The sequence below is a fragment of the Seohaeicola zhoushanensis genome (genome assembly GCF_014656415.1).
GTDB classification, from domain to species: Bacteria; Pseudomonadota; Alphaproteobacteria; order Rhodobacterales; family Rhodobacteraceae; genus Seohaeicola_A; species Seohaeicola_A zhoushanensis.
On record NZ_BNCJ01000003.1, the window covers coordinates 342,905 to 390,315 of the forward strand.

The window sequence follows — 47,411 nt, forward strand, 5'->3', positions numbered from 1 at the left end:
ACCCCAGCCAGAGCCCGAAACGGTCGGACAGAGAAACCTTCTCCTCCACCGCCTCGCTCGGGTTGATCGCCGAGGAGCGCTCGTTCTCGATCATGTCCCGCGGCATCAGGTGCCGCCGGTTCGAGGTGGCATAAAGCACCACGTTCTCCGGCCGCCCCTCGATCCCGCCGTCCAGCACCGCCTTCAGGCTCTTGTAATGCTGGTCGTCATGGCTGAACGACAGGTCGTCGCAGAACAGCAGGAACCGATAGGGCGCGCCGCGCAGGTGGCCCAGCAGGCGGCCCACCGAGGGCAGGTCCTCGCGCTGCAGTTCCACCAGCTTCAGCGCCGGCTGCTCGGCCTCGACCTCGGCATGGATCGCCTTCACCAGGCTCGACTTGCCCATCCCGCGCGAGCCCCAGAGCAGCGCGTTGTTGGCCCCAAAGCCGGCGGCAAAGCGGCGGGTGTTCTCCAGCAGCGTGTCCCTTGCCCGGTCGATGCCGACCAGCAGGCCCAGCCCCACCCGGTTCACCCGCGCCACCGGCTCCAGCCGGTCCGGGCCGACGTGCCACACAAAGGCCGGCGCCACCGAGAAGTCAGGGGCCGGGAGCGGCGCCGGAGCCATCCGCTCCAGCGCCGCCGCGATACGTTCCATCGGATCAGTCATGGTTTTCCGTCTTCGTCGAATTCTTTCAGCAGCGGGTCGTCTGCCTCTTCCTCGGGATCGTCGAACAGGCTCTCGTCGTCGCCAATCACGCCCTCGGCGCGGGCCTCCTCGTCCTTCTTCTTCTCGACCCAGGCGACCAGGAAGATGGAGATCTCGTAAAGGCCATAGACCACCGTGAAGAGGATCAGCTGCGTCGTCACATCCGGCGGCGTCACCAGCGCGGCCACCACCAGAATGCCGACGATGGCGTATTTGCGCACGCCCCGCAGGCCCCGCGACGAGGCCAGCCCGGCCTTGCCCATCAGCGTCAGCAGCACCGGCAGCTGGAAGCACAGCCCGAAGGCGACGATGAACTTGAGCGTCAGGTCCAGCGACTCGTTCACCTTGCCGAAGAAGGTGATCTTGATGCCCTGGCTCGCCACTTCCGCCGCCGGCACCGCATCCGCCGCGCCCGCCAGCCGCGCCAGCGTTCCGCTCAGCAGCGAGGGAAAGTCGACGAAGCCCAGGAAGAACTGCATCGCCAGCGGCGTCACCACGAACTGGGCAAAGGACGCGCCCAGCAGGAACATCACCGGCGAGGCGATCAGGAAGGGCAGGAAGGCGTTCTTCTCGGTCTTGTAGAGCCCCGGCGCCACGAAGCGCCAGAGCTGGTACGAGATCACCGGGAAGGCCAGGATGAACCCGAAGACCATCGAGATGCGGAACAGCGTGAACAGGTATTCCTGCGGCGAGGTATACTGCATCGTCGGCGAGGGATCCCCCAGCGCCCGCAGGGTCTGTTCGATCGGCCCCAGCAGGAACTGCAGGATCGGCTCGGCCACCACGAAGGCGACGATGATGCCGGCCACGAAGGCGAGAACGGCCCAGATGATCCGGGTCCGCAGCTCGGCCAGGTGCTCGATCAGCGGCGCGGCGCTGTCGTCGATCTCGTCGTCGGCGCGTGCGGTCATGACTTGGCCTCGGGGGTCTTGTTCAGGTCGGCCTCCATCTCCTCGGCCTGCTTCAGCGCCTCGGCGGCCTCGCGCGCCTTGCGCTCGGCCGCGGCGCGGGCGGTGGCGGCCTGGATCTTCTTGGCGGATTCGGCACGCTCGGCGGCCAGCTTGCCAGTCTCGCTGTCCGGGTCGATCTTCGGCTTGGGCTTGTCGGACGTGATGTCGAAACTCTTCGTCACGTCCCGCGCCGCATCGCGCACCCCATCCAGCGCCGACCCCAGCGGGTTCGTCGCGGTCTTGAGCGTCTTGGTCACATCCTTGACGCCCGCTTCATCCGCGGCGTCGTTCATCGCGCGGCTGAATTCGCGCGCCATGCCCTTGGCCTTGCCGACGAACCGCCCGACATTGCGGAACAGCACCGGCAGGTCCTTGGGGCCGACGACGATCAGCGCCACCACGCCGATCACCAGCAGCTCGCTCCACCCGAGGTCGAACATCCGGGATCAGGCCTTGTCCTTGTCGGCCTGCGGCGTGACGTCCTTGGCGGCGGCCGCCTCGTCTTCCAGCTCCTTGGTCGAATCGTTCACGCCCTTCTTGAAGGCGGTGATGCCCTTGCCGACTTCGCCCATGAGCGAGCTGATCTTGCCGCGCCCGAACAGAACCAGCACCACGACCGCGATCAGCAGAAGGCCCGGAAGCCCGATATTGTTCAGCATTGTCTCTCTCCTCGTCAGAGTGGGCCGCGCCGCGATGGCACGGCGGAATTTGTGCTTTCGTCTTACGGCAGGCCGCCGGCCGCCGAAAAGCGCCGAGGCCCCCTTCCGCAGGCTCCCGGACCTCGATTTCGCGCCTCTCCCGAGCCAACCGTCAACAACTGACATGATTTTGGCAGTTACTCTCGACTTTCGCCGCGCCGCGTGGCATCCCGGTTCCCATGTCCCGCGCCGATCGCCTGTTCGACCTGCACGCCGTCCTGCGCGACGGTGAGATGCACACCGCCGCAGATCTCGCCCGCCGACTCGGCGTGGCGCAGCGGACGATATACCGCGACATGGAGGCGCTGGCCGCCTCGGGCGTGCCCGTGGTCGGCACCCGCGGCACCGGCTATCGCCTTGCCCGGCTGATCGCCCTGCCGCCGCTGCTGCTGACCGAGGCCGAGGCCGAGGCGCTGAACCTCGGCGTGCTGATCGTGGCCGAGACCACCGACCCCGAGCTGCACGCCGCCGCCACCGCTCTGGCGGAAAAGCTCGACGCCGCCCTTCCCGAGGATGCGCCAGCCCCCGCCTGGCTGACCGCCCATCACGCGCGTGCCAGCGCCGCGCGGGGGTTCTCGCATATCCCGGTGCTGCGCAGCGCCATTCGCAGCCGCCAGAAGCTGCGCCTTGATCTTCCCGGCGAAACCGAGGTGGTGCGCCCTCTGGCGCTGGAGAACTGGGCGCGGCACTGGGTGCTGACCGCCTGGAGCGAGACCTCGGGCCAGTTCACCCGCATCCGCGCCGACCTGATCGACACGGCAACCGCCCTGCCCGAACTCTTCGTGGATGAAGCCGGCAAACGGCTGGAAGACGCCGCCTTCTAGGGGTGCTTCACCGCCGGGAAGACAAAGCAACGGTCGCGCGGGATGGTCAGCCACATGACCTTGCCGGCGCTTGGCAGGAAGACGTTGGGCACCGTCGCCTTGAGGACCGAGCCGTCGTAATCCATCCGAAACTCGACCAGCGATTCATGCCCCAGAAAGCGCGCGCGCAGCACCGTGCCCCGCGCCGCCACGCCGTCGCGCGGCGTCGGCAACGGGCCGGAGCCCTGCCGGTCAAAGTCGATCCGCACGTGCTGCGGGCGGAAGACGATGTCGACCTCGGTGCCGTCGGCGATGCCGGGCGCAAGGAAGCGGCCGAAGGGCGTATTCGCCAGCGCGCCGTTGACAGTGGCCTGCAAGACATTGGCATCACTGAAGAAAGAAACCGTCGCGCGGTCGACCGGCCGGGTATAGACGTTATAGGGCGCGCCCTGCTGCACGATCTTGCCGTTGCGCATCAGCGCGATCTCGTCGCCCATGCGCATCGCCTCTTCCGGCTCGTGCGTCACCAGCAGGACGGCGGTGTCCTCTTCCTTGAGCAGCGTCAGCGTATGGTCGCGGATGCCGTCGCGCAGGCGGTTGTCCAGCCCGCTGAAGGGTTCGTCCATCAGCATGATCCGGGGCCGCGGCGCCAGCGCGCGGGCCAGCGCGACGCGCTGCTGCTCGCCCCCCGAAAGCTGATGGGGAAAACTGTCGATATGGCGCGACATGTCGACCCGGTGCAGCAGTTCCTCGACCCGCGCCCGCTTCTCCTCGGCGCTGCCCGAAAGGCCGAAGGCCACGTTGCGAGCGACCGAGAGGTGCGGGAAGAGCGCGAAGTCCTGGAACATCAGCCCGATGCCACGCCGTTCGGGCGGGACGCGGAAGATCGTGTTGCAGACCAGCTCGCCATCGGCCCAGATCTCGCCGCTGTCCTGCATCTCCACCCCGGCGATCATCCGCAGCGTGGTGGACTTGCCGCAGCCCGAGGGGCCCAGCAGGCAGGTCACCTGCCCCGGCATGATCGTGAGCGACACGTCATCGACCACCCGCCGCCCCTCGAAGGCGCGGACGAGGTTGCGGATCTCCAGCCGTGGGACGGGGGATGCGGCAGTGGTCAAGGGGTCTCGGGCCTCGCAGTTTTCCCGATCAAAACCATCGGGCATGGGCCGAGGAGATAGCAACCCCGACCCACCGGCGCAAGGCTCAGGGAATGAGGTCGAATGCCGCTTCGGCCCGGACCGTGCCGTTGACCTGCAGTTCCACCCGATGCCGGCCCGGATGCAGCGTAAAGGTCGTGGCATCGCCCTTCAGCGGGTGGCGCTTGGCCAGCACCAGCGGCAGGCCCGGCACGGTCACGGATTGCTTCAACTTGAACACCTTGCGCCGCGTCTTCCCGTCCGGCCGGGCGAAATGCAGCACATAGTCTACCAGCACAGGCTGCGCGGTGGGGCTGGCCAGTTCGCAGGTGATTTCCAGCGCATCGCCGATGCGCAGCGTGTCGCTGCCCAGATCCAGCCGGCAGTCGAGGTCGCCTCCGGCGGCGAAGCCCAGCATCGCCAGCGCCCGCGGGTGGCCCTCCTTGACCAGCCCGCGCAGGGCATGGCGGGTCATCCAGTCGAGTTCCGCCGCCTCCTGCCGCGCCTCGGCCCGCCAGGCGGCAAGCTGGTCCATCGCCAGATCGGGCGCCTTTTTGGCGATATCGTTCAAATGGTTGGCGACCGATCTTGTGACGAAGCGCGCCGGGTCGCCATGCAGCGCGTCGAGCAGCGGCAGCGGCGCGGAGATATCGAGCCCGATCCCCATGCCCCAGGGCAGCCGCGGCCGCGTGCCCTCGCTGACCAGCCGGCGGACGTGGTAGTGTTCGTGCCGCGCCCAACCCGCCATGCGGCGCAAGGTGATCTCGGGCCAGCGGTTCAGGAAGGGCCGGATCGCGTATTCCATCGAGAACCGCTGCGTCAGCTCTGCCAGCAGGTCGAGCGACAGCTCGGGGTGCGCTTCGAGCCCCAGCGCCACCACCGCCTCGCCCAGCGGGGCGATGATGAAATCGCCGAAGTCGTCGTCGCGCCGCGACGGGTCCAGCGGCGGCGGCAGCGCCGCCAGCAGATGCGGCGCCGCCTCGGGCAGCTCTGGCGGCAGCCGCTCCACCAGGCAACGGGCTATCCAGTCGATCCGCTGCTTCAGCTCCAGCTCGGGCAGCCGCGCCATCACGGCCGCCTCGAATTCGGCGCCGTCCAGCGCGGCGAAGCGCCCCGCCAGCCAGCGCACCTTGTCGCGGTTGAACAGCTGATCCTTCAGCGAATAGCCCGAAGCCATGTCACATCGTCAGGTTGGTTGCGCCGCCGTCCAGCAGCAGGTTCTGGCCGATGATGAACCCGGCGTGCTGCGAGCAGAGGAAGGCGCAGGCCTTGCCGAACTCCTCGCGGGTGCCATAGCGCCGCGCCGGAATGGTCGCCTCGCGCTGCGCCTTGGCCTCTTCCATCGAGATGTTCTGCGCCCGGCTCACCCCGCCGTCGAGCGAGATCGCCCGGTCGGTCGCATGGATACCCGGCAGCAGGTTGTTGATGACCACGCCATGCGGCGCGACCTGGCGCGAGGTGCCGGCGACATAGCCGGTCAGCCCGGTGCGCGCGGCGTTCGACAGCCCCAAGACGCCGATGGGCGCCCGCACCGACTGGCTGGTGATATTGACCACCCGGCCCCAGCCCTTGGCCATCATGCCGGGCAGCAGCGCCTTCATCAGCGCGATGGGGGTGAGCATGTTCGCGTCCAGCGCCTTGATGAAATCCTCGCGGTCCCAGTCGCTCCACATGCCCGGCGGCGGGCCGCCGGCGTTGGTCACCAGGATGTCGACGTCGCCCGCCTTGGCCAGCACCTCGGCCTGCCCCTCGGGCGTGGTCACGTCGCAGGCCACCGTCTCGACGGTGACACCATAGCGCTCGCGGATCGCCGCGGCCGATGCCTCCAGCGCCTCGGCGCCGCGGGCGTTCATCACCAGGTTCACCCCCTCGGCGGCCAGCGCCTCGGCGCAGCCCAGGCCCAGCCCCTTGCTCGAGGCGCAGACCAGCGCCCGCTTGCCAGCGATTCCCAAATCCATGTCATGTCTCCCAAGATTGCCAAGGGATCCGGCCTGCCTGGCAAGGCCACCCGCCTTGCGCTGCGGATTTGACCGAACCCCGCCACATTTCTACGTTAAAGGGATGACGGGCCGGTGCAACCCGCCCGCCCCCGGAATCTGTTCGAGGTCGTGAAACCGTGAGTGCCGAAAGCCAGGTCCAGAACATCCTCGCGCTGCGCGCCGCCGATGTGCGCGTCAGCGACGGCGTGAACCTGGGCGATGCGCTTTCGATCCTCGACGAGATCGAGCCCGACGACACCTATCAGCTGACCGAGGGGGCCGAGCCCTGCCGCCTCGCACTCGACATCGCGGCCGAGGGCGGCATCCGCATCGCCGAGGGCACCGGAGCCGGCCAGCCCGGCGCGGCACTGCATCTCGACGGGGCGTTGGTACTGATGGCCCCGGACGGGCAGACCATGGACGCCATCGTTCTGGTCGAGGTCGACGGCAATACCGAAATCGCCGCGATCTACCTGCTGCCGCTGGCGCGGCTCGCCCCCCGCGTGGCCTATCGCGTGGTCTCGAAGGACAGCGCAGCCGCCCACCGCCGCTTTGCCCAGGTGGCCTGCGTCTCGTTCACCCGCGGCACCCGCATCACCATGGCCTCGGGCGCGCAGGTGCCGATCGAGGACCTGCGCATCGGTGACCGGGTGCTGACCCGCGACGATGGTGCCCGCGAGGTGCGCTGGATCGGCCAGAGCACCCTGCGGGCCAGCGGCGATTTCGCCCCGGTGACGATCCGCGCCGGCGCGCTCAACAACGAGAACGACCTGGTGGTCAGCCCGCACCACCGCCTCTTCGTCTACCAGCGCACCGACCGCATCGGCGCCGGCAAGGCCGAGCTGCTGGTGCAGGCCCGCCACCTCGTCAACGGCGAGACGGTGACGCGCAGCGATGGCGGCTTCGTCGACTATTTCCAGATCCTCTTCGATCGCCATCACATCATCTATGCCGAGGGCATCGCCGCGGAATCCACGCTGATCGAGCCGCGCACCCTGCCCGCCCTGCCGCAGGAACTGCTCGACCGGATGGCCGGTCACCGCAGCGCCCGCGCGCATGGGCTCGACGTGCAGAAGGCGCTGCTCGACCGGCCCGACGCCATCGAGCTGCTGCGCCGCGCCTCGACCCGCTGACGCAATTCGGCTTCCATTGCATCGCTTCTCGCTGCCTCGACCTTCGGTCGAACGCCAGAAGCGATACGCCTGCCTCCGAGGCAAGCCGAACCGCGCTAGAAAGAATAGAAGAATTCCTCGCGGACGATCTTGCCGTCCTTGACGTGGTAGACGCCGACCTCCTTCATGTCGAAGGCCTTGCCAGTGGCCTTTTCCTTGCCCTGCATCTCGAACACCACGGCAAAGCGGTCGTCGCCGTGCAGCATCGGGTCGCTGATCGTGCCGCCCGTCACCTCCATCGCGCCGTTCCACCACTCGTGCTTGCCCTTGATCCCGGCGAGCCCCCTGGTCTCGCGCCCGTTGCCGCTCATGTCCGCGGCCTCGACCGATACCGCGTCGGCGGCATAGAGCCTGTCGAGGTTGGCCACTTCGCGCCCTTCGCGGCAGCCGGCCACCAGTTCGCTTGCAATCGATTTCAGGTCCATCTTCTCACTCCTAGGCAAATATGTTCGCGTTATGTTCTCAATCTACCCGAGTCGCCCCTGGCCGCACAAGGGACTTCACCGACCTCGGCAGATCATCGCCACATGCCGGCCCCGCTTGCGCGCACGCACGGGCTTGCCTATACGCGCGATCATGCTCGACGCCGCTTCCAACCGCCCCGCACTGCCGCCCGAAATCGCCCGGCGGCGCACCTTCGCCATCATCTCGCACCCCGATGCGGGCAAGACGACGCTGACCGAAAAGTTCCTGCTGTTCGGCGGCGCGATCCAGATGGCCGGACAGGTGCGCGCCAAGGGCGAGGCCCGGCGCACGCGCTCCGACTTCATGCAGATGGAGAAGGACCGGGGCATCTCGGTCTCGGCCTCGGCAATGTCGTTCGATTACAAGCAGTTCCGCTTCAATCTTGTCGACACGCCCGGCCACTCGGACTTCTCGGAAGACACCTATCGGACGCTGACGGCGGTGGATGCCGCGATCATGGTGATCGACGGCGCCAAGGGCGTCGAGAGCCAGACGCGGAAGCTGTTCGAGGTCTGCCGCCTGCGCGACCTGCCGATCCTGACCTTCTGCAACAAGATGGACCGGGAAAGCCGCGACACCTTCGAGATCATCGACGAGATCCAGGAGAACCTGGCGATCGACGTGACCCCGGCCAGCTGGCCCATCGGCATGGGCCGCGATTTCATCGGCTGCTATGACATCCTGCGCGACCGGCTGGAACTGATGGACCGCGCCGACCGCAACCGCGTGGCCGCCAGCATCGAGATCAACGGCCTCTCCGACCCCAAGCTGAAGGAGCATGTGCCCCCGGCCCTGCTCGACAAGCTGATCGAAGACCTCGAGATGGCGCGCGAACTGCTACCCCCGCTCGACCCCAAGGCGATGCTCGAAGGCCACCTGACGCCGATCTGGTTCGGTTCGGCGATCAACTCCTTCGGCGTCAAGGAGCTGATGGACGGTATCGCCACCTATGGTCCGGTGCCGCAGATCCAGTCGGCCGAACCGCGCGACATCCTGCCCGAGGAACCGAAGGTTTCCGGTTTTGTCTTCAAGGTCCAGGCCAACATGGACCCCAAGCACCGCGACCGCGTCGCCTTCGTGCGCCTCGCCTCGGGCCATTTCGAGCGCGGCATGAAGCTGCTGCACGTCCGCTCCAAGAAGACGATGACCGTGACCAACCCGGTGATGTTCCTCGCCGCCGACCGCGAACTGGCGGAAGAGGCCTGGGCCGGCGACATCATCGGCATTCCGAACCACGGCCAGCTGCGCATCGGCGACACACTGACCGAGGGCGAAGAACTGCGCGCCACCGGCATTCCCTCATTTGCGCCGGAATTGCTGCAGACCTGCCGCCCCGGCGACCCGATGAAGGCCAAGCACCTGGAAAAGGCGCTGATGCAATTCGCCGAGGAAGGCGCCGCCAAGGTGTTCAAACCCTCGATCGGTTCGGGTTTCATCGTCGGCGTGGTGGGGCAATTGCAATTCGAAGTGCTCGCCAGCCGGATCGAGCTGGAATACGGCCTGCCCGTGCGGTTCGAGCCGTCGCAGTTCACCTCGGCCCGCTGGGTCTCGGGCGACAAGCTGGCGGTCGAGAAGTTCGTCAACGCCAACAAGCAGCACATCGCCCACGACAACGATGGCGACATCGTCTACCTGACCCGCCTGCAATGGGACATCGACCGCGTGGTGCGCGACTACCCGGACTTGAAACTGTCAGCGACAAAAGAAATGATGGTGTGATTGAAGAGGCCTGACGCCCTGCAATTTGGCTGAAGTGCCGGGCGCCGGGTTGCATCGGAGATGCGCCATGAATGCATTTGCACGGGACAATTCGCGTCCCTCCGACAAGTCGCTTCCGAGACGTCACACCTTCACTTCGGCCATCCGGGCGCTGCGCCGTCGCCTGCGCTATGGCCGGGCGCGCAAGCATTCTGCCGATACCAACATCCTGCCCAACGGGCTCGACACGCTGGCCGCCTATTTCGAAAGGCGCGAGGAACGCTACATCAATATCCAGTCGGTCGTCCCGGCCGGCAAGATCGACTTCGCAGCGATGAAGGCACGGAAACTGCCACCGCTGGACGCCACCTTGGCGCGGACGCAAACCCGCAACGCCGAGACGAAATACGCCTACCTCCGCAATCAGTTCCCGGAGCAATCCGAGCTGCTGGCCTTCCATGCGCTGCTGATCGCCCTTCTGCGCCGGAGGGAATTTCCGCAGCGGATAGCCAGGCTGTTCCTGCGCATGTGGCAGGAGGAAGGCGAATTTCTCGCCGCTGAACTGCCGGCGCGCTGGTTGATCTCGGCCGCGACAACCTTTGCCGACATCGGCGAAACCACCGAGCAGCGCCTCGGCGGGCAGGCCTTCTCGCTGGTCTTCGACCTGATCAAGCTGCATGACAGCGAACGTGGGCTGTCGGGGCGGCCGAACACGATGCCCTTTCCCGAGAACGCGCCGGATGACCGCTTCCCGCTGGCTTTCGATCTCGATCTCTACACGCTTCGGGATGGAGACATGGACCTGACGATGCTCTGGCGGCTTCACAAGCAGGCCGAGGCCGACCCGCTCTTCCGCCCGCTCGGCAGAAGGATGTTCGAATTGCTGCTGCACGACAACCGCACCGTCTTTGCCCGCGTGCAGAAGTTGAAACAGGCAAATGCGGGGAGGCGCGGCGCTGGAACCTGACCTTGCACCCAGCTGGGGGATCGTCTGCACGGTCAAGGCCGACCTTGCCGAGATCCTGGCCTTTGCGGCCCATCACGCCGAACTGGGCGCGCACCGCATCTACATCTATCTGGACGACCCCCAGGCCGAGACGGTCGCCGCGCTCAAGGCCCACCCGAAAATCCGCGTGACCGCCTGCGACGCCGCCTACTGGCGCAAGACCGGCAAGGCGCGCCCGCTCAAGCACCAGGTCCGGCAGGGCGCCAATGCCAGCCATGCCTACCGCCGCCGCGCCGAGGTGGACTGGCTGGCGCATATCGACGTGGACGAGTTCCTCTGGCCCGAAACCTCGGTCGCCGCCCATCTCGCCGCCCTGCCCGCCACGGCGCTCTCGGCGCGCGTGCGGCCGATCGAGGCGCTGGCCGGCGGCGATGGCTGCGGCTTCAAGGCGCTCCCGCCAGGGGACAGCCGCGCCGCACTTTCCGAAACGCTCTACCCCACCTACGGCCGCTACCTGCGCGGCGGCTTCATGAGCCATGTCGCCGGCAAGCTCTTCGTGCGCACCGACCTGGGCGAGGTCGATTTCCGCATTCACAACATGGACCTCGGCGGCATCCGCAACCCGCAGAGCGTCGAGCTCGCCCAGGTCGATCTCTGCCACCTTCATGCCAAGCCCTGGGAGGAATGGCGCGCAACCTATCGCTACCGCTTCGAAAAAGGCTCCTACCGCCCCGAGCTGCCCCCCGCGATCTCGCGCGAGAACGGCGGTATGAACCTGCACGAACTCTTCGCCTATCTCGAAGCCACCGAGGGCGAGGCCGGGCTGCGCGCCTTCTTCGACGAGGTCTGCGCCGATACGCCAGCCCTGCGTGCCCGGCTTCAGGCGCAGGGCCTGTTGCGTCACCGCGACCTGGACCTCGCCGCGAAAATGCAGAGACATTTTCCCGACTTCCGCTGAATTGTTCAGGGAGCCGCCTCAATAAGCTCGAAATGCGCTATATTACAGAGGGCGTTTGACCATCGCCCAGGATTTTGTTAAGGGCAGCCTCACCAGCCGGTTTGTGCAGTCAGCACAGGGCCATCCGGGCCCGGCCTGGACCATATGTGCGGGCCAAGTCGTGTCCGCAAACCTCGGACACACATGACCAAGTTTTCTGATCTGAATCTGAACCCGAAAGTACTCAAAGCCGTCGAAGAAGCCGGTTACCAGACCCCGACGCCGATCCAGGCGGGCGCCATTCCCCCGGCCCTCGAAGGACGCGACGTCCTCGGCATCGCCCAGACCGGCACCGGCAAGACCGCGAGCTTCACCCTGCCGATGATCACCGCGCTGGCCCGTGGCCGCGCCCGCGCGCGGATGCCGCGTTCGCTGGTGCTCTGCCCGACGCGCGAACTGGCCGCCCAGGTGGCCGAGAACTTCGACACCTATGCCAAGCACGTGAAGCTGTCGAAAGCCCTGCTGATCGGCGGCGTCTCCTTCGGCGAACAGGACAAGCTGATCGACAAGGGCGTCGATGTGCTGATCGCCACGCCGGGCCGCCTGCTCGACCATTTCGAGCGCGGCAAGCTGATCCTCTCCGACGTCAAGATCATGGTGGTGGACGAGGCCGACCGGATGCTCGACATGGGCTTCATCCCCGATATCGAGCGGATCTTCGGCCTGACCCCCTTCACCCGCCAGACCCTGTTCTTCTCGGCCACCATGGCCTCCGAGATCGAGCGGATCACCAACACCTTCCTGCACAACCCGGTGCGCATCGAAGTGGCCCGCCAGGCCACCACGGGCGAGAACATCACCCAGGGCGTGGTGATCTTCAAGGGCACACGCCGCGACAGCGAAGCCAGCGAGAAGCGCGCTGTGCTGCGTGCCCTGATCGACGGCGAAGGCGACAAGCTGACCAATGCGATCATCTTCTGCAACCGCAAGACGGATGTGGATATCGTCGCGAAATCGCTCAAGAAATACGGCTATGACGCGGCGCCGATCCACGGCGATCTCGACCAGTCGCAGCGCACCCGCACGCTGGATTCCTTCCGCGCCGGCCAGCTGCGCATCCTCGTCGCCTCGGACGTCGCCGCCCGCGGCCTCGACGTGCCGAGCGTCAGCCACGTGTTCAACTTCGACGTGCCGAGCCATGCCGAGGACTATGTCCACCGCATCGGCCGCACCGGCCGCGCCGGGCGCGACGGCACCGCCTTCACCATCTGCGTTCCCCGCGACGAGAAGAACCTCGCCGACGTCGAACGCCTGGTGCAGAAGGAAATCCCGCGCATCGAGAGCCCGATCAAGGGCGGCAGCGCCACCTCGGGTGACGAGGACGAAGCCCCCCGCGAGAAGCCCTCGCGCGAGCGTTCGTCGCGCAGCCGCTCCTCCTCGCGCCGCAAGGAGCCGGTGGCCGAAGCCGCCGTCGTCGAAGAGGTCGCCGCCAAGCCGGTCGATCGTGAGCGTGAGCAGGCCCCGCGCCGGCACGAAACCCGGTCGGACAACGGCCCCAAGGTCGTCGGCATGGGCGACCACCTGCCGAGCTTCATCGCTCTGAGCTTCGAAGAACGCCGCGCCAGCTGAGCGTAGGATCGCGTTAACACCTTTCCGCTAGGCTGGGCCCGCTGCCCGGCCCGCGTGAAAGGTGTTCCGCATGATCCGCTCGATGTCCACCTTCCTCACGGACCTGCGCCAGGATCCGCGCTACCGGCTGCGCCTGCCCTGCCGGCTGGACCTCGCTTCGCGCGGGATTGCCGCCACCATGGTCGAGGTCAGCCTGGGCGGCGCCCGCGTCGAACTCCCGCCCGATACCGTCACCTTCCTGCCCGGCGCGCTCCGGGCGGTTCAGATCGAACCGGTGGGGCTGCTGAAAGCGCAGGAACGCTGGCGGCGCGGCGAGCTGATCGGCCTCCGCTTCCGCGGGCGCGACGCGCGGTTGCGCATCGCGGCGTGGTTCGATGATCTCGGCCTGCGGTCCGGGGATACGGGATGGATCAGCCCAGACGGCTGATCACCACCGTCACCTCGGGCTTCTTGCCGATCTCGGTCTGCGCGGTCTGCCGCACGATCCGCCGCATCGCCTCTTCGATGGCACCGTCATCGCGCAGCGTCTTCTCGCTGGCGCGGTTCAGGAACTGGCTAAGGTCCTCTTCCAGCACCTCGACCAGCGCCGCGCGCGAGCTGCCCGTCTCGGGCAGGCCCATCGCCTCGCACCAGGGATCGCCCAGCAGCTCGTTCTCCTCGTCGACGATCAGCGTCACCACCACATGGCCGTTCAGCGCCATCCGGATCCGGTCGCGCACGATGCCGTCCATCGCCCCGATCAGCACCGAGCCGTCGAGATAGGTGCGCCCGGTGTCGACGTGATCCACGACCACCGGGACGTTGCCCGACAGGTCGAGCATCGTCCCGTTGGTGGCAATCGCCGCGGCCAGCCCCGCCGCCTCTGCCAGCTGCGCATGTTCGCGCAGGTGGCGGTGCTCGCCGTGCATCGGGATCACCATCTTCGGCCGCACCAGCGCGTGCATCCGCTCCAGGTCGGGCCGGTTGGCGTGGCCCGAGACGTGGTAGTCGCCCATCCGGTCGTCGACCACGTCGACCCCCTTCTCGGACAGCGCGTTCATGATGCGGATCACGCTGCGCTCGTTGCCGGGGATGGTCTTGGAGGAGAACAGGAAAGTATCGCCCTCCTTCAGCTCCAGCCCGAGGTATTTGCCCCGCGACAGCTGTGCGCTGGCCGCACGGTGTTCGCCCTGGCTGCCGGTCACCAGCAGCATCAGGTTGGCACGCGGCACCTCCAGCGCCTGTTCCGGGCTGATCACCGGCGGGAAATCGGTCAGCACGCCGGTTTCCACCGCCGCCTCGACCATCCGCCGCATCGCCCGGCCCAGCAGCACCACCGACCGCCCCGCGCTGCGCGCCGAGGTCGCCAGCGTCTTGAGCCGCGCCACGTTGCTCGCGAAGGTGGTCGCGACAACCATGCCCTCGGCCTCACCCACCAGCATCTTGATCCCGGCCCCGATCGAGGCCTCGGACCGCCCCGGATAGGGCGAGAAAACGTTGGTGCTGTCGCAGATCAGCGCCTGCACCCCGTCCTTGGACACCTCGGCCCAGAGCGCGGCATCGAAGGGCTCACCCACGATGGGCGTCTCGTCCAGCTTGAAGTCGCCGGTATGGATGACGCGCCCAGCCGGCGAGTCGATAACAAGCCCGGCGCTTTCGGGGATCGAATGCGCGATGGGCAGGAAGCTCACCTTGAACGGCCCCGCCTCGACCTTCTGTGGCCAGGCCGAGACGACCCGCACGTTGTCGGTCGGCAGGTCCACGTCTTCGAGCTTGCGCTTGGCGATATTCGCCGTGAAAACGCGGGCATAGATCGGCTTGCCCAGCAGTTCGGCGTAATGCGGCACGCCGCCGACGTGGTCCTCGTGCGCATGGGTGATGAAGACGGCTTCGAGCCGGTCGAGGTTCTCGCGCAGCCAGCCGATGTCAGGAAGGATCAGATCCACCCCCGGCGTGCCGTCCATGTCGGGGAATGTCACCCCGATGTCGACCAGGATCAGCCGCTCCTTGCCGGGTGCGCCATAGCCATAGACATAGGCGTTCATCCCGATTTCGCCGGCGCCGCCCAACGGCAGATAGATCAAACGTTCGCTGCTCATAGGCTCAGGTGTTTTCCTTGTTGAAACGGTGGATCACGGTCAGCCCGTGCATCGTGAGGTCGTCCTCGAAGACGTCGAAAAGGTCGTCGCTCTGCTGGAACAGTGGCGCGAGGCCGCCGGTGGCGATGACCTGCATCGGCCGGTCGCGCTCGGCCTTGATGCGGGCGCAGATCTCCTTGACCAGCCCGACATAGCCCCAGAACACGCCCGACTGCATGCAGGCAACCGTATTGGTCCCGATCACCGCCTGCGGCTTGGCGATATCGACATGCGGCAGCGCCGCCGCCGCCATGTGCAGTGCCTCGAGGCTCAGGTTCACGCCTGGCGCGATCACGCCGCCGACATAGGCGCCGTCATCGTCGACCACGTCGAAGGTGGTCGCGGTGCCGAAGTCGACGACGATCTTGTTGCCGCCGTGCCGGTCGAAGGCGGCCGCCGCGTTCACCAGCCGGTCGGGGCCGACGATGGTACCCTCGTCCACCCGCGGCAGGTGCGGCAGCAGGCAGTCGGGCTTTCCCACCACCAGCGGTCGGCAGTTGAAGAAACGGTCGGCGAAGACGCGCAGGTTGAAGACCACGCGCGGCACAGTCGACGAGATGATGACATCGGTGATGTCCGGCTTGATTCCGTAGTGGTCCACCAGGGTCTTGAACCAGGTGAAATAGGCATCCGCCGTGCGCGCGTGATGGGTCGAGGTGCGCAGCGTGCAAAGGAACTTCTCGCCGTCCCAGATCGAGAAAACGGTATTGGTATTGCCACAGTCGATGGCCAGCAGCATCGCGGTTTGACCTTTCAGAAGTAGACTTCGGCGGCGGCGATGGCCTTGCGCCCCTCGGGCGTCACCAGCACCAGATTACCTTGGGTATCGACCGTTTCAAACCGCCCCGTGGTGATCTGAGCGCCGGTCTTGGCGGTGATCGTCTCGCCCAGGCGCGCTGCCCTGTCGAGCCAGGCTGCCCGGATCGGCGCAAAGCCGTAGGTGGTGAATTGCAGGTCGCGCGTCGCATAGGCGGCGGCGAGGTGCGGCAGAAAATCCTCGGGGCTGATCGAGGTTCCGGTCTCCGACAGCAGCGACACGGGGCGCACCGCGCCCGCCTCGACCTCCGAGGCCCCCGGCGCCTCTGCCAGGTTCACCCCGATGCCAATCGACAGGTGGCCGGGGTTCTGCCCGGTGCCGGCGCTCTCCAACAGGATGCCGGCCAGCTTGCCGCCGTTCAGCAGCACGTCGTTGGGCCATTTCAGCGCCAGCCCCTGGGCCCGCCCCGTCACCTCGGCCACCGCATCGAACAGCGCAAGGGCGGCGACGAAGCTGCGCAGCGCCGCCACGTCGGGGCGCTCGGTCATGCGCATCACCAGGGTTGCCGCGAAATTGCCGTTGGGCTGCACCCAGACCCGGCCACGCCTTCCGCGCGCGGCGGTCTGCTCCTTGGCCAGGATCCAGACCGGCCCGGCAAGCTGCGGCGCCATGCGCGCCGCCTCGTCCAGCGTCGAATCCACCACGTCCAGCACCTTCAGGCCATATCCCTTCGGCCAGCTGGCGCTCATGATGTCATCTCTCTCAGGACAGAGCTGTCGCAAAAGGCGCCCGCAGTACGGACGCCTTCAGGACGGAGTTCAGTTGACAAGCGCGGCCGCCGCGGCCTGCGCCGCCCCTTCCACGCCGAACATGTTGATGATGCCCAGCAGCATGATCGCGGCGCTGCCCATCAGCATGGCCCAGAGCACTGGCGAGCCGTTGGTGTCCAGCTCTTCGCCCTCTTCGCCGAAATACATGTAGTAGACGATGCGAAGATAGTAGAAGGCGCCGATCACCGAGGCCACGACGCCCAGGATCGCCAGCCAGGCCAGCCCGCCGTCATAGGCGGCGCGCAGCACGTAGAACTTCCCGAAGAAGCCCAGCATCGGCGGCACGCCGGCAAGGCTGAACAGCAGGATCAGCATGGCCAGCGCGCGGCCCGGCTTCTTCTTGGAATACATGTTCAGCGCGGCGATTTCGGTCACCGGGGTGCCGTCACGCTCCATCGCCATGATGAAGGCGAAGGTGCCGATGTTCATGGCGACGTAGATCGAGACATAGATCAGCATCGCCTGCACGCCGAAGGCGGTCCCCGAGGCAAGGCCCATCAGGGCAAAGCCCATGTGCGCGATCGAGGAATAGGCCATCAGCCGCTTGATGTCGGTCTGCCCGATGGCCGCCACGGCGCCCAGGAACATCGACAGCACGGCCAGCAGCGCGATCACCTGCTGCCAGTCGCCCACGGCGCCGCCAAAGGCATCGAACAGCACCCGCGCGAACAGCCCCAGCGCCGCCGCCTTGGGCGCGGTGGCGAAGAAGGCCGTAACCGGCGTCGGCGAACCCTGGTAGACGTCGGGGGTCCACATGTGGAACGGCACCGCGCTCACCTTGAAGGCCATGCCCGAGATCAGGAAGACCAGGCCGAACAGCAGCCCGACCGAGACTTCGCCTTCCTTGGCGGTCTGCAGGATGCCCGAGAACAGCGTCGTGCCGGCAAAGCCGTAGACCAGCGAGGCACCGTAGAGCAGCAGGCCCGAGGACAGCGCGCCCAGCACGAAATACTTCAGGCCTGCCTCGGTCGACTTGACGCTGTCGCGACGCAGGGCGGCGACGACGTAGAGCGCGAGCGATTGCAGTTCGAGGCCCATGTAGAGCACCATCAGGTCGCCGGCCGAGACCATGACCATCATGCCGACGGTGGCCAGCACCACCAGCACCGGATACTCGAACCGCAGGATGCCGCGGCGCTGCATGTATTCCTGGCTCATTACCAGCACGGCCGCCGCCGAGGAGAGGATCAGCACCTTGGCAAAGCGCGAGAACCCGTCATCGTTGAACATGCCGTTGAAGGCGGTGCGCGCGCCGGCGCTGCCGGTGCCGATCCAGACCGCCAGCACCAGCATCAGCGCCGCCGTTACCCAGACCAGCGCCGAGGCCAGCTTGTCCTTGCCCGTGTAGACCGCGCCAAGCAGCGCGAGCATCGCGTAGATCGCCAGAACCATTTCCGGCAGGATGATGTTCAGGTCGGCCTGCATCATGCCCCCTGCTCCTCAGTTCGATGCGTGCTGCGCAGCGGCCGTGGCCGTCGCAGTCGCGTTGTCATAGTGCTGCACCAGCGCCGCCGTGCTCGGGCCGATGATATCGGTCACCAGGCTCGGGTAGACGCCGAGAAGAAGGGTCATCACCACCAGCGGCGCGAAGATGACCCGCTCGCGCGTGGTCATGTCGGTGATCGACTTCAGGCTGCCCTTGATGAGATCGCCGAAGACCACCCGGCGGTAGAGCCACAGCGCATAGGCCGCGCTGAAGATCACGCCCGAGGTCGCCACCGCCGCCACCCAGGTGTTGACCTGGAAGGTGCCGATCAGCGTCAGGAATTCACCGATGAAGCCCGAGGTGCCCGGCAGGCCGACGTTGCCCATGGTGAAGAGCATGAAGACCAGCGCATAGGCGGGCATCCGGTTCACCAGGCCGCCATAGGCGTCGATGTCGCGGGTGTGCATCCGGTCGTAGATCACCCCGACGATAAGGAAGAGCGCGGCCGAGATGAAGCCGTGGCTCAGCATCTGGAAGATCGCGCCGTCGATGCCCTGCTGGTTCGCCGCGAAGATCCCCATGGTCACGAAGCCCATGTGGGCGACCGAGGAATAGGCGATCAGCTTCTTCATGTCTTCCTGCACCAGGGCCACCAGCGAGGTATAGACGATGGCGATCGCGCTCATCCACAGCACCACCGGCCCCATCACTTCCGACCCCACCGGGAACATCGGCAGCGAGAAGCGCAGGAAGCCGTAGCCGCCCATCTTCAACAGGATCGCCGCCAGCACCACCGACCCGGCGGTCGGCGCCTGCACGTGGGCGTCGGGCAGCCAGGTGTGCACCGGCCACATCGGCATCTTCACCGCGAAGCTGGCGAAGAAGGCGAGGAACAGCAGCGTCTGCAGGCCGCCCACGATGTGGATGCCCAGGACAGAGAAGTCATCCGAGGCGAAGTTGTGGCTCAGCAGCGCCTCGATGTCGGTGGTCCCGGCCTGCGAGAACATCGCCACCATCGCGACCAGCATCAGCACCGAGCCGAGAAAGGTGTAGAGGAAGAACTTGAAGCTCGCGTAGATCCGGTCCTTGCCGCCCCAGATACCGATGATCAGGAACATCGGGATCAGGCCGGCCTCGAAGAACAGGTAGAACAGCACCAGGTCCAGCGCCATGAAGACGCCCAGCATCAGGGTCTCCAGGATCAGGAAGGCGATCATGTATTCCTTGACGCGGGTTTCCACGTTCCAGCTGGCGAGGATCGTCAGCGGCATGATGAAGGTGGTCAGCAGCACGAACAGGACCGAGATCCCGTCAACGCCCATCTTGTACTTCAGGCCCAGCAGCCACTGGCCTTCTTCCACGAACTGAAAGCCGGTGTCGGCGGGGTCGAAGCCGGTATAGATCCCGATCGAGATCAGGAAGGTGATCGTGGTGGCGAAGAGCGCCACGTATTTCGCATTCTTCTTCGCCGCAGCATCCTCGCCGCGCAGGAACACCGCGAGGATCAGGGCCGCGAGCGCGGGAATGAAGGTGACGATGGAGAGGAGGTTATCCATCAGTGAGCGCCTCCGATCGACATCCAGGTGATGAGGGCGGCAACGCCGAGCACCATCCAGAAGACATAGGTAAAGATATAGCCGGACTGCGCCTTGCCCGCGAGGCGGGTGAAGAAGGGCACGATGCCCATGGCGACGCCGTTCAGGAAACCGTCGATGACCGAACCGTCGCCGCGTTTCCAGAACACCCGGCCGAGGCCGATGGCCGGACGCACGAAGATCGCGTCATAGATCTCGTCGATATACCACTTGTTCTTGAGGAACTGGTACAGCGTGCTCTGGTTCTCGGCCAGCGCCTTGGGCAGCGCCGGATTGCGGATGTAGAACAGCCAGGCCAGCGCGAAGCCAAGCAGCATCGCGATGAAGGGCGAGACCTTGACCCATTTCGGGGCCGCGTGGGCATCGTCCAGGACGTGGTTGTCCGGTCCGAAGAACAGCGCGCCCTCGCCCGGCTTGCCGGCGAATGCGACGTGATGTTCGCCCGCCGCCGCGCCATGACCCTCGGCCGCCGCCGGAGCGTGACCTTCAGTCTTGGCCGCCTCGCCATGCGCTGCCGCTTCGCCGTGGCCGGCTTCCGCGCCCGCTTCGGCGACCGGGATGCCATAGAACTTGCCGACCTGGTCGGCGTGGCCGAAGAAGCTGCCATACCAGATCATGCCCGCGAAGATCGCGCCGAGGCTCAGCACGCCGAGCGGGATCAGCATGACCATCGGGCTTTCATGCGCGTGCTCATGCGTGTGCTTGTCGCCGCGCGCCTCGCCGAAGAAGGTCAGGAAGATCAGCCGCCACGAGTAGAACGAGGTCATCGCCGCCGCGATCACCAGCGCCCAGAACCCGAAGGTCGACCCGCCGGCCCAGGCGCTCTCGATGATGGCGTCCTTCGACAGGAAGCCGGCGAAACCGATCGAGGTCAGCGGAATGCCGACGCCGGTGATCGCCAGGGTGCCGATCATCATCGCCCAGAAGGTGTAGGGGATGCGTTTACGCAGCGCGCCGTAGTTGGTCATGTCCTGCTCGTGGTGCATCGCGTGGATGACCGAGCCGGCGCCAAGGAACAGCAGCGCCTTGAAGAAGGCGTGCGTGAACAGGTGGAACATCGCCGCCGAATACATGCCGACGCCGGCGGCCACGAACATGTAGCCGAGCTGCGAACAGGTCGAATAGGCGATGACGCGCTTGATGTCGGTCTGCACCAGGCCCACGGTTGCCGCGAAGAAGGCGGTGATCGCGCCCATCACGGTGATGAACATCGCCGCTTCATTCGCGAACTCGTAGAGCGGCGACATGCGGCAGACCAGGAACACGCCCGCGGTCACCATGGTTGCCGCGTGGATCAGCGCCGACACCGGAGTCGGGCCTTCCATCGCGTCCGGCAGCCAGGTGTGCAGGATGAACTGCGCCGACTTGCCCATCGCGCCGATGAACAGCAGCACGCCAACCAGGTTCGCGGCGTTCCACGAGGTCCACAGGAAGCTCAGCTGCGTCTCGGCCAGGCGCGGCACCTCGGCGAAGACTTCGTCGAAACGGATCGAGTCGGTCAGGAAGAACAGCGCCATGATGCCAAGTGCGAAACCGAAGTCGCCGACCCGGTTGACCACGAAGGCCTTGATCGCCGCGGCATTGGCCGAGGGCTTGCGATAGTAGAAGCCGATCAGCAGGTACGAGGCGACACCCACGCCTTCCCAGCCGAAGAACATCTGCACCAGGTTGTCCGAGGTCACCAGCGCAAGCATCGCGAAGGTGAAGAAGCTGAGGTAGGCGAAGAAGCGGGGCTTGTAGACCTCGCCCTCGTGCCACTGCGGATCGTGGTCCATGTAGCCGAAGCTGTAGAGGTGCACGAGGCTCGACACCGAGGTGACGACGATCAGCATGATCGCGGTCAGCCGGTCCAGCCGGATCGACCATTCGGTCCCCAGCGAGCCGGATTCTATGAAGCGCAGCACGGTGATGTGCTCGGTCGTCCCGTCGAACGAGAAGAACACGATCCACGACAGCAGCGCCGCCAGGAACAGCAGGCCCGTGGCGACCCATTGCGCCGCGGTCTCGCCGATGAACTTCCAGCCAAAGCCGCAGATCAGGGCGCCGACCAGAGGGGCGAAGAGGATGATGGTTTCCATGTGGCTTCAGCCCTTCATCACGTTGACGTCTTCGACGGCGATGGTGCCGCGGTTGCGGAAGAAGCAGACCAGGATGGCAAGGCCGATTGCCGCCTCGGCCGCCGCGACAGTCAGAACGAAGAGCGTGAACACCTGCCCCACCAGGTCCCCGAGGAACGAGGAGAAGGCGACCAGGTTGATGTTCACCGCCAACAGCATCAGTTCGATGCTCATCAGCAGGATGATCACGTTCTTGCGGTTCAGGAACAGCCCGAAGATGCCGATGACGAACAGCGTCGCCGCGACGGTGAGGTAATGTTCAAGTCCGATCATGTCTGTCCCTCCGGGCCATCCTGCCCGATTACTTCCGTTTGCCCCTGCGGGGCGTATCTACTGCGGCCTCAGCCGCGCACCTTGCAGGCGCAGCTTTCGTATTTCGCCGCCGCCAGACTTGCCCGCGCCCCCGCCCCACGGGCCAGCGCGCGGATCTGTTCCATCGAATAGCCCTTCGCCGATTCCAGCGCCGGGGCGATCGTGTCGTGCAGCCGCACCTGGCCGGCCGAACGGGTCTCGAAATCCGGCGCGCTCCAGCCTGCCGGCTGCATCGTCAGCCGCCGGCCGCCCCTGCAGTCGTCCAGCACGAAGGTGGTGCGGTCGCTCGCGCGCGAGGTCAGCTGGTAGTAGACGAAGCCACCCTGCGCCCAGGCCGGGGAATACTCGATGTATTCCGCTTCCTCGGCGGCCAGGTTGGTGCCCATGCATTCCGGCAGCGGCACCATGGCGAAGGCGAGGTCGGCGCAAAGGCACAGCAGGCCCGCCGCTGCCGCGACCTGCCCCCCGTTCCTCATTGCCCCTCTCGGTCCCATCACCCGTTCCGTTCCTATCCGCGGCCCCGGCCGCGATACCAGCGATACCCGAGCGCCACGACGCCCGTCTTCAGCAACCATAACCCGGCCAGTCCGGCGATGCCGATGTGGGTCACAGCGGCATGCACCAGGTCGAGCATTCAGAGCCCCTGCCCCGGTTTCACGTCCTTCAGCTCCATCGCCAGGGCCGGGTCGCGCATCATCTGGCTGACCGGCGACTGCCGCTTGACATCGGCGCGGTGGCGCAGGGTCAGCATGATGGCGCCGATCATGGCGACCAGCAGGATCAGCCCGGCCAGCTGGAACAGCAGGAAATACTGATCGTAGAGGATCAGGCCCAGGGCCTTGGTGTTCTGCATGTCGGTCGGCGTGACCTGGCGGCGCAGCCCCTCGGCGGCCTCGCTGGCCTCCCAGCTGCCATAGGCGATGACGAACTGCATCAGGATCACCAGCCCGATCAGCAGCGCCAGCGGCATGTAGCGCGCCATCTCTGCCTTCAGCTCGGCAAAGTCGACGTCGAGCATCATGACCACGAAGAGGAAGAGCACCGCCACCGCGCCGACGTAGACGATCACCAGCAGCATCGCCACGAATTCCGCGCCCAGCAGCACGAAGAGTCCCGCCGAGGAGATGAAGGCCAGGATCAGCCAGAGCACCGAGTGCACCGGCTGGCGGCTCGTCACCGTGAAGAAGCCGCCCGCAATGGCGCAGATGGCAAAGAGATAGAAGGCAAATACGCTCATTGGTCGGTGTCCCCGTTCTCGCCCATCGCTTCCTGCGCGAGGCTCAGTGCCCGCGTCATCGCCGGAAGCCCGGCAAAGACCGACATCTGGCCGATGGTCTCGACGATTTCCTGTTTCTTCGCGCCCGCTTCCAGAGCGTGGCGCACGGTCTGACGCACGGCCGTATCGGCCTGCGCGCCCTGCATTGTCAATCCGGCCAGCGTCAGCAGCAGCCGGGTCTTGGCATCCAGCCCGTCCTTGTTGACGGCATTGCCCCAGACCAGCTCCATGAAGTCCTTGGGCATGGTCGGCCAGAGTTTCTCGAACCCCTGCGGGTTGAAGTTGGCGAGTTGCGGATTGAACGACTCGGCCATCTTGCGGCTGTTGTCGATCATCTGCTGGAACAGGTTCTGGAAACTGTCGCTCATGCTGCTGCCTCCTCACTGCACAGCGAAGCGGGGCCTGCGCTGCAGACCCTCCCCGATGCCGCTGTGAATGCCGTGCTCACCAACCTGTCCTCAGCGATAGGGGGCGTCGAGTTCGAGGTTCTTGGCGATCTCCGCCTCCCAGCGATCGCCATTGGCGAGCAGCCGGGCCTTGTCATAGAACAGCTCTTCGCGCGTCTCGGTCGCGAACTCGAAGTTCGGGCCCTCGACGATGGCATCCACCGGGCAGGCTTCCTGGCAGAAGCCGCAGTAGATGCACTTGGTCATGTCGATGTCATAGCGCGTGGTGCGGCGGCTGCCGTCCTCGCGCGGTTCGGCGTCGATGGTGATCGCCTGCGCCGGGCAGATCGCCTCGCACAGCTTGCAGGCAATGCAGCGTTCCTCGCCGTTCGGATAGCGGCGCAGCGCGTGCTCGCCCCGGAAGCGCGGCGACAGCGGCCCCTTCTCGTGCGGATAGTTCAGCGTCGCCTTGGGGGCGAAGAAATACTTCAGCCCCAGGGCAAAGCCTTTGAAGATATCCGCCAGCAGAAAGTATTTCGCGGCGCGGGTGTAGTCGATTTGGGTCATGTCAGGCTCCCAGCCGCATCCCTGTATTCACGTTCATCCTCAGCCCCCGATCGCCCAGCGGGCCCAGAAGCCGCCAAGCCATTCGAACTTGGCCGCGAAGGCGATGAAAACCACCCAGCCCAGCGACATCGGCAGGAAGACCTTCCAGCCCAGGCGCATCAGCTGGTCATAGCGGTAGCGCGGCACAATCGCCTTCACCATCGCGAAGAGGAAGAAGAAGAAGGCCATCTTGCCGACCATCCACAGCACCCCGTCCGGGATCCCCGGGATGGGCGAGAGCCAGCCGCCGAAGAACAGCAGCGAGGTCAGCGCGCACATCAGGAAGATGGCGATGTATTCGCCGGCCATGAACAGCAGGAAGGGCGTTGCCGAGTATTCGACCTGATAGCCGGCCACCAGTTCCGACTCTGCTTCGGGAAGGTCGAACGGCGGGCGGTTCGTCTCGGCCAGGGCCGAGATGAAGAACAGGAAGACCATCGGGAAGTGCGGCAACCAGTACCAGTTGAACAGGCCGAAGTCGCCGCGCTGTGCTTCGACAATGGCCGAGAAGTTCATGCTGCCGGTCGAGATGATGACGCCGATGATGATCAGCCCCAGCGAGACCTCGTACGAGATCATCTGCGCGGCCGAGCGCAGCGAGCCGAGGAAGGGGTATTTCGAGTTCGACGCCCAGCCGCCCATGATCACGCCATACACCTCGAGCGAGGAGACGGCGAAGACATAGAGGATGGCGACGTTGATGTCGCTCAGCACCCAGCCCTCGTTGAACGGGATCACCGCCCAGGCGATCATCGCCAGCACAAAGGAGGTCAGCGGCGCCAGGATGAAGACCGCGCGGTCTGCACCGGCGGGGATCACCACTTCCTTGACGACGTATTTCAGCGCGTCGGCAACCGATTGCAGCAGGCCGAAGACGCCCACCACGTTGGGGCCGCGCCGCATCTGGACGGCCGCCCAGATCTTGCGGTCACCGTAGACGAGAAACAGCAGCGAGATCATGACGAAGGCAACCACGCCAAGCACTTGCGCCAGAATCAGCACGCCGGTGCCAAGCGGGGAGTTCAAGAATTCAACCATGGGTCCTCACACCGTTGGTATCCCGTTTTCTTTGCAGGCCGCCACCGCCACTTCGGCGTCGATGGTCTTGAGCCCGCGGGGGAGTGATGGCGAGATGGTGTAAACAGCATCCGCCGCCGACACGCCACCCTTTTCCTCGAAGTTCGTGCGCAAATGACGCGCAAATCCATAGCCCCGGATCAGCGTGTATTGCGCGGCGGCACAATCCGCATAGGCGGTGACGTCGCGGCGGTCGCGCGCGCCCGTCATCGCCACCTGGATCTGCACCAGGTCCGAGTCCAGAAGCCGCGTCTCGACGCCACGATACTCCGGCGCGAAGACGCCGGAATCGGTCGCGGGCGCCTCGGCGCAGCCCAACAGCAACAGGGGCGATATGAGCGCCGCCTGGTTCATTCCGCCGCCAGTTTCTGCCCGCGCGCCTTCACGTTGGCCGAGAGTTCGGCCATCAGCGCGCTTGCCCGGGCGATCGGGTTGGTCAGGTAGAAGTCGCGGACCGCAGGCACGAAGGTCGCATCGCCCAGCGAACCGGCGGCAACCGCCTGCCATTCGTTCTCGGCCACCTCGTCGACCTGGGCCAGGTGCGGTACCGCCGCGACCAGCGCCTGACGCAGCTGCGCGAGGCTGTCCCAGGGCTGGGTCGCGCCCAGCTCGGCGGAGAGCGCCCGCAGGATCGCCCAGTTTTCCTTGGCCTGCCCCGGCGCAAAGCCCGCGCGCATGGCGAGCTGCGGGCGGCCCTCGGTATTCACGAACAGGCTGTTCTCTTCGGTATAGGCCGCGCCCGGCAGGATCAGGTCCGCGCGATGCGCGCCACGGTCGCCGTGGCTGCCCTGGTAGATCACGAAGGCGCCCGGCGCGATCTCGACCTCGTCGGCGCCGAGGTTGTAGACAACCTCCGCCCCCTCCAGCGCGACGGCGATGCCGCCCGTGGTGGTCGCGCCGACATCCATCGCGCCAACGCGGCTTGCCGCCGTGTGCAGCACCATGAACTTGGAGCCCGAATTCTCGGCCAGCTTCATCGCATGGCCCAGCACCGCCGCGCCATCGGCCTCGCGCAGCGCGCCCTGCCCGATGATGACCACGGTGTTCTTGGTCTTGGTCTCGTCGCTGATCGTCTTGCCGCTCAGCTCGGCCAGCGCCGCCCGGTCATTGCCGACATGGATATAGTCGAAAGTCAGGTCGACCGCCTCGCCCACCAGTGCCACGGTCGCGCCGCGCAGCCACGCCTTGCGGATGCGGGCGTTCAGCACCGGCGCCTCGGTGCGCGGATCGGCACCGATGATCTGGATCATGTCGGCGCTGTCGATATCCTCGATCGAGGCGGTGCCAACATAGCCAGAGCGGTTGCCCGCGGGCAGCTTGGCGCCATCGGTGCGGCATTCGACCGAACCGCCCTGCCCCTCGATCAGCTGTTTCAGCGCAAAGGCCGCCTCGACCGGGACCAGGTCGCCGACCAGGCCCACAACCTTCTTGCCCTTGATCGCCGCGGCCGCCGCCGACAGCGCCTCGGGCCAGCTGGCCTTCCGCAGTTTGCCGTTCTCGCGGATATAGGGAGTGTCGAGCCGCTGGCGGCGCAGGCCGTCCCAGACAAAGCGGGTCTTGTCCGAGATCCACTCCTCGTTCACGCCGTCATGGTTGCGCGGCAGGATGCGCATCACTTCGCGCCCCTTGGTGTCGACCCGGATGTTCGACCCGAGAGCATCCATCACGTCGATGCTCTCGGTCTTGGTCAGCTCCCAGGGCCGCGCGGTGAAGGCATAGGGCTTGGACACCAGCGCCCCGACCGGGCACAGGTCGATGATATTGCCCTGCATGTTCGAGTCGAGCGTCTGGTTCAGATACGAGGTGATCTCGGCATCCTCGCCGCGCCCGGTCTGGCCCATCTGGGTGATCCCTGCCACCTCGGTGGTGAAGCGCACGCAGCGGGTGCAGCTGATGCAGCGCGTCATATGCGTCTCGACCAGCGGCCCGAGGTTCAGGTCCTCGCTCGCCCGCTTCGGCTCGCGGTAGCGGCTGAAGTCGACACCATAGGCCATCGCCTGGTCCTGCAGGTCGCATTCGCCGCCCTGGTCGCAGATCGGGCAGTCGAGCGGGTGGTTGATGAGCAGGAACTCCATCACCCCCTCGCGGGCCTTTTTCACCATCGGCGAGTTGGTCTTGACCATCGGCGGTGCGCCTTCCGGGCCGGGGCGCAGGTCGCGCACCTGCATGGCGCAGGAGGCCGCCGGCTTCGGCGGGCCGCCCACGACCTCCACAAGGCACATCCGGCAGTTGCCGGCGATCGACAGCCGTTCGTGATAGCAGAACCGCGGGATCTCGATCCCCGCCACCTCGCAGGCCTGGATCAGGGTCATCGCCCCATCCACCTCGACCACGGTTCCGTCGATATTGATCTTCTTGAGGTCAGCCATGCTCAGTTCGCCCTAAGCAGCGCGCCTATGGCGCTGTTCTTCGCTATTTCCGCACGCCCGAAGGTGCAGAAGGTTTCCGGTTTGTCGGGGGTCACCCCGTTGGCGGCAAGGAAGGCCTTGCCCTTCTTCTTCATGCGCGCCTTCTCGGTGTCGGATTCGACATAGGCGCGGATCTCGTCGTCGCTATAGCCAAGCGCATTGGCCTCGGCCTTGATCTGCCGCAGGAAGCTCAGCGCGCGGATCAGCCGTGCGTTGATGCTGCCGCAATTGTCGCGCACCGCGTCGGCGATGGCGACCGCGAAGAGCGCATCCTCGATCGACGGCACATCGCGCAGCGCGGGGCGCGCGGCGGCGGCATAGCCCGGCAGGGCCAGGGTCATCGCAAGGGCAAAGGCAATCGTCTTCAGGGTCATCGTGGTCTCTCCTCTATAGGAGAGACCAAGGGGCAGGACCCGGCGCCGATAGGCAATATCGGCGCGCGGAACGCGGCTGATATCGGATAACAGCGTCACGGGTTGCACTCTCCCTCGTAGACCAGCGTATCGCCGTCGAAGACAAGCTGGTCGTCCGGCGTTTCCGGCCCGACGATCCACTTGATGCGCGACGTGCCGAGACCGTTCTCCAGGCAATAACGCGTGCCCTCGTATTCCGCCGCCTGGCGCGCCGCGTCCACCGACTGCAGCGCGTCCTTGGCGGTGACGATGAACCGCGAGTAATCCTTGTCGACCTTCTTCGCCTTGGTGCGGAAATAGAAGCCGTCGAACAGGATCCGCTTGTCCTTGGACTCGACGCAGGCGGTCAGCGCCAGGAGTGCACAGAGTGCACCGAACCCGGCCATCCGCGTCAGCGAACCAAGATGCATTGCCTTCGCCATTCCGCTCAGCCCCTCTTCCTGACCATCACGCTCATCGGCGTCTGCGCCGCCGTCTCGCCATCGAGAATGCGGCAGGCGTCGTTTCCGGCGTAGCGCGCCACCAGCGAACGCCGCTTGATATCGGCCTCGACATCCGTCGCGCCCTTGACCTGCAGGTAGACCTGCCCGCCCGAGCGCAGCCGCGCCTCGCTCATCGCGTCGCCCAGCTGTTCGTCATAGGCATAGGCCAGGCACTGCCCCGCCAGCTCGCGCGCCACCTGGCGCTCGGCATAATGCTGCGGCGCCGGCATGGCCAGCAGAGCCTGCGCCCGCGGATCGCCCATGTTGGGCGAACTGCAGGCGGCTAGTGCGCCAAGAGCCAGAAGTGCGACGCCAGCCCGCATGCCCTTACTCCGCCGCCACCGGCACGCGCTTGTGCTTGATGCGGTCCTCGATCACGTCGCGGAAGTTGCGGATCAGGCCCTGGATCGGCCAGGCCGCCGCGTCGCCAAGCGCGCAGATGGTGTGGCCCTCGACCTGCTTGGTCACGTCAAGAAGCATGTCGATCTCCTCGACCGAGGCATCGCCGGTGACAAGGCGGTCCATCACCCGCATCATCCAGCCGGTACCTTCGCGGCAGGGCGTACACTGGCCGCAGCTCTCGTGCTTGTAGAACTTCGACAACCGCCAGATCGCCTTGATGATGTCGGTCGACTTGTCCATCACGATGACGGCGGCGGTGCCCAGGCCCGACCGCTGCTCGCGCAGATAGTCGAAATCCATGATCGCCTCGCGCATGTGCTCGCCGCGGATACAGGGAACCGACGAACCGCCGGGGATAACCGCCAGCAGGTTGTCCCAGCCGCCGCGGATACCGCCGCAATGCTTCTCGATCAGCTCCTCGAAGGTGATCGACATCGCTTCTTCGACGACGCAGGGGTTGTTCACATGCCCCGAGATGGCGAACAGCTTGGTGCCCGCGTTGTTCGGACGCCCGAACGAGCTGAACCACTCCGGCCCGCGCCGCAGGATGGTCGGCGCCACCGCGATCGACTCGACGTTGTTCACCGTGGTCGGGCAGCCGTAAAGGCCCGCGCCCGCCGGGAACGGCGGTTTCATCCGGGGCATCCCCTTCTTGCCCTCGAGGCTTTCCAGCAGCGCGGTTTCCTCGCCGCAGATATAGGCCCCGGCGCCGTGGTGCAGGTAGAGATCGAAGTCCCAGCCCGACTTGGCCGCGTTCTTGCCCAGCAGGCCCGCGTCATAGCATTCGTCAATCGCCGCCTGCAGCGCCTCGCGCTCGCGGATATATTCGCCACGAATATAGATATAACAGGCATGCGCGTTCATCGCGAAGGAGGCGATCAGGCAGCCCTCGATCAGCGTATGCGGATCGTGCCGCATGATCTCGCGGTCCTTGCAGGTGCCGGGTTCGGATTCGTCGGCGTTCACCACCAGGTAGGCCGGCCGCCCGTCGCTTTCCTTCGGCATGAAGGACCACTTGAGACCGGTCGGGAAGCCCGCCCCGCCCCGGCCGCGCAGACCCGACTTCTTCATCGTGTCGATGATCCAGTCGCGCCCCTTGGCGATGATGCCCGCCGTCCCGTCCCAGTGGCCGCGTGCCATCGCGCCTTTCAGCGTGCGGTCATGCATACCGTAGAGGTTGGTAAAAATACGGTCCTGATCTTTCAGCATCAGCCTAGCCTTTGTCGTTCCGGCGTGCCCGCCAGAGGTTGATCGTCTGCCACAGCGCCAGCCCGAAGCCGGCCAGGGCCGCAATATCGAACAGCAGCCGGGTGTTCCCCGACCAGCCGAACCGGGACCCCGCCCAGGTCGCCCCGATCCAGAACAGGCCGACCACGGCGATCAGCAGCGCCAGCCGCCGCCCCCGTGCATTCATCTCGTCCCGTCCGCCGTCCATCGTTCACTCGCTCCGCCGCGAGAACCCGGTCTCGCCGCTTATCAAGCCCAGCAGCGGCCTTCGCCCAGGCTCCAGGCCCGGAAGACCGCAGAACCCTGCCAGGACCGACAACAGGACGCGACGGGGACCGAACGACCACATCGACACCGACAGGCCAAAGCCCGCCGCCCCGGCCAACTGCCCGAAGCGCCGCGCAAAGTTGTCGCGGTCCATGTCGATCGTCATCCATTCCCCCTTGCGTCCTGCCAATCTCAGTCCTTGTAGATGTCGTCCTTCTTGGCTTTCTTCGAAAATTCCGTCTCGGCCCCGGTGGCCAGCAGCTTTGCCTGCTCCACCCAGTTGTCCCGCGTCACCCGGCCCTTGAACCCTTCGAGGTTCTCGTCGACCCAGGCCACTTCGGCCGCGCTCCACCCTGCGATCTGGTCGAAGTGGTAGAAGCCCATCGAATGCAGCAGCGTCTCGAGCTTCGGCCCCACGCCCTTGATCATCTTGAGGTTGTCGGCCTTGCCGTCGCGCGCCTCGGTCAGGACCGCCGGCTTGCTGCCCTCGCCCGCCGCGGGCCCGCCCTTCGAGACTTCCTGCGCTTCCTGCTTGGTCACCCCGGTCTCGTCCGCCGGCACGTTGGCCGAAGGTTTCGGCTCGGCCTTCGGCTTGGCCGCCTTCTTGGCGGCGGCCGGCTTGCCCTGCCAGGGCGCCAGCAGCGGCACCTCGGTGCCGTCGATGCGCTTGACGGTATCGCCGATGTCGGTCGCCAGCTGCACGCTCGCGTTGTACTGCGTCTTGCCGCTGTCGAAGTCGGTGAGGCTGGTCAGCCCCGAGAGCGGCTCGGCCGCATACCGCCCGTTCTGCGGCCCCGGCACCGGAACCTTGCCGGCGGCCAGCTCGTCGATGATCTCGGCAAGCCGCTCGGCGGTCAGGTCCTCGTAATAGTCCTTGCCGATCTGCGCCATCGGCGCGTTCGCGCAGGAACCGAGGCATTCCACCTCTTCCCAGCTGAACTTGCCGTCGGCGCTCAGCTGATGCGCCTTGGCGGCGATCTTGTCCTTGCAGACGCCGATCAGGTCCTCGGCGCCGCAGATCATGCAGGACAGCGTGCCGCAGATCTGGATATGCGCCACAGACCCAACGGGTTGCAGCTGGAACATGAAGTAGAAGGTCGCCACTTCCAGCGCCCGGATATAGGCCATGCCCAGCATGTTCGCGACCGCCTCGATGGCGGGCCGGGTCAGCCAGCCTTCCTGTTCCTGCGCGCGCCACAGCAGCGGGATGATCGCCGAGGCCTGGCGGCCCTCGGGATACTTGGTGATCTGCGCCTCGGCCCAGGCCTGGTTGGCCGCGGTAAAGGCGAAACTCTCGGGTTGCTCGTGGTGCAGTCGGCGCAGCATGTCAGTTCTTCGGCTCCAGTGGGCTGGTGTCGATGGCCACCGTGCGGGTGGACGTCAGCACGCAGGTCACGTCACCGGGAAATCCGGGCGCAGCGCCCTTCGCGGTGATCGTCAGGGTATAGCTCATGTCGGCCAGCATCCGGGCGACGGCGCGCTCGGCTTCCTGCAGCTGGCGATTGCAGAAATAGGTCTTGGTATCAGGCTCTTCGATCACCGCCACCGCGGCCTCACCGGCCTCGACCGCCTCCTGCTCGGAAGCGGCCTCTTCGCCCGGCTGGCGCTCCGGCGGCAGCAGCAGCCAGCCCGAGCCGACACCGATGGTCCGGCTCTCGGCCAATGCGGCCAGCGGCAGCGCGCCAAGGGCGGCGGCCAGCAGCAGCGGGGTGAAGGGGATATGGCGCATTATCTCCTCTCCCCTCACGGCGTGCATTTGGTCATGGTGAGCCAGCCGTCCTCGACCTTGTAGGTCTTGCCCGGATTGGCGATCACGTCGCGGACCATCGCCTCGGCCTGTGCCCGCGCCGGCGATCCAGCAGGCCCGTTCACCCGGGCGCGGATCAGCACGGTATCGACCATGTCCGCCACGGTATCGCGCGCGCCGTTCAGTTCGACCGAGCAGCGGCGCTCCTTGACGAACATCGCGATGACGCCGCGCACCCCCGGCATCCCGAAGGACTTCAGGTGGTTCACGGCTTCCTGCTGGGCGTCGACCTCGGGAAAGGCCTCGGCATCCAGCGCCGGATCGGCATCGCAGAATGCCTTGGTGAGCCGGAAGGTCTTGCCATCCTCGCTCATCTCGGCACGGCCGCCCGCCAGCAGCGACGAGGCAAAGCCCTGGATCTCGTCCGGGGTATAGCCCGCGCCGCCCAGCACGCTGTCGGCCGTCTCCTCGCTCATCGCGCAGCCGTTCGCGCGCATCAGCTCGACGAAGGCGACCGCACGGTCGCCCCCCGTCCCGGCCTGGGCCGGCAGAGCAGAAGCAAGAACGAGCGCGATGGCCAGTCTCACCTGTCGATCTCCCCGAACACGACGTCCATCGTCCCGATGATCGCCGCCACATCGGCCAGCTGGTGGCCGGTCGCGACATGATCCATCGCCTGCAGGTGCAGGAAGCCCGGAGCGCGGATCTTCGCGCGGTAGGGCTTGTTGGTCCCATCCGCCACCAGGTAGACGCCGAACTCGCCCTTGGGCGCCTCGACGGCGGCATAGACCTCGCCGGCGGGCACGTGGAAGCCCTCGGTGTACAGCTTGAAGTGATGGATCAGGCTTTCCATCGAGGTCTTCATGTCGCCGCGCTTCGGCGGCGTGATCTTGCCGCGCGCGAGCACCTCGCCGGGTTCCTTGCGCAGCTTTTCAATGCATTGCAGGATGATCTTCGTGCTCTCGCGCATCTCGGCCATGCGGCAGAGATAACGGTCGTAGCAGTCGCCGTTCTTGCCGACCGGCACCTTGAAGTCGAACTCGTCGTAGCACTCGTAGGGCTGCGAGCGACGCAGGTCCCAGGCCAGGCCCGAACCGCGCACCATCACGCCCGAGAAGCCGTAGTCGAGAATGTCCTGCTCGGAAATGATCCCGATCTCGACGTTGCGCTGCTTGAAGATCCGGTTCTCGGTCAGCAGCCCGTCGATATCGTCGAGCCGTTTGGGGAACTTGTGCGCCCACTTCTCGATGTCGTCGATCAGATCCGGCGGCAGGTCCTGGTGGACCCCGCCGGGGCGGAAGTAGGCGGCGTGCAGCCGCGCCCCGCAGGCCCGTTCGTAGAAGATCATCAGGTCTTCGCGTTCCTCGAAGCCCCAGAGCGGCGGTGTCAGCGCGCCCACGTCCATCGCCTGCGTCGTCACGTTCAGCAGGTGATTCAGGATGCGGCCGATCTCGCTGTAGAGCACCCGGATCAGCGAGGCCCGGCGCGGCACCACGACGCCGGTCAGCTTCTCGATGGCCAGACACCAGGCATGTTCCTGGTTCATCGGCGCCACATAGTCGAGCCGGTCGAAATACGGCAGGTTCTGCAGGTAGGTCCGGCTCTCCATCAGCTTCTCGGTGCCCCGGTGCAGCAGCCCGATATGCGGGTCGCAGCGCTCGACGATCTCGCCGTCGAGTTCGAGCACAAGCCGAAGAACCCCGTGCGCCGCAGGGTGTTGCGGGCCGAAGTTGATGTTGAAGTTGCGGATCTTCTGTTCGCCCGTCAGGGCGTCTTCATAGCCACGCGAGCCGTCCATCACGCCTTGCCTCCGTCCAACTGGTCCTTGAACGCGACGACCCAGAGCAGGATCAGCGCGCCAAGCGGGATGATCGCCACCAGCGCCACCCACGACGGAATGCCATTGCGCGGCAGGATGCGCCAGAACGGCACAACCAGCAGAGCCGCGAGCACCAGCAGCCAGATCAGACCGCCGCCTCCCATGCCATAGCCGCCATACATCATTTTGCGTCCGCCTTCTTCTCGTCGCCCGGAAGGATGTATTCGGCACCCTCCCACGGCGACATGAAATCGAACTGCCGGTATTCCTGCACCAGCGAAACCGGCTCGTAGACCACGCGCTTCTGCGCCTCGTCGTAGCGCACCTCGGTATAGCCCGTGGTCGGGAAGTCCTTGCGCAGCGGATGGCCGCGGAAGCCGTAGTCGGTCAGGATGCGGCGCAGGTCGGGGTGGCCCGAGAACAGGATCCCGAACATGTCGTAGACCTCGCGCTCGAACCAGTTGGCCGAGGGGTGGATCGACACCAGCGAGGGCACCATCTCCTCTTCGCGCACCGAAACCCGCAGGCGGATACGCTTGTTCTCGTACATCGACAGGAAATGATAGACCACGGTGAACCGCTTGGCCCGGTCCGGGTAGTCCACCGCGGTGATATCCACCAGCGTCGAGAAGCGGCAGCTGTGATCGCTGCGCAGGAACTCGACGAAGCCGACGATATTCCCCGCCGTCACATCGACATTCAGTTCTCCGTGGGACACATCCCAGCCCAGCACGCAATCGGGCCGCTTGGCCTCGATATGGGCGCCCAGTTCGTTCAGCGCGTCGCTCATGACAAGCCCCTTTGCCCGCGCCTCAGCGCACGATTGTCCCGGTGCGGCGGATCTTCCGCTGCAGCTGCATCAGACCGTAAAGCAGGGCTTCGGCGGTCGGAGGGCAGCCGGGCACGTAGATGTCGACCGGCACGATCCGGTCGCAGCCGCGCACGACCGAGTAGGAATAGTGGTAATAGCCGCCGCCATTGGCGCAGGAACCCATCGAGATCACGTAGCGCGGCTCGGGCATCTGGTCATAGACCTTGCGCAGCGCCGGGGCCATCTTGTTGGTCAGCGTGCCGGCGACGATCATCACGTCCGACTGGCGCGGCGAGGCGCGCGGCGCAATCCCGAAGCGCTCGGCGTCGTACCGCGGCATCGAGGTATGCATCATCTCGACCGCGCAGCAGGCGAGGCCGAAGGTCATCCAGTGCAGCGAGCCGGTGCGCGCCCAGTTGATCAGGTCCTCGGTCGAAGTGAGGATGAACCCCTTGTCCTGCAGTTCGGCGTTCAGCGCCGCCGTGCTGGCTTCATGGCCGCTGTCGGCATCGAAAGCTGCCAGCGCCGAGGGGCCGGACTTCACCCGGTCATCCTGCACGCCGCTGCCCTGCACCTCGGTGACCAGGGGAGTCTCGTTCACTGCCATTCCATCGCCCCCTTCTTCCATTCATAGGCGAACCCGGCGGTCAGCACGGCCAGGAAGGCCATCATCGACCAGAAGGCCGCCATGCTCACGTCCTGGAAGGCAACCGCCCAAGGGAACAGGAAGGCGATCTCGAGGTCGAAGATGATGAACAGGATCGACACCAGGTAGAACCGCACGTCGAACTTCATCCGCGCGTCGTCGAAGGCGTTGAAGCCGCATTCATAGGCGCTGACCTTCTCGGGGTCGGGATTGCGCACCGCCAGCACGACCGCGGCAAGGATCAGCACGATCCCCAGCCCGCAGGCCACCACCAGAAATACGAGGATGGGAAGGTATTCCCGCAACATCTCTTCCACGAGTGGCTCCTTCTGCTGCGCCGAGCCCCTGGCTCGCGCCGTCAAGTGGCGTGTTGACCTTGGCCCTGTCTAGCCCTGCGGGCGGGGAGGGTCAACGGGGCCAGAACGGGTTCAGCCCCATGGAAGCAATGCCAATTGGATTTATCTACAAAGAATTAACGGGGCCGTGCTGCGATGCGGCGATTTACCGTGTGGCGGGGGTCAGAGCGTTGAAGAACTGGTCTCCACTCGCAAGGGCCGGTTCCCCTCGACAGGATAGTAGATGTTGAACGACATCCCATAGGCCATGTGGGAAAAGAGCCGCGCCAGCGGGAGCTTCGGCAATATCAATGGGCTGTAGACGAATGCTCCGTTCTGTTCGCTTCGCAGCCGTCGGCCGGCATCAAAGCGAATCTCTGGCGAGTTTCTGTGGCCATAGGTCCTGATTTGGCCTCCTTCCTCTCGCGAGACCCGGAAACCCTGCGCTTCGAACCACGCCGCAGCGGCCTCGAGACCCTCGGTCGCCTGCAGCGGCCGGAAGACGCAGACCTTGGCGACCGAATGGCTGTGCACACGCGGCCAGTCGAGCGGCGGGGGCAAACCCTCCGGCATGTCTGCCCCCTCCAGAACCGGACAAGAGGCCGCATCCGGGTAATCCATCAGCGTCAGTTTGAGCGAATTCGGCATCTCGCGCCGGTAGGTCCAGACATAGGCCGGTGTCCCTGGGTCGCCGTCGAACATGGAAGCCCGGACCTTGCCAACAGCCCACTGGCCTGTCAGCACGATTGCCGCCACCACGAAGAGCGCCGTCAGCAGCCGGTCGCCCGGATGCAGCACGACGCCGCCCCCGCGGCCCAGATCCGGCTGCCCCGCCAGCCGTCCGGCAAGCAGCCAGTAGACCAACCCTGACGCCGCACCGATCCCGACACCCGCAAGTTGCGTCGGGGTCGGGGCAGCAATGCACCATAGGCCGACAAGCACGGTCCACACCGCGACATGCGCCCGAAGCGACCGAATGCCTCTAATGTCGAAGGCGATAGGCAGGGCAAGAAACATTGCGCCGTACAGCAGCGCGGGCAGAAGCAGCAACAAGGCGGCGAACATCAAGGAATTCGCACTGGCGATGGCCGCGTCGGGCTTGGGAAACAGGGTCAGGACCGCCCAGGCTGCGAGATTCAGGCACAGGAACACGCCGAGGCAAATCCGAATCAACCTCGGCAGGTAGCGCAGGAACGCCAGGAGGGCGATGAAGGCCTTCCGCACGGTTCTCTTCAGCGCTTCCTTCGGCACCTTCCCTCCACGGTCCAGAGTCACTGCTGCCAGGGCGCCTTTTCCCTGGCGAAGAAGGCCCGCACCCCCTCGCGCGCCTCCTCGGTCTCCCATTGCGCCGCCAGCGCGCGGATCGAGAAGTCGATCACCTCGGCGTCGATCCGCGGCCCCATGTGCCGCGCCAGCCGCTTGCTGGCCGCCACCGCGCCGGGCGCGCAGGAGAGATAGGGCTTCACTTCGGCCTCGATGGCCGCGTCGAGCCCCGCTGCCGGCACCGCGCGGGCCAGCAGGCCCAGCGTCACCGCTTCCCCGGCCCCGAAGAGCCGCGCCGACATGAACACCCGCCGCGCCATCGCCTCGCCCATGCGGGCCAGGCAATAGGGGCTGATGGTCGCCGGGATCAGCCCCAGCCGCGCCTCGGTGAAGCCGAACTTCAGGCTCTCCACCCCGATCGCCACGTCGCAGACGCTGACCAGCCCCAGCCCGCCACCGAAGGCATTGCCCTGGATCCGCCCGATGACCGGCTGCGGCAAGGTGTTCAGCGCGAAGAGCATCTCGGCCAGCTTGCGCGCCTCGGCCTGGCGCGTCGCGCCATCGGCCTCCATCTGCTCGCGCATCCAGCCCAGATCGCCCCCGGCGCAGAACGACTCGCCCGCCCCGGTCAGCACCACCACCCGCACCGAGGCATCGCCCGCCAGCTGCGCCGCCGCCTGGGTCAGCTCGGCGATCATCTGCGCCGACATCGCGTTGTGCTTTTCCACCCGCGTCAGGGTCAACCTGGCAACACCGCGCGCGTCGGTCTCGATCGTCAGGGTCTCGTACATGTCCATCCCTCTCCGCCGGCAAAAATTCCTGCAAGGAATTTTGCCAAAAGTTTTAGCGAAAACTTTTGCCCGGCTCAGCCGGTGCGCATCGCCTTCGCCATCGCGGCCGCCTCGTTCACCAGGGCAAGATCCAGCCCGGTGTGATAGCCCAGCCGCTCCAGATGCGCCGCCACCGCCTCCGTGGCGACATTGCCCTTCGCGCCGGGCGCATAGGGACAGCCGCCCAGGCCGCCGACCGCCGCGTCGAAGACGCGCAGACCCAGCGCCAGCGAAACGTCGATATTGGCGATGGCGCGCCCCGCCGTGTCGTGGAAATGCCCGGCCAGCCGGCTCACCGGCACCACGTTCTTCACCGCCAGCAACATCTTGGCCACGCTGTCGGGCGTGCCCTGTCCGATGGTATCGCCCAGCGAGATCTCGTAGCAGCCCATGGCGAAGAGCTTGTCAGCCACCGCCGCCACCTGCCCCGGCTCGACATGGCCGTCATAGGGGCAGTCGGTCACGCAGCTGATATAGCCGCGCACCGGCAGGTCGATATGGCGGGCCGCCTTCAGGATCGGGGCGAACCGCTCGATCGACTCGGCGATGGTGGCGTTGACATTGGCCTTGGAGAAGCCCTCGCTGGCCGAGGCGAAGACGGCGATCTCGTCGGCCCCCGCCGCCAGCGCATCCTCGTAGCCGCGCATGTTCGGCGTCAGCGCTGCATAACGCACGCCCTCGGCGCGCTTGATGCCCGCCAGCACCTCGGCGCTGCCGGCCATTTGCGGCACCCATTTGGGCGAAACGAAGCTCGCGCATTCGATGCGGCTGAAGCCGGCGCGCGAGAGCAGGTCGACCAGCGCCACCTTCTCCGTCACCGGGATTGCCCGCTTCTCGTTCTGCAACCCGTCGCGCGGGCCGACCTCCACGATCTCGACACGTCCGGCCATGATGCTGCGCCTCCCCGCGCTACGCTTCCGTTTCCAGCCGCACCAGCGCGGCCCCCGCCTCGACCTGCGCACCGGCCTCGACCAGCACCTCGGCCACCACCCCGTCACGGGCGGCCAGCAGGGAATGTTCCATCTTCATCGCCTCGAGCACCGCCAGGCGGTCGCCCTCGGCGACCGCCTGCCCCGCCTTGGCGAAGACCGCCTTGACCAGCCCCGGCATCGGCGCCTCGATTAGGTTGGTGTCGCCGCCCTTGCTGCTGGCGCGTTCCAGCGGATCGATGATGCCGAAGGCCAGCCCATAGGCGTCGAAGACCGTCGCCACCTTGCCCGCCACCGCCACCGGCGGCAAGGCAATCCCGCCGCAGCGCCAGGTGCCGCCGCTGCGCTCGGCAACCAGCTCCTGCCCATCGACGCGCCAGACCTGCCGGTCCGGCCCCTGTGCCATCAGCACGGCGGTCAGCGGTTCCTCGCCCCAGCTCAGCGCGATGCTTTGCTCCAGCGGCGACCAGAGCGCAAAGCCCTGCGCCCAATCGCCCTGCCCCGCACCCGCCGCCGCCATCGCCGCCGCCACCACGTGGCGCGGCTTCGGCTCGGGGGCCACCACCAAGCTGTCGAGGTCACGCCCGATCAGCCCGGTATCGACATCCCCCGCCGCAAAGCCCGCGTGCTCGGCCAGTGCCCCGAGGAAGGCGAGGTTGGTGACGGTGCCCGCCACCTGGGTGCCCTTCAGCGCCGAGGCCAGCCGCGACAGCGCGATCTCGCGCGTGGGACCATGCACGATCACCTTGGCGATCATCGGATCGTACCAGGGGCTGATGCTATCGCCCGCCCGCACCCCGCTGTCGGCGCGGCAGCCCGCCGGGAAGGCCAGGTGCGTGAGCTTGCCGGTCGCCGGAAGGAAACCCTTCGGCACGTCCTCGGCATAGAGCCGCGCCTCGAAGGCATGGCCGGTGATCGTCAGTTCCTCTTGCTGCTTCGGCAACCGCTCCCCGGCGGCCACGCGCAGCTGCCATTCCACCAGGTCCACCCCGGTGATCGCCTCGGTGACCGGATGCTCCACCTGCAGGCGGGTGTTCATCTCCATGAACCAGAAGCGGTCGGACCGCAGCCCCTCAGAGGCATCGACGATGAACTCGATGGTGCCGGCCCCGGCATAGCCGATCGCCTCGGCCGCCTTCACCGCCGCCTCACCCATGGCGGCGCGCATCTCGGCCGTCATGCCCGGCGCGGGGGCCTCCTCGATCACCTTCTGGTGGCGACGCTGCAACGAGCAGTCGCGCTCGAACAGGTGAACGGCCCGGGTGCCATCGCCGAAGACCTGCACCTCGATGTGGCGCGGCTTGGAGACGTATTTCTCGACCAGCACCGCGTCATTGCCGAAGGCGGTCCTGGCCTCGGCCTTGGCGCTGGCCAGCGCATCGGCGAAATCCTTCGCCTTCTCGACCAGCCGCATCCCCTTGCCGCCGCCCCCGGCGGTGGCCTTGATCAGCACCGGGTAGCCGATGGCATCGGCGGCCCCGGCCAGGTGTTCGGGGTCCTGGCTTTCGCCGTGATAGCCCGGCACCACCGGCACGCCGGCCTTCTCCATCAGCGCCTTGGCGGCATCCTTCAGCCCCATCGCCCGGATCGCCCTGGCCGAGGGCCCGATGAAGACCAGCCCCGCCGCCTCGACCGCATCGACGAAATCGGGGTTCTCGGACAGGAAGCCATAGCCCGGATGGATCGCCTGCGCCCCGGTCTCCAGCGCCGCCTGGATGATCCGCTCGCCGCGCAGGTAGCTCTCGGCCGGAGCCGGGCCGCCGATATGCACGGCAAGATCCGCCATCTGCACGTGTTTCGCCCCCGCATCCGCGTCGGAATGCACCGCGACGCAGCGGATGCCCATGGCGCGGGCGGTCTGCATCACACGGCAGGCGATCTCGCCCCGGTTGGCGATCAGGATGGTGTGGAACATGGTGAGGTCTCGCTTGTGTCTGTGCCGCCGGGGGCCGACTGCCCCCGGACCCCCGTGAGTATTTGGAAAGAAGAGAAGCAGGAGGCCGCCGGCCGGTTCATTGCCGCGCCCCCGCCGCTTCGAGCATTCGGGCGATGTCGCCATAGCCCCTGGCCCGCGCATGGCCGAGCGGGGTGACCCCCTCGCCATCCGCCAGGGTCACATCCGCCCCGGCGTCGATCAGCGCGCGCACCACCGCCTGCCGTTCGGGGCCGCCGTCGCCCAGCAGCACCGCTTCCAGCAGCGCGGTCCAGCCGAGCTTGTTGACATGGTCCAGCGCCACGCCGGCCTCGATCAGCACCTGCACCACCTCGGCCGACTGCCGCTCGGCCGCCGGGATCAGCGCGGTGCCGCCATAGCGGTTGGTGCTGGCGAGATCGGCGCCATGCGCCAGCGTCAACTTCAGGATCGCAAGCCGCCCCTCGGCCCCGGCGTAGAGATAGGGGCTGTCCTGGATGTCGTCCTTGGCATTCACATCGGCCCCCGCTTCGACCAGCGCCCGCGCCGCCGCGAGCTGGTCATGATGGGTGGCGACCAGCAGCGCGGTGCGGCCGCGTGCGTCGCGCGCATCCACCCCGGTGCCGGCGGCCAGTTCCGACCGGATCGCCGCCACGTCTCCCGTCGCGGCCGCCTCCAACAATCGCGCGTCATCGGCCATGCCCGATCCTCCCCAGCTTGCCAGCAACGCGACAGCGCCGGCCTTGATACCCATCATGACACCCCCACCCGGTCGAGCGCCGCCTGCAGCAGCCGCGCCATCGGCGCATCGAAAGCCACCAGCCGCACCTCCAGCGCCGCGCCGGTCACCTCGGCCACCGCGATCTCGGCCGCCTCCTCGGCCGGGTAGCCGAAGACCCCGGTGGAAATCGCCGGGAAAGAGACCGTCGCGCAGCCATGCGCGCCGGCCAGCCGCAGGCTGTTGCGATAGCAGCGCGCCAGCAGCCCGGCCTCGCCCCGCCCGCCGCCGTGCCAGACCGGCCCCACCGTGTGGATGACGATCCGCGCCGGCAGGCCGTGTGCCCCGGTCACCTTGGCCTCGCCCGTCTCGCAGCCGCCCAGGCCCCGGCATTCGGCCAGCAGCCCCGGCCCCGCCGCCCGGTGAATCGCCCCGTCGACCCCGCCGCCGCCCAGCAACGAGCGGTTGGCGGCATTGACGATCGCGTCCGCCGGGATCCGGGTGATATCGCCGGTGATGACCGAAACGCCCATGGCTCACATCCGGAACACGCCGAACTTGGTTTCGGCGATCGGCGCGTTCAGCGCCGCCGAGATCGACAGCGCCAGCACGTCGCGCGTCTTCCTCGGGTCGATCACCCCGTCGTCCCAGAGCCGCGCCGAAGCATAGAGCGGGTGGCTCTGCTCGGCGAACATCTCGAGCGTGGGGCGCTTGAACTCGGCCTCCTCCTCGGCCGACCAGCTGCCCCCGGCGCGTTCGATCCCGTCGCGCTTTACGGTGGCGAGCACGCCCGCCGCCTGTTCGCCCCCCATCACCGAGATGCGTGAATTGGGCCATGTCCACAGGAAGCGCGGCGCATAGGCGCGCCCGCACATGCCGTAGTTGCCGGCGCCATAGGACCCGCCGACCAGGAAGGTGATCTTCGGCACCTGCGTCGTCGCCACCGCCGTCACCATCTTGGCGCCATGCCGCGCGATGCCCTCGGATTCATAGCGCCGCCCGACCATGAAGCCGGTGATGTTCTGCAGGAAGACCAGCGGGATGCCCCGCTGCGAACACAACTCGATGAAATGCGCGCCCTTCTGGGCGCTTTCGCTGAACAGCACGCCATTGTTGGCGACGATGCCCACCGGCATCCCCTTCACATGGGCGAAACCGCAGACCAGCGTCTCGCCGAAGCGCGCCTTGAACTCGTCGAAGCGCGAGCCGTCCACCACCCGTGCGATCACCTCGCGGATGTCGTAAGGCGTGCGCAGGTCGGTCGGCACCACGCCGAGGATCTCCTCGGGGTCATAGGCCGGCTCCTCGATGGCCTGCATCCGCAGGGTGGGTGCGAACTCTCCCCCGAGGTTGCCCACCGCGCGGCGCGCCAACGCCAGCGCGTGGCTGTCGTCCTCGGCCAGGTAATCGGCCACGCCCGACAGCCGGGTGTGCACGTCGCCGCCGCCCAGGTCCTCGGCGCTCACCACCTCGCCGGTCGCCGCCTTCACCAGCGGCGGGCCAGCCAGGAAGATGGTGCCCTGCTCCTTGACGATGATGGTCACATCCGACATCGCCGGCACATAGGCGCCGCCGGCGGTGCAGGATCCCATCACCACCGCGATCTGCGGAATGCCCAGCGCGCTCATGTTCGCCTGGTTGAAGAAGATGCGTCCGAAGTGGTCGCGGTCCGGGAAGACCTCGTCCTGGTTCGGCAGGTTGGCCCCGCCGCTGTCGACCAGATAGACGCAGGGCAGCCGGTTCGCCTGGGCGATCTCCTGCGCCCGCAGGTGCTTCTTGACCGAGATCGGGTAATAGGTGCCGCCCTTCACGGTAGCGTCGTTGCAGACCACCATGACATCGCGCCCATGCACGCGGCCGATGCCCGCGATCACCCCGGCGCAGGGGGCCGCGCCCTCATACATGCCATGCGCCGCCGTCGCCCCGATCTCGAGGAAGGGCGAGCCCGGATCGAGCAGGTTCGCCACCCGCTCGCGCGGGGGCATCTTGCCGCGGGACGCATGGCGCTCGCGCGCCTTGGCCCCGCCGCCCTCGGCCGCCAGCTGCGCCGCGGCGCGGATCTCGGCCAGGGCTTCGAGGTGGGCCGCCCGGTTGGCCTGGAATGCCTCGGACGACGGGAGCGCTTTGGACGTGAGCTTCATTTGACTTTCCTCGAACGAATTATCTTGCTGCGCCGGATCTTCCCGCCGCGCGGTTCATTGGCCATACCCGAAGCGGCCGAGGCTCAGCGCCTGCTCGCCGGTCATGCGCATCAGGCAGCCGACCGCCGCCGGCCCGCCGCCGGTGCCCCCGCCCCACTGCGCCCGCTCGAAATCGCAGGCCGCGTCGCGGTAGGGGATCCAGGCCCGCTGCATCTCGCGCAGGGTCTGCTCGGCAACCGCCGCCTCGGGCGTATAGGCGCGCACCTCGGCATCCATCTTCTTCGCCCGCGCGATGGCGGTCTGGTAATAGGCGTTCAGCAGCCCGTCCCAATATTGGTATTCCCGGTCGAGGCAGCCGCCCATCCCCATGGTGGTACCGCCCAGATCGTTGGCCGACATGCAGGCATTGGCCGAGGCGCCGATGCAGGCCTCCTGCGCCACCGAGTCCTGCGCCGCCGTCAGGCAGGCGCGGGTCGCGTCGTCGGAATAGAGGATGTCCTGCGCAACAGCAGGCCGGGCCGCCAGCAGCAGCGCCATGCCGATCCCGAAAATCCTCCCGCCACGCATGTCCGCCTCCCCTACTGGCTGATCCACATGTCCTGCAGATAGGCCGCATGTTCGCCCATGGTGCGCAGCACGCAACGCAATTCCGCCGGCCCGCCACCAGTGCCGTCGCGATACTGCGCCCGCTCGAAGGCGCAGCGCGCATCGCTGTAGCCCTGCCAGGCCGTCTCCAGCCCGGTCAGCGTCTCGACCATGAAGGACTGGCCCAACCCGTCGGTCCTGGCCGCCTCGTCGGTCGCGCGGGCCTTCTCCATCGCCTGCGCGCGCAGGCCCGCGAGAATATCGTCCCAGAAGGTCACCTCGCTGTCGAGACACTCGACATTGCCCATGGTCGAGGTCCCACCCGGCGAGTCCTCCATGCAGGCCAGCGCCGAGACCCCGGCGCATTCCGCCTTCGCCGAAGTGCTGGCGGCTGCCGCAAGGCAGGCCAGTGTCCCCGCGTCGGAATAGACCATGTCCTGGGCCGAAACCGGCGCGGCAGCCAGCAGAAGGGCCGCCGCCAATCTCACTCCATCGACCCCATCAGCTCGCGCCCGACCAGCATCCGGCGGATTTCGCTGGTGCCGGCGCCGATCTCCATCAGCTTGGCGTCGCGGAAGATCCGCGCCACCGGGGCGTCGTTCAGGAACCCCGCCCCGCCCATCGCCTGCACCGCCTGATGCGCCTGCACCATCGCCTGTTCCGAGGCGTAGAGGCAGCAGGCCGCCGCGTCCTGGCGCGTCACCTCGCCCCGGTCGCAGGCCTTGGCGACCTCGTAGACATAGGCCCGCGCCGAGTTCATCGCCGTATACATGTCGGCGATCTTGCCCTGCATCAGCTGGAAGTTCCCGATCGGCTGGCCGAACTGCTTGCGGGTGGCGAGATAGGGCATGATCTCGTCCATGCAGGCCGCCATGATGCCCAGCCCGATGCCTGCCAGCACGACCCGCTCGTAGTCGAGGCCCGACATCAGCACCCGCACGCCCTTGCCCTCTTCGCCGAGCACGTTCTCGAAGGGCACCTCGACATCCTCGAAGATCAGTTCGGCGGTGTTCGAGCCGCGCATCCCCAGCTTGTCGAAATGCTTCGAGGTCGAGAAGCCGGTCATCGATTTCTCGATCAGGAAGGCGGTCATCCCCTTGGACCCGGCCGAGGGGTCGGTCTTGGCATAGACCACCAGCGTATCGGCATCCGGCCCGTTGGTGATCCAGTATTTGTTGCCGTTCAGCACGTAGCGGTCATTGCGCTTCTCGGCGCGCAGCTTCATCGAAACCACGTCCGACCCGGCACCCGCCTCGCTCATCGCCAGGGCGCCGACGCTGGTGCCGGCAACGAGGCCCGGCAGGTATTTCGTCTTCTGCTCGGGCGAGCCGTTCAGCTTGATCTGGTTCACGCAGAGGTTGGAATGCGCGCCGTAGGAGAGCGAGACCGAGGCCGATGCCCGCGCCACTTCCTCCACCGCCACGGTATGGGCGAGATAGCCCATGCCCAGTCCGCCGTATTCCTCGGGCACGGTGATTCCCAGCAGGCCCATTTCGCCCATCTCGGGCCAGAGCGCCGGCGGAAATGCGTTCGACCGGTCGATCTCGGCCGCCATCGGCTTGACCCGCTCCTGCGCCCAGCGATGCACCGTATCGCGCAGCTCGTTCACGTCCTCGCCCAGATCGAAACGCATGGATGCGTTGAACATGACGGCGCCTCCCCCACAGTTTTAATGAACAACTGTTCAAATAATACGCCCGCACCGGCCATCGGTCAAGCGCAACCTGTCGCCGGTGCGCGCGAGACAAGGAACAAGCGCCCCGGCGCAGACGTTGATCGTCCGACACAACCCAACTCCAAGGAGACAGCGATGGCCACCGACATGAAACACGAATTCTGGAACCGCCTCGACAAGGTGCAGGCGGGGATGCTGACCGCCGAAGGTGCACGCCCGGTGCCGATGTCGCCCTATGCCGACCCTGACGCCAATGCGATCTGGTTCATCACCGCCGATGGCACCGATATCGCCCAGGCAGCAGCCGGGGGCAGCCGCGTCTCGCTGACGCTGGCCGATTCGGGCTCCAAGATCTACGCCACCATCGACGGCGCGATGGCGCTCTCGGACGACAAGGCCAAGCTCGATGAACTCTGGAGCCCGATCGCCGGCGCCTGGTTCGACGAGGGCAAGGAGGACAAGGACGTGCGGCTGGTGCGCATGACCCCGGCGCGGGCCGAGGTCTGGGCCACCGACGGCGCGGCGGGGTTCCTCTACGAGATTGCAAAGGCCAACCTGACCGGCGAACAGCCCGACATGGGCGAACACGCGCGGATCACCTTCTGATGCGTCCCGGCCTCTGCGCGGCGGTGCTCGCCGCGCTCGCCGCCCTGCCCGCGCGCGCCGAGCAGGTCGGCGAGGTCGGCGTCGACTGGATCGGCAACGACATCATCATCGAGGCGGTGCCCGACCCGAAGGTCAAGGGCGTCACCTGCCACGTCGCCTATTTCGACCGCGGGCTGCTCGACCGGCTGGGCAAGGGCAACTGGTTCGAGGACCCCTCGAACGCCTCTGTCTCCTGCCGCCAGACCGGCCCGATCGAGCTGGGCGACATCGACCGCGACGAGAACGGCGAGGACGTCTTCCGCACCTCGCGTTCGCTGGTGTTCAAGTCGCTGCGCGTCAAGCGGATCTACGACGAGCGGAACCGCACGCTGATCTACCTCGCCCATGCGGCAGAGCTGACCGACGGCTCGGCGAAACTCTCGATCTCCACCGTGCCGCTCTACGGATCAGACTGAGGCGCCTTGCGGCGCCACGCCTCTTGTCTCGGCTGCGGCCTGCGGCCTCCGCCTCGGGCGCCAGGCCTGCGGCCTGACGCGATGCCTCCGGCAACTGTATTTTTTCACGCCGTTGCGGCGAAGTCGGTGCCGTCGCGGATCAT

At 66.7% G+C, this 47,411-nt stretch carries 56 protein-coding genes (1 of these 56 cut by a window edge); 9 read left to right on the forward strand and 47 right to left on the reverse strand.

Translation table 11 applies throughout. The annotated features are described in order from the left end of the window. The 4 genes in view from IE266_RS09275 to tatA are tightly spaced (at most 6 nt apart) and all read right to left on the reverse strand, a layout consistent with a single transcriptional unit that may run on beyond the window. A protein-coding gene (locus IE266_RS09275) for an ATP-binding protein (protein ID WP_189679782.1) crosses the window boundary here: on the reverse strand, positions 1–646 show its 5' portion. It extends 203 nt beyond the left edge of the window; only the first 646 of its 849 coding nucleotides appear in the window; its start codon is at positions 644–646; its stop codon lies off the left edge, out of view. Further along, complete coding sequence (gene tatC / locus IE266_RS09280) at positions 643–1,596, reverse strand: twin-arginine translocase subunit TatC (protein WP_189679783.1); 954 nt, start codon at positions 1,594–1,596, stop codon at positions 643–645. The genes IE266_RS09275 and tatC overlap by 4 nt, the downstream gene beginning before the upstream one ends. Continuing rightward, the gene (gene tatB / locus IE266_RS09285; RefSeq protein ID WP_189679784.1) at positions 1,593–2,075 is read right to left on the reverse strand and encodes a Sec-independent protein translocase protein TatB; all 483 of its coding nucleotides are present in this window, start codon (positions 2,073–2,075) and stop codon (positions 1,593–1,595) included. Before tatB ends, tatC begins: the two co-directional genes overlap by 4 nt. 6 nt (positions 2,076–2,081) lie before the next feature. After that, positions 2,082–2,294 (reverse strand): twin-arginine translocase TatA/TatE family subunit, encoded by a 213-nt coding sequence (gene tatA / locus IE266_RS09290; RefSeq protein WP_189679785.1) that lies wholly within the window; start codon positions 2,292–2,294, stop codon positions 2,082–2,084. A gap of 218 nt (positions 2,295–2,512) precedes the next feature. On the opposite strand from tatA, the gene IE266_RS09295 reads away from it, so the two are divergent. Continuing rightward, positions 2,513–3,157 carry a helix-turn-helix transcriptional regulator gene (locus IE266_RS09295; protein WP_189679786.1) on the forward strand — a complete coding sequence of 215 codons (645 nt, stop codon included), beginning with the start codon at positions 2,513–2,515 and terminating at the stop codon, positions 3,155–3,157. Here IE266_RS09295 and IE266_RS09300 read toward each other — a convergent pair. The 3 genes from IE266_RS09300 to IE266_RS09310 form a co-directional block, all read right to left on the reverse strand. After that, positions 3,154–4,254 (reverse strand): ABC transporter ATP-binding protein, encoded by a 1,101-nt coding sequence (locus IE266_RS09300; RefSeq protein ID WP_229863974.1) that lies wholly within the window; start codon positions 4,252–4,254, stop codon positions 3,154–3,156. The two genes, IE266_RS09295 and IE266_RS09300, sit on opposite strands and share 4 nt — an antisense overlap. Before the next feature lie 85 nt (positions 4,255–4,339). Continuing rightward, positions 4,340–5,449 carry a YhaZ family DNA alkylation repair protein gene (locus IE266_RS09305; RefSeq protein ID WP_189679788.1) on the reverse strand — a complete coding sequence of 370 codons (1,110 nt, stop codon included), beginning with the start codon at positions 5,447–5,449 and terminating at the stop codon, positions 4,340–4,342. Position 5,450: 1 nt separating this feature from the next. Next, positions 5,451–6,230, reverse strand: coding sequence for an SDR family oxidoreductase (locus tag IE266_RS09310; RefSeq protein WP_189679789.1), 780 nt, complete (start codon positions 6,228–6,230; stop codon positions 5,451–5,453). A 158-nt stretch (positions 6,231–6,388) separates the two neighbouring features. Between IE266_RS09310 and IE266_RS09315 the strand changes: the two genes are divergently transcribed. After that, positions 6,389–7,384, forward strand: a complete 996-nt coding sequence (locus tag IE266_RS09315) for a Hint domain-containing protein (protein ID WP_189679790.1) — start codon at positions 6,389–6,391, stop codon at positions 7,382–7,384. A 95-nt stretch (positions 7,385–7,479) separates the two neighbouring features. On the opposite strand, the gene IE266_RS09320 is transcribed toward IE266_RS09315, so the two are convergent. After that, positions 7,480–7,848, reverse strand: coding sequence for a nuclear transport factor 2 family protein (locus tag IE266_RS09320; protein WP_189679791.1), 369 nt, complete (start codon positions 7,846–7,848; stop codon positions 7,480–7,482). 151 nt (positions 7,849–7,999) lie between these two features. On the opposite strand from IE266_RS09320, the gene IE266_RS09325 reads away from it, so the two are divergent. The 5 genes from IE266_RS09325 to IE266_RS09345 all read left to right on the forward strand — a co-directional run bounded on the left by IE266_RS09325 (position 8,000) and on the right by IE266_RS09345 (position 13,525). Next, on the forward strand, positions 8,000–9,607 hold the full coding sequence (locus IE266_RS09325) for a peptide chain release factor 3 (RefSeq protein WP_189679792.1): 1,608 nt from the start codon (positions 8,000–8,002) through the stop codon (positions 9,605–9,607). A gap of 67 nt (positions 9,608–9,674) precedes the next feature. Next, a complete protein-coding gene (locus IE266_RS09330) occupies positions 9,675–10,553 on the forward strand; it encodes a hypothetical protein (RefSeq protein WP_189679793.1) in 879 nt (292 codons plus the stop codon). Further along, a complete protein-coding gene (locus IE266_RS09335) occupies positions 10,525–11,490 on the forward strand; it encodes a glycosyltransferase family 2 protein (protein WP_189679794.1) in 966 nt (321 codons plus the stop codon). The genes IE266_RS09330 and IE266_RS09335 overlap by 29 nt, the downstream gene beginning before the upstream one ends. A gap of 183 nt (positions 11,491–11,673) precedes the next feature. Beyond that, positions 11,674–13,098, forward strand: a complete 1,425-nt coding sequence (locus IE266_RS09340; protein WP_189679795.1) for a DEAD/DEAH box helicase — start codon at positions 11,674–11,676, stop codon at positions 13,096–13,098. Between the two features lie 70 nt (positions 13,099–13,168). Beyond that, the gene (locus tag IE266_RS09345; protein WP_189679796.1) at positions 13,169–13,525 is read left to right on the forward strand and encodes a PilZ domain-containing protein; all 357 of its coding nucleotides are present in this window, start codon (positions 13,169–13,171) and stop codon (positions 13,523–13,525) included. Here the strand turns inward: IE266_RS09345 and IE266_RS09350 are convergent. The 39 genes from IE266_RS09350 to IE266_RS09535 form a co-directional block, all read right to left on the reverse strand. Then, positions 13,509–15,176, reverse strand: coding sequence for a ribonuclease J (locus tag IE266_RS09350; protein WP_189679797.1), 1,668 nt, complete (start codon positions 15,174–15,176; stop codon positions 13,509–13,511). The genes IE266_RS09345 and IE266_RS09350 overlap by 17 nt on opposite strands. A 4-nt stretch (positions 15,177–15,180) precedes the next feature. Continuing rightward, positions 15,181–15,954, reverse strand: coding sequence for a type III pantothenate kinase (locus IE266_RS09355; RefSeq protein WP_189679798.1), 774 nt, complete (start codon positions 15,952–15,954; stop codon positions 15,181–15,183). Between the two features lie 14 nt (positions 15,955–15,968). Further along, positions 15,969–16,721 carry a biotin--[acetyl-CoA-carboxylase] ligase gene (locus IE266_RS09360; RefSeq protein WP_189679799.1) on the reverse strand — a complete coding sequence of 251 codons (753 nt, stop codon included), beginning with the start codon at positions 16,719–16,721 and terminating at the stop codon, positions 15,969–15,971. Positions 16,722–16,790: 69 nt separating this feature from the next. Next, positions 16,791–18,230 carry an NADH-quinone oxidoreductase subunit NuoN gene (nuoN, locus tag IE266_RS09365; protein WP_189679800.1) on the reverse strand — a complete coding sequence of 480 codons (1,440 nt, stop codon included), beginning with the start codon at positions 18,228–18,230 and terminating at the stop codon, positions 16,791–16,793. Between the two features lie 12 nt (positions 18,231–18,242). Then, positions 18,243–19,784 carry an NADH-quinone oxidoreductase subunit M gene (locus IE266_RS09370; RefSeq protein ID WP_189679801.1) on the reverse strand — a complete coding sequence of 514 codons (1,542 nt, stop codon included), beginning with the start codon at positions 19,782–19,784 and terminating at the stop codon, positions 18,243–18,245. Continuing rightward, on the reverse strand, positions 19,784–21,901 hold the full coding sequence (gene nuoL, locus IE266_RS09375; protein ID WP_189679802.1) for an NADH-quinone oxidoreductase subunit L: 2,118 nt from the start codon (positions 21,899–21,901) through the stop codon (positions 19,784–19,786). Before nuoL ends, IE266_RS09370 begins: the two co-directional genes overlap by 1 nt. A gap of 6 nt (positions 21,902–21,907) precedes the next feature. Continuing rightward, the gene (gene nuoK, locus IE266_RS09380) at positions 21,908–22,213 is read right to left on the reverse strand and encodes an NADH-quinone oxidoreductase subunit NuoK (protein ID WP_008553673.1); all 306 of its coding nucleotides are present in this window, start codon (positions 22,211–22,213) and stop codon (positions 21,908–21,910) included. A 68-nt stretch (positions 22,214–22,281) separates the two neighbouring features. Continuing rightward, positions 22,282–22,728 (reverse strand): hypothetical protein, encoded by a 447-nt coding sequence (locus IE266_RS09385; protein WP_189679803.1) that lies wholly within the window; start codon positions 22,726–22,728, stop codon positions 22,282–22,284. Between the two features lie 32 nt (positions 22,729–22,760). Continuing rightward, a complete protein-coding gene (locus IE266_RS27180) occupies positions 22,761–22,886 on the reverse strand; it encodes a hypothetical protein (RefSeq protein WP_268249752.1) in 126 nt (41 codons plus the stop codon). Beyond that, the gene (locus IE266_RS09390; RefSeq protein ID WP_189679804.1) at positions 22,887–23,489 is read right to left on the reverse strand and encodes an NADH-quinone oxidoreductase subunit J; all 603 of its coding nucleotides are present in this window, start codon (positions 23,487–23,489) and stop codon (positions 22,887–22,889) included. Then, on the reverse strand, positions 23,486–23,896 hold the full coding sequence (locus IE266_RS09395) for a carboxymuconolactone decarboxylase family protein (protein WP_189679805.1): 411 nt from the start codon (positions 23,894–23,896) through the stop codon (positions 23,486–23,488). The genes IE266_RS09390 and IE266_RS09395 overlap by 4 nt, the downstream gene beginning before the upstream one ends. 90 nt (positions 23,897–23,986) lie before the next feature. Next, positions 23,987–24,481: an NADH-quinone oxidoreductase subunit NuoI gene (nuoI, locus tag IE266_RS09400; RefSeq protein ID WP_189679806.1), complete on the reverse strand. Its 495-nt coding sequence runs from the start codon at positions 24,479–24,481 to the stop codon at positions 23,987–23,989. A 39-nt stretch (positions 24,482–24,520) separates the two neighbouring features. Continuing rightward, positions 24,521–25,558 carry an NADH-quinone oxidoreductase subunit NuoH gene (gene nuoH, locus IE266_RS09405; RefSeq protein ID WP_189679807.1) on the reverse strand — a complete coding sequence of 346 codons (1,038 nt, stop codon included), beginning with the start codon at positions 25,556–25,558 and terminating at the stop codon, positions 24,521–24,523. A gap of 6 nt (positions 25,559–25,564) precedes the next feature. After that, on the reverse strand, positions 25,565–25,951 hold the full coding sequence (locus tag IE266_RS09410) for a YNQ4 family lipoprotein (protein ID WP_189679808.1): 387 nt from the start codon (positions 25,949–25,951) through the stop codon (positions 25,565–25,567). Continuing rightward, positions 25,948–27,966 (reverse strand): NADH-quinone oxidoreductase subunit NuoG, encoded by a 2,019-nt coding sequence (gene nuoG, locus IE266_RS09415; protein WP_189679809.1) that lies wholly within the window; start codon positions 27,964–27,966, stop codon positions 25,948–25,950. The genes IE266_RS09410 and nuoG overlap by 4 nt, the downstream gene beginning before the upstream one ends. A gap of 2 nt (positions 27,967–27,968) precedes the next feature. Beyond that, positions 27,969–28,379, reverse strand: coding sequence for a DUF5333 domain-containing protein (locus IE266_RS09420; protein ID WP_189679810.1), 411 nt, complete (start codon positions 28,377–28,379; stop codon positions 27,969–27,971). A 95-nt stretch (positions 28,380–28,474) separates the two neighbouring features. Then, the gene (locus IE266_RS09425) at positions 28,475–28,840 is read right to left on the reverse strand and encodes a hypothetical protein (protein WP_229863976.1); all 366 of its coding nucleotides are present in this window, start codon (positions 28,838–28,840) and stop codon (positions 28,475–28,477) included. A gap of 5 nt (positions 28,841–28,845) precedes the next feature. Then, positions 28,846–29,223: a hypothetical protein gene (locus IE266_RS09430; protein WP_189679811.1), complete on the reverse strand. Its 378-nt coding sequence runs from the start codon at positions 29,221–29,223 to the stop codon at positions 28,846–28,848. A 4-nt stretch (positions 29,224–29,227) separates the two neighbouring features. After that, complete coding sequence (gene nuoF / locus IE266_RS09435; RefSeq protein WP_189679812.1) at positions 29,228–30,511, reverse strand: NADH-quinone oxidoreductase subunit NuoF; 1,284 nt, start codon at positions 30,509–30,511, stop codon at positions 29,228–29,230. Positions 30,512–30,515: 4 nt separating this feature from the next. Continuing rightward, complete coding sequence (locus tag IE266_RS09440; protein WP_189679813.1) at positions 30,516–30,737, reverse strand: DUF5337 domain-containing protein; 222 nt, start codon at positions 30,735–30,737, stop codon at positions 30,516–30,518. Between the two features lie 3 nt (positions 30,738–30,740). Further along, entirely contained in the window at positions 30,741–30,962 is a 222-nt protein-coding gene (locus IE266_RS09445) for a hypothetical protein (protein WP_189679814.1), read from the reverse strand. Between the two features lie 26 nt (positions 30,963–30,988). Then, positions 30,989–32,122, reverse strand: coding sequence for an NADH-quinone oxidoreductase subunit NuoE (nuoE, locus tag IE266_RS09450; protein WP_189679815.1), 1,134 nt, complete (start codon positions 32,120–32,122; stop codon positions 30,989–30,991). A 1-nt stretch (position 32,123) separates the two neighbouring features. Then, positions 32,124–32,525, reverse strand: coding sequence for a hypothetical protein (locus IE266_RS09455; RefSeq protein ID WP_189679816.1), 402 nt, complete (start codon positions 32,523–32,525; stop codon positions 32,124–32,126). Positions 32,526–32,539: 14 nt separating this feature from the next. After that, the gene (locus IE266_RS09460; RefSeq protein ID WP_189679817.1) at positions 32,540–33,130 is read right to left on the reverse strand and encodes a hypothetical protein; all 591 of its coding nucleotides are present in this window, start codon (positions 33,128–33,130) and stop codon (positions 32,540–32,542) included. Beyond that, a complete protein-coding gene (locus IE266_RS09465; RefSeq protein WP_189679818.1) occupies positions 33,127–34,341 on the reverse strand; it encodes an NADH-quinone oxidoreductase subunit D in 1,215 nt (404 codons plus the stop codon). The genes IE266_RS09460 and IE266_RS09465 overlap by 4 nt, the downstream gene beginning before the upstream one ends. Further along, on the reverse strand, positions 34,341–34,544 hold the full coding sequence (locus tag IE266_RS09470) for a hypothetical protein (protein WP_229863978.1): 204 nt from the start codon (positions 34,542–34,544) through the stop codon (positions 34,341–34,343). The genes IE266_RS09465 and IE266_RS09470 overlap by 1 nt, the downstream gene beginning before the upstream one ends. Continuing rightward, on the reverse strand, positions 34,544–35,152 hold the full coding sequence (locus IE266_RS09475; protein WP_189679819.1) for an NADH-quinone oxidoreductase subunit C: 609 nt from the start codon (positions 35,150–35,152) through the stop codon (positions 34,544–34,546). Before IE266_RS09475 ends, IE266_RS09470 begins: the two co-directional genes overlap by 1 nt. Positions 35,153–35,174: 22 nt before the next feature. Continuing rightward, complete coding sequence (locus tag IE266_RS09480) at positions 35,175–35,801, reverse strand: NuoB/complex I 20 kDa subunit family protein (RefSeq protein ID WP_373310557.1); 627 nt, start codon at positions 35,799–35,801, stop codon at positions 35,175–35,177. Further along, a complete protein-coding gene (locus IE266_RS09485) occupies positions 35,771–36,136 on the reverse strand; it encodes an NADH-quinone oxidoreductase subunit A (RefSeq protein ID WP_189679820.1) in 366 nt (121 codons plus the stop codon). Before IE266_RS09485 ends, IE266_RS09480 begins: the two co-directional genes overlap by 31 nt. Before the next feature lie 201 nt (positions 36,137–36,337). Next, complete coding sequence (locus tag IE266_RS09490; RefSeq protein ID WP_189679821.1) at positions 36,338–37,405, reverse strand: hypothetical protein; 1,068 nt, start codon at positions 37,403–37,405, stop codon at positions 36,338–36,340. Positions 37,406–37,425: 20 nt separating this feature from the next. After that, the gene (locus tag IE266_RS09495) at positions 37,426–38,208 is read right to left on the reverse strand and encodes a crotonase/enoyl-CoA hydratase family protein (RefSeq protein WP_189679822.1); all 783 of its coding nucleotides are present in this window, start codon (positions 38,206–38,208) and stop codon (positions 37,426–37,428) included. A 74-nt stretch (positions 38,209–38,282) separates the two neighbouring features. Beyond that, positions 38,283–39,137, reverse strand: coding sequence for a hydroxymethylglutaryl-CoA lyase (locus IE266_RS09500; RefSeq protein WP_189679823.1), 855 nt, complete (start codon positions 39,135–39,137; stop codon positions 38,283–38,285). A gap of 19 nt (positions 39,138–39,156) precedes the next feature. Continuing rightward, positions 39,157–41,091, reverse strand: coding sequence for an acetyl-CoA carboxylase biotin carboxylase subunit (locus tag IE266_RS09505; protein WP_189679824.1), 1,935 nt, complete (start codon positions 41,089–41,091; stop codon positions 39,157–39,159). Positions 41,092–41,188: 97 nt separating this feature from the next. Then, on the reverse strand, positions 41,189–41,845 hold the full coding sequence (locus IE266_RS09510) for an ankyrin repeat domain-containing protein (protein ID WP_189679825.1): 657 nt from the start codon (positions 41,843–41,845) through the stop codon (positions 41,189–41,191). Beyond that, a complete protein-coding gene (locus tag IE266_RS09515) occupies positions 41,842–42,339 on the reverse strand; it encodes an O-acetyl-ADP-ribose deacetylase (RefSeq protein ID WP_189679826.1) in 498 nt (165 codons plus the stop codon). Before IE266_RS09515 ends, IE266_RS09510 begins: the two co-directional genes overlap by 4 nt. Positions 42,340–42,342: 3 nt before the next feature. Further along, positions 42,343–43,947, reverse strand: a complete 1,605-nt coding sequence (locus IE266_RS09520) for a carboxyl transferase domain-containing protein (RefSeq protein ID WP_189679827.1) — start codon at positions 43,945–43,947, stop codon at positions 42,343–42,345. Positions 43,948–44,001: 54 nt separating this feature from the next. Next, a complete protein-coding gene (locus IE266_RS09525; protein ID WP_229863982.1) occupies positions 44,002–44,514 on the reverse strand; it encodes a lysozyme inhibitor LprI family protein in 513 nt (170 codons plus the stop codon). Between the two features lie 11 nt (positions 44,515–44,525). Then, entirely contained in the window at positions 44,526–45,014 is a 489-nt protein-coding gene (locus IE266_RS09530) for a lysozyme inhibitor LprI family protein (RefSeq protein WP_189679828.1), read from the reverse strand. A gap of 2 nt (positions 45,015–45,016) precedes the next feature. Then, positions 45,017–46,180: an isovaleryl-CoA dehydrogenase gene (locus IE266_RS09535; RefSeq protein WP_189679829.1), complete on the reverse strand. Its 1,164-nt coding sequence runs from the start codon at positions 46,178–46,180 to the stop codon at positions 45,017–45,019. A 162-nt stretch (positions 46,181–46,342) separates the two neighbouring features. On the opposite strand from IE266_RS09535, the gene IE266_RS09540 reads away from it, so the two are divergent. Both IE266_RS09540 and IE266_RS09545 read left to right on the forward strand, forming a co-directional pair. Next, on the forward strand, positions 46,343–46,813 hold the full coding sequence (locus IE266_RS09540; protein ID WP_189679830.1) for a pyridoxamine 5'-phosphate oxidase family protein: 471 nt from the start codon (positions 46,343–46,345) through the stop codon (positions 46,811–46,813). After that, positions 46,813–47,268 (forward strand): CreA family protein, encoded by a 456-nt coding sequence (locus IE266_RS09545; protein WP_189679831.1) that lies wholly within the window; start codon positions 46,813–46,815, stop codon positions 47,266–47,268. The genes IE266_RS09540 and IE266_RS09545 overlap by 1 nt, the downstream gene beginning before the upstream one ends. Positions 47,269–47,411 lie beyond the last annotated feature (143 nt).

Bases quoted from the DNA above. Each gene is read 5' to 3' on its own strand.
- IE266_RS09455 (WP_189679816.1), bottom strand. From the start codon at position 32,525: ATGCGCCATATCCCCTTCACCCCGCTGCTGCTGGCCGCCGCCCTTGGC.
- nuoL (WP_189679802.1), bottom strand. From the start codon at position 21,901: ATGGAAACCATCATCCTCTTCGCCCCTCTGGTCGGCGCCCTGATCTGC.
- tatB (WP_189679784.1), bottom strand. From the start codon at position 2,075: ATGTTCGACCTCGGGTGGAGCGAGCTGCTGGTGATCGGCGTGGTGGCG.
- IE266_RS09355 (WP_189679798.1), bottom strand. From the start codon at position 15,954: ATGCTGCTGGCCATCGACTGTGGCAATACCAATACCGTTTTCTCGATC.
- IE266_RS09505 (WP_189679824.1), bottom strand. From the start codon at position 41,091: ATGTTCCACACCATCCTGATCGCCAACCGGGGCGAGATCGCCTGCCGT.
- nuoI (WP_189679806.1), bottom strand. From the start codon at position 24,481: ATGACCCAAATCGACTACACCCGCGCCGCGAAATACTTTCTGCTGGCG.
- IE266_RS09420 (WP_189679810.1), bottom strand. From the start codon at position 28,379: ATGACCCTGAAGACGATTGCCTTTGCCCTTGCGATGACCCTGGCCCTG.
- IE266_RS09325 (WP_189679792.1), top strand. From the start codon at position 8,000: ATGCTCGACGCCGCTTCCAACCGCCCCGCACTGCCGCCCGAAATCGCC.
- IE266_RS09445 (WP_189679814.1), bottom strand. From the start codon at position 30,962: ATGACGATCGACATGGACCGCGACAACTTTGCGCGGCGCTTCGGGCAG.
- nuoN (WP_189679800.1), bottom strand. From the start codon at position 18,230: ATGATGCAGGCCGACCTGAACATCATCCTGCCGGAAATGGTTCTGGCG.
- IE266_RS09385 (WP_189679803.1), bottom strand. From the start codon at position 22,728: ATGAGGAACGGGGGGCAGGTCGCGGCAGCGGCGGGCCTGCTGTGCCTT.
- IE266_RS09510 (WP_189679825.1), bottom strand. From the start codon at position 41,845: ATGATGGGTATCAAGGCCGGCGCTGTCGCGTTGCTGGCAAGCTGGGGA.
- IE266_RS09330 (WP_189679793.1), top strand. From the start codon at position 9,675: ATGAATGCATTTGCACGGGACAATTCGCGTCCCTCCGACAAGTCGCTT.
- IE266_RS09535 (WP_189679829.1), bottom strand. From the start codon at position 46,180: ATGTTCAACGCATCCATGCGTTTCGATCTGGGCGAGGACGTGAACGAG.
- IE266_RS09440 (WP_189679813.1), bottom strand. From the start codon at position 30,737: ATGGACGGCGGACGGGACGAGATGAATGCACGGGGGCGGCGGCTGGCG.
- IE266_RS09345 (WP_189679796.1), top strand. From the start codon at position 13,169: ATGATCCGCTCGATGTCCACCTTCCTCACGGACCTGCGCCAGGATCCG.
- nuoK (WP_008553673.1), bottom strand. From the start codon at position 22,213: ATGATCGGACTTGAACATTACCTCACCGTCGCGGCGACGCTGTTCGTC.
- IE266_RS09390 (WP_189679804.1), bottom strand. From the start codon at position 23,489: ATGAGCGTATTTGCCTTCTATCTCTTTGCCATCTGCGCCATTGCGGGC.
- tatC (WP_189679783.1), bottom strand. From the start codon at position 1,596: ATGACCGCACGCGCCGACGACGAGATCGACGACAGCGCCGCGCCGCTG.
- IE266_RS09495 (WP_189679822.1), bottom strand. From the start codon at position 38,208: ATGTACGAGACCCTGACGATCGAGACCGACGCGCGCGGTGTTGCCAGG.
- IE266_RS09320 (WP_189679791.1), bottom strand. From the start codon at position 7,848: ATGGACCTGAAATCGATTGCAAGCGAACTGGTGGCCGGCTGCCGCGAA.
- nuoG (WP_189679809.1), bottom strand. From the start codon at position 27,966: ATGGCTGACCTCAAGAAGATCAATATCGACGGAACCGTGGTCGAGGTG.
- IE266_RS09335 (WP_189679794.1), top strand. From the start codon at position 10,525: ATGCGGGGAGGCGCGGCGCTGGAACCTGACCTTGCACCCAGCTGGGGG.
- IE266_RS09410 (WP_189679808.1), bottom strand. From the start codon at position 25,951: ATGAACCAGGCGGCGCTCATATCGCCCCTGTTGCTGTTGGGCTGCGCC.
- tatA (WP_189679785.1), bottom strand. From the start codon at position 2,294: ATGCTGAACAATATCGGGCTTCCGGGCCTTCTGCTGATCGCGGTCGTG.
- IE266_RS09310 (WP_189679789.1), bottom strand. From the start codon at position 6,230: ATGGATTTGGGAATCGCTGGCAAGCGGGCGCTGGTCTGCGCCTCGAGC.
- IE266_RS09430 (WP_189679811.1), bottom strand. From the start codon at position 29,223: ATGCGGGCTGGCGTCGCACTTCTGGCTCTTGGCGCACTAGCCGCCTGC.
- IE266_RS09540 (WP_189679830.1), top strand. From the start codon at position 46,343: ATGGCCACCGACATGAAACACGAATTCTGGAACCGCCTCGACAAGGTG.
- nuoH (WP_189679807.1), bottom strand. From the start codon at position 25,558: ATGGTTGAATTCTTGAACTCCCCGCTTGGCACCGGCGTGCTGATTCTG.
- IE266_RS09470 (WP_229863978.1), bottom strand. From the start codon at position 34,544: ATGTATGGCGGCTATGGCATGGGAGGCGGCGGTCTGATCTGGCTGCTG.
- nuoE (WP_189679815.1), bottom strand. From the start codon at position 32,122: ATGCTGCGCCGACTGCACCACGAGCAACCCGAGAGTTTCGCCTTTACC.
- IE266_RS09425 (WP_229863976.1), bottom strand. From the start codon at position 28,840: ATGGCGAAGGCAATGCATCTTGGTTCGCTGACGCGGATGGCCGGGTTC.
- IE266_RS09520 (WP_189679827.1), bottom strand. From the start codon at position 43,947: ATGAAGCTCACGTCCAAAGCGCTCCCGTCGTCCGAGGCATTCCAGGCC.
- IE266_RS09295 (WP_189679786.1), top strand. From the start codon at position 2,513: ATGTCCCGCGCCGATCGCCTGTTCGACCTGCACGCCGTCCTGCGCGAC.
- IE266_RS09370 (WP_189679801.1), bottom strand. From the start codon at position 19,784: ATGGATAACCTCCTCTCCATCGTCACCTTCATTCCCGCGCTCGCGGCC.
- IE266_RS09360 (WP_189679799.1), bottom strand. From the start codon at position 16,721: ATGAGCGCCAGCTGGCCGAAGGGATATGGCCTGAAGGTGCTGGACGTG.
- IE266_RS09395 (WP_189679805.1), bottom strand. From the start codon at position 23,896: ATGAGCGACAGTTTCCAGAACCTGTTCCAGCAGATGATCGACAACAGC.
- IE266_RS27180 (WP_268249752.1), bottom strand. From the start codon at position 22,886: ATGCTCGACCTGGTGCATGCCGCTGTGACCCACATCGGCATCGCCGGA.
- IE266_RS09500 (WP_189679823.1), bottom strand. From the start codon at position 39,137: ATGGCCGGACGTGTCGAGATCGTGGAGGTCGGCCCGCGCGACGGGTTG.
- IE266_RS09525 (WP_229863982.1), bottom strand. From the start codon at position 44,514: ATGCGTGGCGGGAGGATTTTCGGGATCGGCATGGCGCTGCTGCTGGCG.
- IE266_RS09350 (WP_189679797.1), bottom strand. From the start codon at position 15,176: ATGAGCAGCGAACGTTTGATCTATCTGCCGTTGGGCGGCGCCGGCGAA.
- IE266_RS09340 (WP_189679795.1), top strand. From the start codon at position 11,674: ATGACCAAGTTTTCTGATCTGAATCTGAACCCGAAAGTACTCAAAGCC.
- IE266_RS09480 (WP_373310557.1), bottom strand. From the start codon at position 35,801: ATGGAAGAAGGGGGCGATGGAATGGCAGTGAACGAGACTCCCCTGGTC.
- IE266_RS09475 (WP_189679819.1), bottom strand. From the start codon at position 35,152: ATGAGCGACGCGCTGAACGAACTGGGCGCCCATATCGAGGCCAAGCGG.
- IE266_RS09305 (WP_189679788.1), bottom strand. From the start codon at position 5,449: ATGGCTTCGGGCTATTCGCTGAAGGATCAGCTGTTCAACCGCGACAAG.
- IE266_RS09545 (WP_189679831.1), top strand. From the start codon at position 46,813: ATGCGTCCCGGCCTCTGCGCGGCGGTGCTCGCCGCGCTCGCCGCCCTG.
- IE266_RS09465 (WP_189679818.1), bottom strand. From the start codon at position 34,341: ATGGACGGCTCGCGTGGCTATGAAGACGCCCTGACGGGCGAACAGAAG.
- nuoF (WP_189679812.1), bottom strand. From the start codon at position 30,511: ATGCTGAAAGATCAGGACCGTATTTTTACCAACCTCTACGGTATGCAT.
- IE266_RS09515 (WP_189679826.1), bottom strand. From the start codon at position 42,339: ATGGGCGTTTCGGTCATCACCGGCGATATCACCCGGATCCCGGCGGAC.